The organism is Microcoleus sp. OTE_8_concoct_300 (genome assembly GCF_031383065.1).
Classification (GTDB): Bacteria; Cyanobacteriota; Cyanobacteriia; order Cyanobacteriales; family Microcoleaceae; genus Microcoleus.
Map to the genome: position 1 here is coordinate 1 of NZ_JANMZH010000140.1, position 53078 is coordinate 53078.

Annotated in this window: 40 protein-coding genes and 2 pseudogenes; 28 read left to right on the forward strand and 14 right to left on the reverse strand. The window is 45.6% G+C overall.

Annotated elements, in window-relative coordinates:
* Window positions 1-678 precede the first annotated feature (678 nt).
* Entirely contained in the window at window positions 679-5133 is a 4455-nt protein-coding gene (locus tag ACUVJL_RS06730) for a tetratricopeptide repeat protein (RefSeq protein ID WP_445245150.1), read from the reverse strand.
* Between the two features lie 214 nt (window positions 5134-5347).
* On the opposite strand from ACUVJL_RS06730, the gene rpiA reads away from it, so the two are divergent.
* From rpiA to ACUVJL_RS06750, 4 genes are all read left to right on the forward strand, one after another.
* Window positions 5348-6064: a ribose-5-phosphate isomerase RpiA gene (gene rpiA, locus ACUVJL_RS06735; RefSeq protein WP_445245151.1), complete on the forward strand. Its 717-nt coding sequence runs from the start codon at window positions 5348-5350 to the stop codon at window positions 6062-6064.
* 74 nt (window positions 6065-6138) lie between these two features.
* Window positions 6139-6372 (forward strand): hypothetical protein, encoded by a 234-nt coding sequence (locus ACUVJL_RS06740; RefSeq protein WP_445245152.1) that lies wholly within the window; start codon window positions 6139-6141, stop codon window positions 6370-6372.
* 6 nt (window positions 6373-6378) lie between these two features.
* Window positions 6379-7563 (forward strand): aldo/keto reductase, encoded by a 1185-nt coding sequence (locus ACUVJL_RS06745; protein WP_445245186.1) that lies wholly within the window; start codon window positions 6379-6381, stop codon window positions 7561-7563.
* Window positions 7564-7802: 239 nt separating this feature from the next.
* The gene (locus ACUVJL_RS06750) at window positions 7803-8555 is read left to right on the forward strand and encodes a Fe-Mn family superoxide dismutase (RefSeq protein WP_445245153.1); all 753 of its coding nucleotides are present in this window, start codon (window positions 7803-7805) and stop codon (window positions 8553-8555) included.
* Between the two features lie 114 nt (window positions 8556-8669).
* Here the strand turns inward: ACUVJL_RS06750 and rsmG are convergent, their stop codons facing one another.
* Window positions 8670-9389 (reverse strand): 16S rRNA (guanine(527)-N(7))-methyltransferase RsmG, encoded by a 720-nt coding sequence (rsmG, locus tag ACUVJL_RS06755; RefSeq protein WP_445245154.1) that lies wholly within the window; start codon window positions 9387-9389, stop codon window positions 8670-8672.
* 108 nt (window positions 9390-9497) lie between these two features.
* Window positions 9498-10169 (reverse strand): energy-coupling factor ABC transporter ATP-binding protein, encoded by a 672-nt coding sequence (locus ACUVJL_RS06760; protein WP_333125234.1) that lies wholly within the window; start codon window positions 10167-10169, stop codon window positions 9498-9500.
* 393 nt (window positions 10170-10562) lie between these two features.
* Between ACUVJL_RS06760 and ACUVJL_RS06765 the strand changes: the two genes are divergently transcribed.
* Together ACUVJL_RS06765 and ACUVJL_RS06770 are read left to right on the forward strand one after the other, a co-directional pair.
* Window positions 10563-11579 (forward strand): Sll0314/Alr1548 family TPR repeat-containing protein, encoded by a 1017-nt coding sequence (locus ACUVJL_RS06765; protein WP_445245155.1) that lies wholly within the window; start codon window positions 10563-10565, stop codon window positions 11577-11579.
* Between the two features lie 15 nt (window positions 11580-11594).
* Window positions 11595-12047: a DUF3531 family protein gene (locus tag ACUVJL_RS06770; RefSeq protein WP_015174552.1), complete on the forward strand. Its 453-nt coding sequence runs from the start codon at window positions 11595-11597 to the stop codon at window positions 12045-12047.
* Window positions 12048-12394: 347 nt separating this feature from the next.
* On the opposite strand, the gene ACUVJL_RS06775 is transcribed toward ACUVJL_RS06770, so the two are convergent.
* From ACUVJL_RS06775 to ACUVJL_RS06790, 4 genes are all read right to left on the reverse strand, one after another.
* On the reverse strand, window positions 12395-12760 hold the full coding sequence (locus ACUVJL_RS06775; protein WP_445245156.1) for a phage holin family protein: 366 nt from the start codon (window positions 12758-12760) through the stop codon (window positions 12395-12397).
* Window positions 12761-12783: 23 nt separating this feature from the next.
* Window positions 12784-13875, reverse strand: a complete 1092-nt coding sequence (ychF, locus tag ACUVJL_RS06780; RefSeq protein ID WP_445245157.1) for a redox-regulated ATPase YchF — start codon at window positions 13873-13875, stop codon at window positions 12784-12786.
* 167 nt (window positions 13876-14042) lie between these two features.
* The gene (locus ACUVJL_RS06785; RefSeq protein WP_445245158.1) at window positions 14043-14291 is read right to left on the reverse strand and encodes a gamma-aminobutyric acid A receptor, epsilon-like protein; all 249 of its coding nucleotides are present in this window, start codon (window positions 14289-14291) and stop codon (window positions 14043-14045) included.
* Between the two features lie 877 nt (window positions 14292-15168).
* A complete protein-coding gene (locus ACUVJL_RS06790) occupies window positions 15169-15414 on the reverse strand; it encodes a hypothetical protein (protein ID WP_445245159.1) in 246 nt (81 codons plus the stop codon).
* Between the two features lie 28 nt (window positions 15415-15442).
* Between ACUVJL_RS06790 and ACUVJL_RS06795 the strand changes: the two genes are divergently transcribed.
* From ACUVJL_RS06795 to ACUVJL_RS06840, 10 genes and pseudogenes are all read left to right on the forward strand, one after another.
* A complete protein-coding gene (locus ACUVJL_RS06795) occupies window positions 15443-16150 on the forward strand; it encodes a M15 family metallopeptidase (protein WP_445245160.1) in 708 nt (235 codons plus the stop codon).
* A gap of 30 nt (window positions 16151-16180) precedes the next feature.
* The gene (locus ACUVJL_RS06800) at window positions 16181-16609 is read left to right on the forward strand and encodes a hypothetical protein (RefSeq protein WP_445245161.1); all 429 of its coding nucleotides are present in this window, start codon (window positions 16181-16183) and stop codon (window positions 16607-16609) included.
* A 100-nt stretch (window positions 16610-16709) separates the two neighbouring features.
* A pseudogene (locus tag ACUVJL_RS06805) lies at window positions 16710-16868 on the forward strand (lysozyme); the annotation flags it as partial.
* Window positions 16869-16941: 73 nt separating this feature from the next.
* Window positions 16942-19074, forward strand: a complete 2133-nt coding sequence (locus ACUVJL_RS06810) for a caspase family protein (protein WP_445245162.1) — start codon at window positions 16942-16944, stop codon at window positions 19072-19074.
* A 75-nt stretch (window positions 19075-19149) separates the two neighbouring features.
* Window positions 19150-23823, forward strand: a complete 4674-nt coding sequence (locus tag ACUVJL_RS06815; protein WP_445245163.1) for an nSTAND1 domain-containing NTPase — start codon at window positions 19150-19152, stop codon at window positions 23821-23823.
* A 58-nt stretch (window positions 23824-23881) separates the two neighbouring features.
* Complete coding sequence (locus ACUVJL_RS06820; RefSeq protein WP_445245164.1) at window positions 23882-24199, forward strand: hypothetical protein; 318 nt, start codon at window positions 23882-23884, stop codon at window positions 24197-24199.
* A 307-nt stretch (window positions 24200-24506) separates the two neighbouring features.
* A complete protein-coding gene (locus ACUVJL_RS06825; RefSeq protein ID WP_445245165.1) occupies window positions 24507-24761 on the forward strand; it encodes a hypothetical protein in 255 nt (84 codons plus the stop codon).
* A 292-nt stretch (window positions 24762-25053) separates the two neighbouring features.
* Window positions 25054-26700 (forward strand): aminotransferase class I/II-fold pyridoxal phosphate-dependent enzyme, encoded by a 1647-nt coding sequence (locus tag ACUVJL_RS06830; protein ID WP_445245166.1) that lies wholly within the window; start codon window positions 25054-25056, stop codon window positions 26698-26700.
* Window positions 26701-26806: 106 nt separating this feature from the next.
* On the forward strand, window positions 26807-27400 hold the full coding sequence (gene cbiT / locus ACUVJL_RS06835; protein WP_445245167.1) for a precorrin-6Y C5,15-methyltransferase subunit CbiT: 594 nt from the start codon (window positions 26807-26809) through the stop codon (window positions 27398-27400).
* 321 nt (window positions 27401-27721) lie between these two features.
* Window positions 27722-28639, forward strand: coding sequence for a phosphatidate cytidylyltransferase (locus tag ACUVJL_RS06840; protein ID WP_445245168.1), 918 nt, complete (start codon window positions 27722-27724; stop codon window positions 28637-28639).
* 138 nt (window positions 28640-28777) lie between these two features.
* Here ACUVJL_RS06840 and ACUVJL_RS06845 read toward each other — a convergent pair whose 3' ends face one another.
* Window positions 28778-29572 (reverse strand): LmeA family phospholipid-binding protein, encoded by a 795-nt coding sequence (locus ACUVJL_RS06845; RefSeq protein WP_445245169.1) that lies wholly within the window; start codon window positions 29570-29572, stop codon window positions 28778-28780.
* A gap of 601 nt (window positions 29573-30173) precedes the next feature.
* On the opposite strand from ACUVJL_RS06845, the gene ACUVJL_RS06850 reads away from it, so the two are divergent.
* Window positions 30174-30968, forward strand: coding sequence for a pseudouridine synthase (locus ACUVJL_RS06850; protein ID WP_445245170.1), 795 nt, complete (start codon window positions 30174-30176; stop codon window positions 30966-30968).
* Window positions 30965-31846 carry a helix-turn-helix domain-containing protein gene (locus ACUVJL_RS06855; protein WP_445245171.1) on the forward strand — a complete coding sequence of 294 codons (882 nt, stop codon included), beginning with the start codon at window positions 30965-30967 and terminating at the stop codon, window positions 31844-31846. Before ACUVJL_RS06850 ends, ACUVJL_RS06855 begins: the two co-directional genes overlap by 4 nt.
* Window positions 31847-32004: 158 nt before the next feature.
* Here the strand turns inward: ACUVJL_RS06855 and malQ are convergent, their stop codons facing one another.
* From malQ to ACUVJL_RS06875, 4 genes are all read right to left on the reverse strand, one after another.
* Window positions 32005-33513, reverse strand: coding sequence for a 4-alpha-glucanotransferase (malQ, locus tag ACUVJL_RS06860; RefSeq protein ID WP_445245172.1), 1509 nt, complete (start codon window positions 33511-33513; stop codon window positions 32005-32007).
* Window positions 33514-34087: 574 nt separating this feature from the next.
* Window positions 34088-34213 carry a photosystem II protein Y gene (locus ACUVJL_RS06865; protein ID WP_332960340.1) on the reverse strand — a complete coding sequence of 42 codons (126 nt, stop codon included), beginning with the start codon at window positions 34211-34213 and terminating at the stop codon, window positions 34088-34090.
* Between the two features lie 201 nt (window positions 34214-34414).
* On the reverse strand, window positions 34415-35173 hold the full coding sequence (locus ACUVJL_RS06870) for a MinD/ParA family ATP-binding protein (protein WP_445245173.1): 759 nt from the start codon (window positions 35171-35173) through the stop codon (window positions 34415-34417).
* Window positions 35174-35244: 71 nt separating this feature from the next.
* Window positions 35245-37035: a CHASE2 domain-containing protein gene (locus tag ACUVJL_RS06875; RefSeq protein ID WP_445245174.1), complete on the reverse strand. Its 1791-nt coding sequence runs from the start codon at window positions 37033-37035 to the stop codon at window positions 35245-35247.
* 338 nt (window positions 37036-37373) lie between these two features.
* Between ACUVJL_RS06875 and ACUVJL_RS06880 the strand changes: the two genes are divergently transcribed.
* The 8 genes and pseudogenes from ACUVJL_RS06880 (at window position 37374) to ACUVJL_RS06915 (ending at window position 47487) form a co-directional block, all read left to right on the forward strand.
* Window positions 37374-38114, forward strand: coding sequence for a DUF928 domain-containing protein (locus ACUVJL_RS06880; RefSeq protein ID WP_445245175.1), 741 nt, complete (start codon window positions 37374-37376; stop codon window positions 38112-38114).
* A gap of 381 nt (window positions 38115-38495) precedes the next feature.
* Window positions 38496-39761: pseudogene (iscB, locus tag ACUVJL_RS06885) on the forward strand (RNA-guided endonuclease IscB).
* Between the two features lie 85 nt (window positions 39762-39846).
* Window positions 39847-40587, forward strand: a complete 741-nt coding sequence (locus ACUVJL_RS06890; protein WP_445245176.1) for a DUF928 domain-containing protein — start codon at window positions 39847-39849, stop codon at window positions 40585-40587.
* Between the two features lie 695 nt (window positions 40588-41282).
* Window positions 41283-42077, forward strand: coding sequence for an HAD family hydrolase (locus ACUVJL_RS06895; protein WP_445245177.1), 795 nt, complete (start codon window positions 41283-41285; stop codon window positions 42075-42077).
* A gap of 645 nt (window positions 42078-42722) precedes the next feature.
* The gene (locus ACUVJL_RS06900) at window positions 42723-43940 is read left to right on the forward strand and encodes a DNA double-strand break repair nuclease NurA (RefSeq protein WP_445245178.1); all 1218 of its coding nucleotides are present in this window, start codon (window positions 42723-42725) and stop codon (window positions 43938-43940) included.
* Window positions 43941-44083: 143 nt separating this feature from the next.
* Complete coding sequence (locus ACUVJL_RS06905) at window positions 44084-44302, forward strand: hypothetical protein (RefSeq protein WP_445245179.1); 219 nt, start codon at window positions 44084-44086, stop codon at window positions 44300-44302.
* 1011 nt (window positions 44303-45313) lie between these two features.
* Entirely contained in the window at window positions 45314-46042 is a 729-nt protein-coding gene (locus ACUVJL_RS06910; protein ID WP_445245180.1) for a PEP-CTERM sorting domain-containing protein, read from the forward strand.
* A 686-nt stretch (window positions 46043-46728) separates the two neighbouring features.
* Complete coding sequence (locus ACUVJL_RS06915; protein ID WP_445245181.1) at window positions 46729-47487, forward strand: PEP-CTERM sorting domain-containing protein; 759 nt, start codon at window positions 46729-46731, stop codon at window positions 47485-47487.
* Window positions 47488-47825: 338 nt separating this feature from the next.
* On the opposite strand, the gene ACUVJL_RS06920 is transcribed toward ACUVJL_RS06915, so the two are convergent.
* Window positions 47826-49910 (reverse strand): ABC transporter ATP-binding protein, encoded by a 2085-nt coding sequence (locus ACUVJL_RS06920; RefSeq protein ID WP_445245182.1) that lies wholly within the window; start codon window positions 49908-49910, stop codon window positions 47826-47828.
* A gap of 447 nt (window positions 49911-50357) precedes the next feature.
* Here ACUVJL_RS06920 and ACUVJL_RS06925 point away from each other — a divergent pair, with 447 nt between their 5' ends.
* Together ACUVJL_RS06925 and ACUVJL_RS06930 are read left to right on the forward strand one after the other, a co-directional pair.
* The gene (locus ACUVJL_RS06925; protein WP_445245183.1) at window positions 50358-50873 is read left to right on the forward strand and encodes a GNAT family N-acetyltransferase; all 516 of its coding nucleotides are present in this window, start codon (window positions 50358-50360) and stop codon (window positions 50871-50873) included.
* A 90-nt stretch (window positions 50874-50963) separates the two neighbouring features.
* Window positions 50964-51485 (forward strand): GNAT family N-acetyltransferase, encoded by a 522-nt coding sequence (locus tag ACUVJL_RS06930; protein ID WP_445245184.1) that lies wholly within the window; start codon window positions 50964-50966, stop codon window positions 51483-51485.
* 70 nt (window positions 51486-51555) lie between these two features.
* Here ACUVJL_RS06930 and ACUVJL_RS06935 read toward each other — a convergent pair whose 3' ends face one another.
* On the reverse strand, window positions 51556-52833 hold the full coding sequence (locus tag ACUVJL_RS06935) for a tetratricopeptide repeat protein (protein ID WP_445245185.1): 1278 nt from the start codon (window positions 52831-52833) through the stop codon (window positions 51556-51558).
* Window positions 52834-53078 lie beyond the last annotated feature (245 nt).

Here is a 53078-nt window from a genome sequence, read left to right on the forward strand (position 1 = left end):
TTTTTTGGCGTGGTCACGGTTGGTTTTTTGACTCTTAACCATATTTACTGACCTACACAATCGCTCAATTATTTGTCAATTATATCGTTCGATCGTACCAACGCTCGCAATCGATCGTGCTGGGCCCAACGCTCTAAAGTAGACCTCTTGCAAAAGTCCTTTTCATAAATTTATTGGACGGGCTCTTCGGCCCATCCCACAAGAAAAAATAATTCTTGTGGGATGGGCATCTTGCCCGTCCTAGTTATTTTTGCAAGAGGTCTTTTAACTTGGGCGTAATTCTGGCACCACAAAAAAAACGATCGCCCTAACTGGCATAAAGTTAGTGCGATCGCAGTACCATGAATCAGCTATGTATTAATCAGACTCTGCGCGTAGCTTTTATATCGTTTCCGGTTGCATGGGAATGATAAAGTCAAGGTCAATAATTCCACATTCCCCGACTCCCTACTCCCAACGGACCACTCCCCATCATTCCGGTGTAACTGGAATTGATATTACGCATTTTCACAAAGATTGTGACACGACTTCACAGAAAGAGGTCAAGAGTGCCAGATGCGGAAATTTTTCCTTCTCATCACTAATGACTAATGACTAATGACTAATGACTACTGACTACTGACTACTGACTACTGACTACTGACTACTGACTACTGACTACTGACTACTGACTACTGACTACTGACTAACCTGTTTAGCTAACAGTTTTTGAAACACCTCATACATTTCCCTTGCCAACTTTTTAGGATTCCACAAAGGTGCGAGATGTTCTGGCTGCTTAGATTTTACTAAATGCTCTTTCACCGCATTTCTGAAACCAGCATCGCGGCCAAACTTAACTCCCCACTGCGTGTATTCCTCCCAACTCCACGCCGCACCGACATCAAGATTTGCACTTTTCAGAAAAGCGTAACCCATCCGCGAAAGATATTGGTCGCCCGATCTAGTTACCACTGGTAAATTCGCCCACAAAGCCTCTAAATTGTGAGTCCCCCCGTTGTAAGGATAGGAATCTAAAAGCACATCAGCTACATAATAAATAGCCCGGTGTTCTTCTTCACTTCTGGTTTGCCCTATAAACTTAATCCGAGCAAAATCTACTCCCTGAATTTCGCATTCTTCGCGGTAAGTGCTGTGAATAACATCGGGGTCGCCTTGACCTTTGCGGATCAACAAACTATCTGGTACTTCCTTAAGGATTTTAACTTGAGCTCGTACCATTTCGGGATTAGTTTTTCGGCCCGGAGCAACGCACAGATAAGTCATTTGATCCAAGCCAATTCCGAGAGCATTTCTAATCGCCTCTCGATTCACAGGAATGCTTTGCAGTTCGCCAATTGCTACCGAACCAACAGGCAACCTTACTAACTGTTCTAAGTAATCTTTTTCCACACCAGGGGGGTGAGTGTGTTCGTCACAAAGAAAGTAGTGATTATCTGAAATGTAGGGTGCGTCAAATCCTAGCCAAGAAACGCAAATCCCCGCAGGATATTGATACAGCACTTCGACATTTGTTGGCACTGTCATCGAGTCTAAGTCTATTAAAACATCCAAGTTGTCTTGCGCTACTTCCGCGAGGATTTCGCCGCCGTCAGCAAAGCCGTTTGGATATTTTTTAGGCCAGTAAAACTTGCCCGCCATTTCTTCAAACCGCTGCGTAACTTCATCTCGATTGAGTTTCCCTGTGACGTAAAGGTGAACGTGGGGGGTAATGTGGCTTAATTCGCGAATTAAAGCTTCGCTGCACCAACCTACCGAGTGGCGGCGGAAGTGTTTGGAAAGAAAGCCGATTTTTAAAGGCTGTTGTCCCGGATTATTGGCGGCTTTGATTCTGTTGACGGGGCACTGCGGGACGGCTTTTTTGTAGTATTCTTTGGCAATTAGTCTGTAGAAATTGGCATTTTTTTCGCGGTTGTCTCGCAGGTGAGAAACTGCAAACAGGAAGATTTCGTAGAGCAGTTTGAGCTCAATTACGCTAAATGTTTCGACCTTTTCGTAGCAGAGTTTTTCGATTTCTTCGAGTTTCTGAATTGCCTGTTTGCTGACACCTGATTGCAGGTAGGAAAAGACGTAGGCTGTAGCTGACATGACTGGGGCGATATCGCCGCAGTTTTCGCAGTATTTGTCGGCGACGTTGCGGGCTCCGGCGAGGTTGGTGGAATGGCTTAGCAAGTCGCACAGTTGTTGATGGGCTTCGCTAAATTTGGGGTTGCATTGGATCGCCTTTTCAAAATTGGCGATCGCCTCCAACGGCTTATCGTGTTTCTGAATGTGTCCCATGCGACAGTAAACCTCTGCCCAATTCGGTTTTAATACCAACGCTTGCTGATAGCTGGCTAGAGCTTCTTCCAGCCGCCCCAGCATGGAAAAACAACTGCCGAGGTTAGCGTGAACTTCCGGCCAGTCGGGCTTGATTTTGAGAGTATTTTGATAATTAATAATCGCTTCTTCGTACTTGTTTTGCTGTAAAAAAGAATTGGCTAAATGGAAGTGCAAAACTTCTAATTCCGGCTTTAAAGCTACAGCTTTCTGATAGTAAGCGATGGCGGCATCGAGATTGCCTTGCTGAGATTGCGCGCTGCCGATGTTACCGTAAGCTTCGGCCCAATCCGGTTTAATGGCGATCGCTTTTTCGTAGCTTTCTATGGCTTCGTGGCGCTTTCCTTGGCTAAAAAGTCGATTACCTAAGTTAAAGTGGAAGTCTGCACCGACTAGCTGTGGGTTGAGTTCGGATGTTCTTTTAAAACAGGCGATCGCTGCTTCGATGTTGCCGTGTTTGTGATATACTTTCCCTAAATTCCAGTGAGCTCCCGCTAAATCTGGACTGAGGGCAATGGCTTGCTCGTAATAGGCGATCGCTTCTGGCAAACGCCCCATTTTGAAATACATACTGCCGATATTGGCACGCACTTCCGCAAAGTTTGGCTGCAATTCTAGGGCTTGAGAATACGATCGAATCGCAGCTTCAATTTTGCCTCCTGCTTGCAAAGCATTGCCTAAAGTGACATAAGCGTGAATGAAATCCGGTCGAATTTTTAGCGCTTGTTGACACGCTGCGATCGCCTCTTTAATTTTACCTTGAACTAAAAAGTTTTCGGCCAGGCTTTTGTACGGTTCTACTTCTTGAAAATTGACAACTTGTCCGCTATCTGGAACATTGAGCGAGGTAACTTGTTCGGAAACTTCGGCGGGGTTTGTAAACGGAGTATTTAAAGTCTCAGTGGTTGGCGCTGGCGGCAAATTGATGCTCGAAGGCTGCAAGCCGTAGCCTTCATCTTCATTGACAGATACTGGTTGCTGTGGATCTGATTCTGTTTCTAATTCGATAAATTTGCTGTCAGTAGTTTCCCGCTGTTTTTGTGCAATTAAACTAGATAGTTTCTCAGCAGCGCTGGCATTTCCCGGTTGCAGTTGCAGGACTTTTTGATAGCAAGCAATTGCTGCATCTAACTTTCCTTGCTGCTGCAAAACGCTGCCCAACATCAAATTAACCGAGGACAATTGAGGATTTATTTCAAGAGCTTTTTGGTAAGAATTAGCCGCTTGTTTCAATTGCCCTAACTTGTAATACATACTGCCCAAATTCGCGCTGGCTTCAGCAAATTCTGGCTGAATTTTCAGTGCTTGCAAGTAAGCTTGAATTGCCATTTCCAGCTTGTCTTGAGCCTGTAGGGCATTGCCCATTGTCAAGTAAGCAGGAGCAAAATTCGGTTTGAATTTAATCGCGAGATTGCAAGAGGCGATCGCCTTTTCAAAATCCCCTTGCAAAACATAAACTTCTGCCAACTTTTTATGAACTTCTGCATCTCGTGGATTGAACTCTAAAGCTTTCCGAAAATTCTCGATTGCGCCACCGAGATCACCTGCATCTTTCAGCCGATTTCCCTTTACAAAATATGTTTTAGCTGCTTCTAAATCCACCAACGACTCCGTTATCATTTGCTCTGCCACTCTTACAGGTTTTACACTAATAATATTCAACCATTCTACCCACTCTCGGGCTCGCACAGGCCAAGTACACCTTCGATTTATATATTCTACCTGCTGTCTCAGATGATTTTCAGCAGTTGCGCCGTCCTCAGCCGCGCCCTCTTTTAAGACTCCGACTATCGCCTCTAAAAACCGCCTTGTATATCCCTCCCAATCTGGTTTACCGGCACAGTTCCAATTAGTTACCGATGCCAACTTTTCTCCCCCTGACATTGAAACTAGACGGGCAAATCCAGCAGTTGTTTCCGGCAAAGCTGCCAATTCACTTGTCACAATCCGGCAACCGCTAGCCATCGCCTCCATCACGGCAATAGATGACGTTTCCAAATAGGTATTCGGGTAAGCTAAAACCGCGACTGAACGCAGTTGCCGGACGAGTTCGGGTTGCGGTACGGAACCGAGGTACTCGACGCCTTCTGTTTCCTGACACTGGCGGTAAAGTTGACCAAAAAAAAGCTCGTTTTCATTGTCATCTATTTGGTGTACTTTCATGCTTGAAAATACTTTTAATCTGGTTCCGGGGACAGCTTGACGAATTTCGGGAAAGACTTTTAACAAAATATCAAGTCCGCGAAATGGAGTGCTGGTGTAAGCTAGAATGGGCGGCCGAGATTTATGAGAGAGAATAGAAATATTATCGGCGAAAATGTTAGCAAAACAAGGTGCGATCGCATTTCTTAAAACACAACTGCGATTAAAGTCAATTCCAAAGCGCCGATGAAATTGCTCGCGCTGCCAGTCGCTGACAAATACAAAGGCATCGCAAGCATTGATTTCTTGCTCATTCTTAAAATCTTGGAGGAATACAAAGCCGGGTTCGTTATGAACCCACAAAATTAATTGAGTGCGATCGCCCAAAAGCGGCTTGATTTCCAGCGCTTTGCCGACTATATTGACTATAACTAAAAAATCGAGCGATCGCAGCAATTCTAAATTAGATTTGTCCCCCACCCTGCGCCTGCAATCAACGCCGCGCGAAATCCCCCACTCAGAAGTATTGTTGAGCAAAAATACCTCGTTTCCCTGTGCAGCCAACGCCTCAGCTAAGTAACAAATAGCCGACTGAGTGCCGCCCAAAGGTTTGCAGTAAGGAGTTTCAATATTGTAATCCCAAGTGTAGGTATCGAGAAATGCGATTTTCATTATGGCAATTATCCGCCGATTTGTGAACTATATTTTTTTTATTTAACCGCAGAGGACGCAGAGTGTCCAGAGAAAAAAGAGAGAACTTCCCAATTGAAATAATTTGCGAGTTCCCTCTCTTCTGCGTCTTCGTCTCTGCGTTCTCTGCGCTCTCTGCGGTTAAATAAATCCATAATAAATGGTATAATCTTAAAACTATTAAGGAGTACCGAACATGACCACAGAACAAGATCCCGTAAAATTGATGAAACAGCAAGTCGGCTTTGCAGCAGCCGATCGCGTAAAATCTGGTATGATTGTCGGACTCGGCACCGGGTCAACTACAGCTTATACTATTCAAGCCTTGGGCGATCGCATAAAATCAGGTGAACTCAAAGATATCAAGGGAGTGCCGACATCTTTTCAATCAGAAGTGTTAGCCAAACAGTACGGAGTACCGCTGACAACACTAGATGAAATTGACAGAATAGATGTTGCTATTGACGGCGCTGACGAAGTAGATCCCCACCTCAACTTAATTAAAGGTGGCGGCGCCGCCCACACCCGCGAAAAAGTAGTCGATTACCTCGCAACTCAGTTTATTGTAGTAGTTGACAGTTCCAAAATGGTTGATAAATTGGGTTCGACTTTTCGCGTACCCATCGAAGTTATACCGATGGCATTAACACCAGTAATGCGCGCCATTGAAAAATTGGGCGGCAAACCAGAACTCCGTATGGGTGTGAAAAAAGCAGGCCCGGTAATTACCGATCAAGGTAATATGGTAATAGATGTCAAATTTGACGACATTTCCAACCCCGGAGAAATGGAAAAAATCTTGAATAACATTCCCGGTGTGTTAGAAAATGGTTTGTTTGTAGACTGTACCGATTTGGTTTTAGTCGGCGAAATCACAGACGGAAAACCAGTAGTACGGGAGATTTCTAAATAGTCAAAACTGCCCCAGTGGTAGTCAAAAACTCTTTGTGGAACAGGCATCTTGCCTGTTCAGGAGAATGCTGCAATATGGGAGTTACAACCCGCAAAAATACCAAAAACAAGGTTTCTTACCCTATAGCAACCGCCAAGACTATTAAGAAGTTCTTAATCAGTCAAACCCTTGGGATTGTTACAGCTTCTTTCTACCTTCTGCCTTCTGCCTTCTTCCTGACATCCGTGACATCCGTGACATCCGTGACATCCGTTACATCCGTTACAGAATCCGTTGCCGAACTTCCTTCTGCTATAGCTTTGACTTAGATTATGATGATGCAATATCGCAGATTCGGTCGCACAGAATTATCCATGCCCGTCTTTTCCTGCGGTGGCATGAGATATCAGTACAAATGGCAAGACGTGCCAGCAAATGAAATTTCATCAGACAATCAACAAAATCTAGAAGCGACGATTCGCTACTCGGTTGAATGCGGCATCAATCACATCGAAACTGCTCGCGGTTACGGCACTTCCGAGATGCAATTGGGATGGATTTTTCCGAAATTTCCCCGCGAAAAGTTGATAGTGCAAACGAAAGTTAATCCCAAACCAAACTCCCAAGAGTTTCGCGAAGAATTTGATAAATCCTTAGCTTATCTGCAACTGGAATACGTTGATTTACTGTCGCTACACGGCATTAATACGTGGGAATTGCTAGAGCAGTCTATGCGTCCGGGCGGCTGCATGGATGTGGCGAGAAAGTTGCAAAGAGAAGGGAAAGTTAGGTTTATTGGTTTCTCAACTCACGGCCCTACGGATGTGATTGTCAAAACAATTGAAACTAATCAATTTGATTATCTTAACTTGCACTGGTACTACATCAATCAAAGTAATTGGCCGGCGATTGAAGCTGCTAAACGTCACGATATGGGCGTTTTTATTATCAGTCCTTCCGACAAAGGCGGTCAGCTTTACAGCCCGCCGCAAAAATTAGTAAATTTGTGCTATCCGCTGAGTCCGATGGTGTTTAACGATTTGTTTTGTTTGTCGCATCCGCAAGTACACACTTTGAGTTTAGGAGCAGCAAAACCTGAAGATTTTAACGAGCATCTTAAAGCTGTAGAATTGTTAGATAGAGCCGATGAAATTTTGCCACCGATATTAGCAAGGTTGGAAAATGCAGCAATTAATAAATTAGGAGAAGATTGGTTTAAGAGTTGGCACGTAGGTTTACCAACTATCGAAAATACTCCCGGAGGTATTAATATTTATGTGATTTTGTGGCTGTGGAATTTGGCGCAGGCTTACGATACGATCGACTATTGCAAGATGCGCTACAACCTTTTAGGCAATGCGAGCCACTGGTTCCCCGGCAAAAAAGCCGATCGCCTCGATGAATTAGACTTGCGCCGCTGTCTAGCCCACAGTCCCCACGCTGCTAAAATTCCCGGTATTCTTCAAGCAGCCGATCGGCTTTTTGGAGGAGAAGCCATCCAGCGCTTGTCCCAAGAATAATCAAAAAAAACCCGGTTTCCAGAGAGAAACCGGGTTGGTTAACCCGAGCAGGTGAGATTTAGTTACGCGCACACAATAAGCCTATACTTAAGAAACTCTCACAACCATCGCCCATCCGTCTCATCCATTCGGGCGATTCCTGATCGCAATAGCTGCGCTTCACTAACTTTTTTCTAAACTCGCTCCCATTTTGCTTTAATCTGAGATAAAACAGTTAATAATTCACTTAGGTATTTTTTATGACTCTTAAACGCCGAAATTTCTTGTATATGCTGACGGCCAGCGTCGGAGCTATTACCGCCGGTGCTTGCCAAGCGTCAGGAAATAATGTAGCGCAAGCAAGTCCAACTGCCGAAGCAACAAAGATAGCTCAAACCCCCGGGCCTTTTACACTGCCGCCTCTGCCTTACGAATACAATGCTTTAGAACCGCACATCGATGCGCGAACAATGCAATTTCACCACGACAAACACCACGCCGCTTACGTTAAAAACCTCAACGATGCTATCAGCAAATACCCGCAACTCAAAAATATCAGTGCGGAAAATATGCTGCGAGATTTGAGCAAAGTGCCGGAAGATATTCGCACAACCGTGCGCAATAACGGCGGCGGACACTTAAATCACAGTATGTTTTGGGAAATCATGAGTCCCAAAGGCGGCGGCGAACCCACAGGAGAAATTGCAACAGCAATTAAGCAAACTTTCGGCAGTGTTGACGATTTTAAAACAAAATTTAACGACGCCGGTGCCAAGCGTTTTGGCAGCGGTTGGGTTTGGCTAGTCCGCAATAAAGCCGGCAAACTTGAGATTACAACTACTGCCAATCAAGACACTCCTTTCATGGAGGGGAACTATCCAATTATGGGCAACGATGTTTGGGAACACGCTTATTATCTCAAATACCAAAATTTGCGCGCTGACTACTTAAAAGCTTGGTGGAATGTGGTTAATTGGACGGAAATTAACAACCGCTACTCCAAGGCAAAATGATTTTTTTAAACCGCAGATAAACGCCGATAAACGCAGATGGAATTTTATCTGCGTTCATCTGTGTTTATCTGCTAATATCTGCGGTAACAAAATCCCAATCTAATAACTACAAATTTATTCAACTTTCCGCAAATAAACGCAGTGTCGCGCACTCTGACTCGTCGGGGTTGTGAATGCTTCGACTGACTCAACTGTGCCGCCCAAATGCTCGATCGCACTTTGCAACTCTGTCTCTTCCTCCACCGTCCAATTCCCACGGTAAAGTACAGCCAAACCGCCATTTTTCAGCAGAGGCAGCGCGCATTTAGCGCAGAGAGGAGCGGCTCCAACTGCTCTCAGAAGTGCTAGATCGTAAGCTTGTTTGTGCTGCGGTCCTCGGGCAATTTCATCGGCTCTGCCCAACAAAGTCGCAGCATTTTCTATCCCTAAAGACGGCAATACTGTTTCCAAAAAAGTAATCTTTTTGCGAGTAGAATCGAGCAAAGTAACTGATAGGTGCGGCAGGGCGATCGCGATCGGCAGACCCGGAAAACCCGCACCCGTGCCAATATCAATAACTTTCTGCACCGACTCGGGGGGCAATTTGCGATTTTCCCCTGCACTGTTATTAGCTGGCAGTAGTCTGGCAATTCCCCGCAGAGAATCCCACAAATGTTTTTCCCAAAACTCGATCGGTTCGGTAATTCGAGTTAAATTCAATGAGCGATTGCCCTCGACAATTAACTCATAAAGCCGCTGAAATTGTTGCTGCTGCGACTCATCCGGCTGCCAATTCAGCGTTTCTTGCCACAACTCGTTCATCTCCGGTAGCACAGACATTGTAATTTGATTCATCTTGTATTGCCACTCTTTCCTAAACTAGGCAAATTCTCTTCGCCCAAAAATACTTCACAATGCGATCAACCCGCCCGCCCGCACTAACTAATGACTAATGACTAATGACTAATGACTAACAAAACTGGTTTCCTTAGCCTCTAATTTAGCGCGATCGACCTCTTGTAAATCCCCGTGGTCTAAAGTCCAAAATCGATCGGCAACGCTCAGCAAATCGCTAGCATCGTGAGTAACAATCAACAAAGTCCAGTGACTTTTCAACTTGCTCAACAAGCTTACCAACTGCCTGCGCATCGACCAATCCAAACCCGCCGTCGGTTCGTCCAAAAGTAGCAAATGCGGCTGCCGAATTAGCTGCACCGCCAGCGCTACCCTGCGCTGTTGGCCACCGCTCAAAGCGTGGGGGGAAGCCCGCAGCGGCAAATGTCCGAGTCCCACTTCTGCCATTGCTTTGTTGATTTGTTCTTGTCCCAATTCAGGATGTCCCAGTCGCAATTCTTCTAAAATTGTGCCTCCGCAAAAATGCCTTTCTGGAAACTGGAACACTAAACCTCCTAACTGTTGTAAGTGTTCTGGTGTTAATTCCTGTTCGCGCCAGCGGATGTCACCGCTAGTTTTTTCCGCTAAACCTGCTAATATTTCTAAGAGCGTACTTTTGCCTGAACCGCTGCGGCCCACAATCAGCCCCATTTGCTGCGAGGGAAGTTCTAAGTTAATATTTTTCAGAATAGCATTCGGACAGGCTGTAGGATGATATACTAAGTTTTTTAGATAAAGCATTAACGCAATTGGTAGTTGGGGAGAAGGAAGTTCGGCAACGAGCAGTGTACGGGATTTAATGGATTTAACGGATTTAACGAATTTGTGCTATTAATAGTTAAGGCTTTTTCTGGCTGTTGCCGATCGCCCACTATTATTTTACATAAATATTTACAAAAATTTTTGATTTTTTTTCAGCTTGGGAGTTTTATTTTTCACTCTTTTTATGGTATATTTTAATAATGGAAATCTGTCTCTTCATCTATGAAAACTCACACTCCCATTATTAAAATATACCGTAACACCAGGAAAAAATCAAGCAAATTTCACTCTTTTTTTGGTCTGGGCCCGATAGTCTGACATTTTAACTATCTTGTTTCTAGTTTACAGTATATTCCATTGAGAGAATTGACGATGACGAAAACCCCTTTAGCATCGCTAGGCAAGCAAATGTTAAGTTCTAAACAGACAGTGCGGGCGATCGCCTGTGCAGGAGCGATCGCCCTGGGCCTCTGCATTAACCCAGCATTAGCGGGCGATCCCTTTCGCAGCAGCAACCCGCAGGCGATCGGGCCCAACACCGAAACCGCTTTCAAAACAATGTTTCAGCAAGGAAACTACAAACAAGCAAAAACTCAAGTTCAACAAGCACTATCAGCCGAACCAAACGAGCCGCTAGCCTATGCGATGGCAGCCTCCCTATCATACATCGAAAAAGACTTAAACTCGATGAATTCCTACGCGCAAAAAACCCGCGAAGTCGGCGAAAAATTGACGAAAACCAATCCCTTGCGCGGCAACCTTTACACAGCAGCAGGTCACTTTCTAGAAGGGGCGAACATTATAGCCAAAGAAGGAACAGCCAAAGGCGCGCCCCAAGCACTCAACAAACTGCGAGTAGTATTTCAATACCTAGATGCGGCCGATAAAATAGCGCCCAACGACCCAGAACTCAACCTGATAAAAGGCTACATGGACTTAATGCTAGCCAAAAACCTACCCTTTTCCAACCCCAACGAAGCAATTCAAAGACTCGAACAAAAAGCCTTTCCCCGCTACTTAGCTTATCGCGGCATGGCAGTAGGCTATCGAGACTTGAAAAACTACGATCGCGCTTTAGAGTTTGCCAACAAATCCCTAGCAGAAACGCCCAATAATCCAGAAATTCTCTATCTAAAAGCACAAATATTGTTTTCCCAATCCCAGGGTAAAGACAGCAACAAAACCTTACTTGAGGAAGCTCGAAAAAACTTGGACGCAGCCTTAGCAAAACCCGACCAACTGCCGCGCAGTTTAGTAGCCGAAATCTTCTTTCAGCAGTGCAGAACCCGTAACCGTCTCGACAGCAAATCTCGCGACTGCGACCCGATGCGCGATAAAATTAGAGATGCAAATGGACTCTGGGGGCCGGCCGCCTTACCACCACTATAAAAACACCAAAAAACTATGCAAGTAGAGTTTCGCGAGTTTAACCCCTTTGACCTCTGGATTTGGCTGAAGTTCAGCAACGTGCCTTCAAACGGTGAAAAACAGTATGTTGAAGAAGTGTTTGACTCTTGGTTTTTCTTGGGAAAACTCGGAGGATTTAATGCGGAAAATTTGCAAGTTCAAGATGAAGGCTTAGATATCAGTCAGATGAATTACGATGTTAATCTAGCCGACCAAAGCATGATGGCTTTGATGCACAATATGGGAGAAATGGAGTATCAAGGTTCTTGGGCTCGCTGCTGGTTTGATTTGGGAACTAGCGACGCAATCGGCCTCGATGTTTTGATTAATGTTTTCCAGCAACTGAGCAAAGAATTCGTAACGATTGAAAAACTCATTATTGGCGGGGAAAATACAGACTGGCCCGTTGACAACAGTCGCCGTCGAGAGGCTTTTGCTGCTGATAATTAACCCTTGACACGACTTGGATGACACGGACTACTCGTTACTAGGAAGAGCCTGGTAACACATATCCGGAGGCTCTGCCTCCTATTTTGCTGCTCCCAAAGCGAGGCAGAGCCTATGGACATTGATTCCTAGGCAGAACCTAGGAACCAGTTAACTAGAGATATTCTACTCGTTACTAGGAAGAGCCTGGTAACACATATCCGGAGGCTCTGCCTCCTATTTTGCTACTCCCAAAGCGAGGCAGAGCCTCTGGACATTGATTCCTAGGCACAGCCTAGGAATCAGTTAAGTAGAGATATTTGCTATAGCTAACAAGATAGATAAACCCGCCTCTACCGCGTTACCTTGATCTACCGTACATTGGGCAGCGTACTCAACACCTGATAGAGAAGAGAGTTAATAAAACCGAGGGCGATAGCCCCCAGCAAAGCACTCCAAATTCCCCACCGCAAGCGAAACCCTTCGACTAGCCAAGCCGCCAATCCAAAGATAGCAGCGTTGATAACAATCATCCACAAACCAAAAGTGATCAACAGCAATGGAATACCCAAAACCACAAAAAGCGGCCGCACCAAAGCATTCAGCAATCCAAAAACCGCCGCCGAAATCATCGCTTTTCCAAAACTGTCAATATCTACCCCGATGGGTAACTTGGAAATAATAAAAAAGCTCACAGAAGTAACCAGCCAAGCAATTACCAGCGAAACGATATCCATTTGCTTATCTCCTTGAAAAAAAGCTAAACATTAAATCGGAACAACAGCACATCCCCCTCTTGTACAACATACTCTTTTCCTTCACTGCGAACTAAGCCTTTTTCCTTAGCCGCATTCATCGCGCCCGTAGCAACCAAATCTTCATAAGCTACAGTTTCGGCCCGGATGAAACCCCGTTCAAAATCAGAGTGAATAACCCCCGCAGCTTGCGGTGCTAACATTCCCGCGATAATCGTCCAAGCGCGAGTTTCCTTTGGTCCGCTAGTAAAATAAGTCCGCAAACCCAATAATTCGTAAGTAGCTCGAATCAGAGATTTCAAGCCACCTTCTTTTACCCCGAGAGATTCTAGGAAATCCGTTCGTTCTTCCTCGGATAACTCCACCAATTCTGACTCAACTTGCGCCGAAACTATGACAACCTTAGCATTTTCTGCTTTTGCTACTTCCCGCACTTGTTCGACATAGCTATTTCCCGTTGCTAAATCGTCCTCAGACACGTTAGCAGCATAGATAACTGGTTTATTGGTGAGTAATTCCAAACCTTTAACTAATTCAGCTTCTTCATCTGTGAAACTGTACTGCCGCGCCGGTTTCCCCGCATTCAAAACAGCCACCAATTTTTCGAGCACATCCACTTCGGCTTGAGCTTCCTTGTTGTTGCGGGCCAGCTTGCGAGTGCGATCGAGCCTGCGTTCAATTTGAGCTAAGTCTGCTAAAATTAATTCGAGATTGATAATGTCAATATCTCGCTGGGGATCGACAGAACCCGCAACGTGAATAATATCATCATTGTCAAAACAGCGGACAACGTGGACGATCGCATCCACAGCCCGGATGTGAGACAAAAACTGATTTCCCAATCCTTCCCCCTGACTCGCCCCCTTCACCAAACCCGCAATATCCACAAACTCCATCCGCGTCGGCACAGTTTGCGCGGAATTGCTAATATTGCTCAGCACGTTCAACCGTTCGTCTGGCACTGCCACGACACCTGTATTTGGCTCTATCGTACAGAAAGGAAAATTAGCCGCAGTCGCCTTGGCATTAGCAACCAGAGCATTAAACAAAGTAGATTTGCCAACATTAGGCAGTCCGACAATTCCGGCAGTAAGCATAGCTATTTAGAAACATATCACTGTTTCAAAATATCATAAGTATCAGCAATATATCGGACAGGACTTACGGACGCGCGGCGAGAAACCCAGTTTCTGTGCGAATATCTCCTAGCCAAACCTCAGATTTTTGGCAAAAACCGGGAATATGTGCGTAAGCCCTACATAATTTACACCGGATCGGGGATTGTCTGAGGAATAGGTTCCGGCACTGTTTGAGGAATCGGAGAGGGGACGGTTTCCGGCACCGGTTCGGGAATTGGCTGCGGAATTGGCGCAGGTACCGGTTCGGGTACGGGGCCGGGAATCGGTTCGGGTACGGGGCCCGGCACTGGTGGCGATGCCGGTATAGTAGGCAGCCCCGGTTCGGTACTGGGAATCTGCGGGCCTGGCAACGGACTAGGGTTGGGAAAAATCACGGCAATTCTATTAATAACTCGATACAATCATCGTAGATAAAAAGCTCAAAATACGATATCTATCTAAATAGTGAAAATTTCTTAAACTTGATATTTTGTACCATTTTTAATCAGCTTTTTGGAGTAGACAAAAGCCACAGGGTCGATCTGTATGTGATTTTTTATCCTGACCGAAAGCAATTTGGTCACAGCCCCCCGGTACAGGCCGTGAACCCTTGAAAAAAGCGTAGCGTACTCATCACCTGCGATCGCTACAGCCCGTGGGAGAAATTCTAAAATCTAAAATCTAAAATCTAAAATCTAAAATCGCGCAATCGATCGCCCTCCGAAAAGCCTTGCCCGCCTGTGGTTTGGCACGACACCTAGCCAAAAGTACAGGTTCTGTCCCCTACTTAGGGTCAGTTGGGAGCTGGCCTTTTGGCTAATTTAAGACTCAACTAAAAGCTAGATAATTTTTGGGTCTTGCTCTCTTAGAATCAAACCACGACCAGCCCCAAAATTTAGTTTAAATTCAACAACTAAAATTAAGATTTATGACACAGAGTCATGAATTATATCAAAAGCTGTTAGAGTTTGACGAAGATATTCTCAAGGCGCAGCTTGGAATCTGAGTTCAAGAAAGAGCGAGAGATCCAACAGCGCGCTCGGCTTCTTTAGAAAGTCTTAATGAGGCTCTAAGTGCGACTCCCAGACGTGGAAGTCCCGATCGTGCTAATGTCAATTTCGGCGATCGCTATTTCAAGCAGCTAAACGTCAAAACTTATAACTTAATGTGTGGCGAACTGTTTGACGATCGAAAACTCAAAGCTAAACTTCAGGAAAGCTTTAAAGAAAATTATGATAAAGGAGTCGCACTTTTAGCGCCGATTTGAGCGAGTCAATTCAATATAGCTTTGTCCCTCGCTGTAATTGCTGCTACGTTGATTGTCAAAACGCTTTTTTCAGCTACTTCTACAATTTCTTCCGCTACTTCAGAGACAATCTGTGGAGTTTGGAAAGAAAAGTTAGGTGATGAAAAGGATATGCCAGACAGCGAGAGACTGCCACTGGCAAATAGCCTTGCATAGAAGTTGGTGCCTTTGAGGGCGATCGCTTTGCCCTTGGAGTTGAGACAAGAAAGCAAATTTATTACTTTTTAAGGGTGGATGAACATGAGCCAAGATAGTCTTTTAGTAACCACGCCTACATACATTGAACCGTGCGATCGCATCAATCAAATAGATAATGACCCAGCTCAACGGCGAGCATTGGAAGAAATAGGCGCTCGCGGTACAGTGACACTTCAGAACGCTCCAGGCTGTTCGACGGCTGTAGTCCGCCTGCTCGACAAGCAGCTCATCGAAGAGATGAACAAAATAGAGCCAAATTGCCTTGTAAGTTTCGCAGATCTCAACGTAGATGTGGGTGAAGGGGTTCATCCTTTGCTTCAGTTGCCTGCACAAGAAGCTCTCGCTCGTGCTATTAGCGGGCGCGGTGAAAAACTGATTATAAACTCAGCTTACCGAACGATCGCTCAACAGCTATTTCTCTACAACTGCTATCAAGCAGGACTGTGTGGGATTACTGCAGCAGCACCTCCCGGTCAAAGCAATCACCAAAGTGGATTAGCAATAGATATCGAAGACCCCGAAGCCTGGATACCCGATTTGGAAGCTCACGGCTGGCGGTGGCTGGGTGAATGGGATCGACCTCATTTTGATTTTGTTGGTGATGGGTGGCGGGATATTGGCGGTACTGCTGTGTTAGCGTTTCAGCGGCTTTGGAATCAGCACAATCCCAATGAACAAATTGACGAGGATGGTGCATTTGGGCCGGCCACCGAAGAAAAACTCAACAAATCACCTGTAGAGGGTTTTTGAATAGTTGAAAATCTCAATGAGAGTTCGGATTTGAGAAGTGAGTCCACCTACAAAATGCAAGGAAAAATCACGATGGAACGGGTGCTGGAAATCTTCCCTGATGGAAGCATTTATGAAATGGAAGGCAAGGTCGCAGTAAAGGCGATCGCCACCACAGGACAAGTGAAATTGCTCTCAAAAGCTGTGCGATTCACATTAGCTAAAACATTTGCGATCGCTCCTCCCGATCGAGTTCATCCTCAAGTTAGGGAAATAGGAGTGCGGGGAGGGATGACAATCAATCAAGATGAAGTTAATTTGATTAAATATTTTGAGGTAATGAAGTTAGAAGCCTATCTTGATACTGTTTGTTGGGGTTTGGACAATTGCATACGGATATACCCAAGGCGTATAGGAGGGAATGACAATTACGGAAGCACAGGCGGAAGAATTGCTGAGAAAAGATTTAGCATAATTTGAAGCCTATGTGTCTGAGGCTGTGCAAGTTGATATCAATGAAAATTAATTTTCAGCTTTAGTGTCTTTTACGTTTAATCTGGGGTATTAAAATCTTTGTAATTCAACTCTTTTAAAGCTTTTAAACCAAGGAAACTTTCAGGGAGCGGGCGATAAATTTTCGATAGGAAATAAAGCAGGGAGTCAAGAATTAGAAGGATTGACACGGAGGCGGAAGGCTGAAAGAGCTTTGTTTTTAGGGGAAAATTGGACAGTTTTTTGAGGTTCTACGGTGTCGCCTAATGTTCCTAAGTAATCTTCAGAGCTTAAACTACCCGAAAGAATAGGAGAAAAATATGACTGACGCATCTACTTTAATCGGATCTAATTTTCACGCCTTACTACTCGGCCTAGACTGCTACCTGCCTAACAAATTACCTGAAGGAGCTTCCTACAAAAACCTTAATGGATGCGTGCGTGACATTAACCATGTAGAAGCTTTCCTAAAAAATACCCTGAGACTGCCTGAATCGCAGATTATGAAGCTAACAGCATCTAATGCTGAGGGTTTGAATGAGCCATCAGAATCAAAAGACCTGTGGCCAACTTATGAAAATATTGTAGGGATGTTTAACGAACTGATCGAAAAAGCCCAACCGCAAGACCAAGTGTACATTCACTATTCCGGTCACGGAGGTCGTGCAGCAACAATTTTTCCAGAAATTAAGGGAGAAAAAGGGATTGATGAGGGACTCGTTCCGGTTGATATTGGCAACTCCAACGCCCGCTATTTGCGCGATTTGGAGATAGCAGCCCTCTTGCAAAAAATGGCAGATAAGCAGTTGGTTGTTACGCTTGTGCTGGATAGCTGCCATTCAGGAGGAGCGACGCGATCGGGTGATTCTGATATTCGCGGTGCAGATATGAACACGGTTGACACAACACCGCGGCCAATAGAAAGTTTAGTGACATCAAGTTTGAAATTGGCAGAAATTTGGCAAGCTTTAACAGAGGGAAAACGGGCTGCAACTATGGAGAGTATGCTTCCTGAAATAAAAGGCTGTACTGTGTTAGCCGCTTGTCGCCCTAATGAGTTTGCTTTCGAGTACGCTTTTAATGGCAAAGAGAAAAACGGAGCCCTGACTTACTGGCTACTGGATTCGCTGCAAAATCCTAGTCCTAACTTAACTTATAAGGCACTCTACGATCGCCTCAACGCCAAAATCCACAGCCAGTTTTCGCAACAAACACCGATGCTTTTCGGAGAGGGGAAGCGGAAAGTTTTTGGCAGGGATTTCGGTTCATACCAGTATGCTGTGACTGTGATGCAGGTTGATACAACTAAAAATCCAGTGCGAATCCGGTTGAATGCTGGTCAGGCGCAAGGTTTAGAGGAAGGCGGAAAGTTTGCAATCTACCAGTTAGGAGCAAAAGACTTTACTCAGGAGGATAAACAATTAGCGATCGCTGAAATTGTTGATGTGGGTGCAACAGACGCTTGGGCTGAAATTACTCAGACTTTGCGCCAAGGAGAAATCGAGCAAGGCGCTCAAGCGGTTATGCTGTCAGCACCAGTCGATTTAGTTCGCAAAGTTCGCTTGATTTACTGTACAGAAGAGAATACAAAAACTGAAAATTTTCCTCCCAAAGAAATAGATCAAAAAGCAGCTTTGCAAGGAATTGAGAGTGCCTTGGGGGAAAATGGCTGGGTGAGATTAGTTTCGGATAATGAAGTTGCGGACTACCAAATTGCGATTAACAAAAACGGCGAATACCAGATTGGCGATCCGTCAAGAACACCCATTCCCAATTTACGACCACCGCTGAAAGTTTGCGAACCGGATGCAGCCGCTCAGGTGGTGAAGCGTTTAGTCCATATTACCAAGTATAAAGCTACTGAGGAACTTGACAATTTTGGAACCTCTTTAGCTTCTAAGTTGGTAGTTGAGTTAGTTGGCAAGCAAGCCAATTATAAACGGGGACGGCGACCCTCTCCCCAACCCTTTGACGAGCCGCTTAATCCCACTGTAAAATCTGGAGAAACCGTGTTTTTGCGAATCAAAAATGATTCTCCTCAAGCTCTCAACATTGTTGTCTTGGTATTGAGTTCAGATTGGTCGATTAGCCAACAAAATATTTGGGATTCTAACGAAGATTTTGCCCTGTTCGATGCGGGGCATGAAGAGCCGAGTCCAACTCCTTTTACACTGACTCTTCCAGAGGGATATACGGAAGAAACCAATATCTTTAAAGTTTTTGCAACTGTGGGTGAAGCAAACTTCCGCTGGCTGGAATTACCAGCACTCGACCAACCGATTCCGCCCAGCGGTACTAGAGGACTCACAGCCCCTAGAAATGAGTTAGAAGAAATTTTAGCGGCTGTGGGTGCTGACGAGCAACTTTTTAATACAAAAAAAGTTGAAGTCGTTGTTGCTCCTAATCGAGGTTGGACGACAAAACAGGTAGCGGTTAAGCTGATACCAAATTAAGCAATCCATTGGCAGCGATCGCATTAATTTTGAAGGCAAGTAGAATTTTAGTCAATTAAAGAAGGAGTGGGTAAAATGGCAGACTTCCAGCGGAACTGGGCAGTTGTTATCGGAATTAATGATTACCAGAATCAAGTTCCCAAACTAAAAACAGCTAAAAATGACGCCGAAAAACTGGCAGATATATTAGCTGAGCCGCACAAGTATGAGGTAATTTTGATTACCGATGATACCGATTGCAAACCCACCCTTGAGAGCTTATTAAATCTGCTGACAAAGCAACTGCCGGAAAAAATTAATAAAGACGATCGCTTGCTTTTCTATTTTGCCGGACATGGGATTGCCAAGGAGAGCGATCGCGGCCCTGCTGGTTTCCTTGTCCCACAGGATGCCGACATCAAAAATAATGCGAATTTGCTGCCGATGCAAACGCTATACGATCGCTTAGCCGCACTCAAATGTCGCCATTTACTCGTGATTCTGGACTGCTGTTTTGCCGGAACATTCCGCTGGTCAAGTACCCGAAAAGTAACAGTCATTCCCCGCCAAATTCACAAAGAACATTACGATCGTTTTATTAATTCTCCTGCTTGGCAAGCGATTACTTCAGCAGCACACAATCAAGAAGCTTACGACATTAATCCTAACACTATTAATCCTAACAATAGAGAACTATTAGCAGGAAAAAATCATTCGCCTTTTGCTGAAGCTTTGTTTAAAGCTTTACAGGGTGAGGCGGATATTATGCCTGCAGCTCAAAAAAATAAACCCGCAGGAGACGGAGTAATTACAGCTACAGAACTTTCTCAATACCTGCAATATCAGGTAGCAGAAATTGCGGGCGATCGCCAAACTACCCAATTGTGGCCTCTACCGAAGCACAACCGAGGCGAGTACATCTTTTTAAATCCGAAGCGCCCCCCGAATTTAAAATCTGCACCGGAACTAAATAAAGATAACAATCCCTATCGGGGGTTAGAGTCTTTTGAAGAAAAGCACGCTCAGTTTTTCTTTGGGAGGCAAGAATTAATTAAAAAACTAGAAGCTCGAATTTCTCAGCCACAGCAACCGCTGACTGTAGTTTTAGGGGTATCGGGATCGGGCAAATCAAGCCTCGTCAAAGCTGGCTTAATTCCTTGCTTGAAAGACCTTTCAGAAGAAGAAGTCCCTCAAAAACTTCTCGATAGTGCTGGCAATTTAACAAACGTTATTATAGCGATAATTCGTTCGCTTCCTAAATTACCTCTGGATTTTTGGGCTTTCACCTATATCCATCATTGGCATATCCTCACGCCAATGCGTCCAGGAGAGTATCCTTTTATAGCTTTAGCAAGGACTATTTTCCCCATCAGTGATTTTGCGATCGACAACGAACTTAAAACTGTTGATTTTTTACGGGGAGTCTTACAGCAAGAAATAGAAAAGTTAGATACAGAAATAAATCAATTTGACGAATCCGGGCAACAAGATGAGGAATTTAAGCGATTGGATCGAGACAGAGAAAAGTTAGAAGGATTTGTCGGTGAATGGAATAACAACCCCAGAAAATTATTTGCCGATCGCTTCGAGGAACTTTACGATCTGTGTCAACAAGAGGAGCAGAAGAAACAATTAAGACAGGTATGCTTGGACTGTATTAATAGATTCAGCAAAAGTTTAAATTCCGAAGAGTTTGTCAAGATTGTAGAGGAATGGAGCAGAAATCATCCTGACATCAAGCTGTTATTGGTTATCGATCAGTTTGAAGAGCTAATTACTCTGAGTCGGGATGGGGAGCCAGACAAAAAAAGTAATAAACAACCAGAGTGGCAGCAGTTTTTGAAGTTTCTGGAAGAGGTGATAGCAGCTAATTTAAAACAGTTGCGGATTGTCGTCACTTTGCGATCGGATTTTGAGCCGAGATTTCTCAATTCTGATGTTTTGAAGTCGCAGTGGGCAAAGGCTCGCTTTCCGGTACGAGCGATGCGAGCGGATGAGTTGCGACAGGCGATCGAACGCCCCGCAGCAGAGATGGCTTTGTACTTTGAACCGCCCAATCTGGTCGATCGGCTCATTGAGGAAGTGGGGCAAATGCCTGGTGCATTGCCGTTGCTATCTTTCACGCTCAGTGAATTCTACATCAAGCTTTATGAAAAGTGGGTGAAAGATGGAAGTAGCGATCGGGCCCTGAGAATTGATGCGGACTTTGAGAAGGAAGGAGGGGTTGCAGGCTCTCTAACGCGCAGAGCCAATCAGGAATATAACGAATTGCCGGACGATGCTCACACAGCTACGATGCGTCGGGTGATGCTGCGGATGGTGACACTCGAAGGCGGAGAACCAGTACGGCGACGGGTGTCATTATCGGAATTGGTTTACGCCAACAAACAAGAGCCAAATAAGCCAGACAAGGAAGAAAATCAGCGAGTCAAAGTAGTCCTGGAATGTCTTCATAACGCTCGTCTTGTTGTCAGCGGGCAGGAGACGGGAGAACCTTATATAGAGCCTGCCCATGATTTTTTGGTCAAAGGGTGGGATAAATTACAAAAGTGGCTAGAAAAGGAACAGGAAAATTTGCTCTTGCAACGCCGTTTGACACCCGTTGCTTTCGAGTGGAAAAACAAGGAAGAGCCACCTAGTTTGTTAGTAAAAGCTGAACCTTTTTTAACCAGTATAGACAAAAAAATTGATGGAACAAAAGAGTGGTTGAAACAAAGGAAAGAGCGGGAGGTACAAAAAATTATAGAAAATACACAAATCCAATTGCAACAGACAACTACGAAATGGAAAAACCATGAAAAAGTATCAAGTTTTTTAACAAAAGCTGAACCTCTTTTGAATTTTTTAAACAACACATTCGACTTTCCTAAAAACTGGCGGACAAAAATCATACCGCAAAATACTCAAGAACGTCCGAAAGAGAAGAAAGTACAGTTTCTTTGGAATGGGAATCCCTATCTTGATGTCTTAAGAAAAACACTTAAATCTAGCGATTACTGGTTTAACCAAGTAGAAGCTGAATTTGTACAGCAAAGTATTTGGCAAAGACGCAGAAATATTAATTTACGCTGGGGTATTGCTGTTACTGTTGCCTCAATTATCTTATTCGGAGTTTACGTTCGATTCCAGCTAATTGAACTCACTGAAAAAGCAACAAGATCTAAAAATCTGTTATCCTCTTCATACCCTTTAAATGGCTTGATTCTGGCAATTGAAGCTACTGGTGAGAGCCAATCGCTGTTGAAACCATTTTTGGAGCCAGCTTGGGCCTCGGTTCAGTCCAGCTTGCGAGATGCGATCGAAACAGTTCGGGAAGTTAATATCTTATACGCTGGGGGGGAACTTCAATCAATTGATTTCAGTGCCGACGGTCAGCATATTATTACTACAACCCGAGAGAATGAAGTGAAGGTATGGAATATCGATGGCTCTCCCAGTTCTCTCGCTTCTAATACGATCGCTGTCGATCCTAATACTATCACTGATCATAGTCCAAAATCCAAACAACATTACTCGGCAGATGGTCAAAAAATTATCAGTATTAGTGCTGGTGATCAAGGTGCAGGGGAAGAAATAGTCGAAATTAAGAATTTAAGAGGCGACCTCATACAGCATAGGTCATTCTACGATACCAACTCGATCGCTGTTAGATCTGATGGGAAGTATGCTGTCACGGCTGGGGTAAATCAGGGAGCAGTAGTGAGATTGTGGGATTTACAAGGCAATGCGGTTAATGTTTTTTCAGGAGATCGAAAAGCTGTAAATTCAGTTGCTATTAGTCCTGAACAGAAAACTAAAGACCCTGTAAATTCAGTCGCTATTAGTCCTGATGGTCAGACTATTGTTAGTGGCAGTGAAGATAAGACTGTGCGGCTCTGGAATTTACAAGGTAAATCCTTGATTCTTCAACATGAAGATGCTGTAAAATCAGTCGCTATTAGTCCTGATGGTCAGACTATTGTCAGTGGCAGTGAAGATAAGACTGTGCGGCTGTGGGGAGCTAAGGGCAAATTTATAGGTGAATGGCCGCAGCCTCAGGCTGTTACAAAAGTTGCAATTAGTCCTGATAGTCAGACTATTGTTACTCTTAGTGATCAAGTTTACCTGTGGGGCATGAAGGGTAACTTGATTAATAAATTTTCACCTGAGGGTGGTGTTTCATCCATTGCTTTTTATGACGATCGGACTCTTGTAATTGCTGGGAATGGTGAGGTAGGGGCTGTTCAATTATGGGATTTAAACCGCCAAAAACCACGAGTAATTTTTGAAAATCCACGGGGTAAGAAAATAGGATACATCGGTTCAATAGCCGTCAGTTTTGATAGACAAACAATCGTTGCTGGAGGACATAATGGCGTGTATTTATGGAATCAGTATGGTAAGCTTCTTAGCCAACCTTTCCCAAATAGTCAGGCTAGTTGGACAGTTACTATCAGCAAAGATAGTCAATACATTGTCAGTGGGGATGGGGGGGGAATGGTAAAGTTATGGGATAGGCAGGGTAACTTAATTGGCGAACCTTTAAAAATATCTAAAGGTTCTGTCAACTCAGTCGCCCTCAGCCCAAACGGTGAATATCTCGTTAGTGGTAATAGCGATAACACGGTACGTTTGTGGCGTGCTGGTACTTGGCAAAGTTGGCTTCACATAGGGTGCGATCGATTGCGCCACCACCCGTCTTTGAATGATTCTTTTTATTTAAAAGAATTTGATGACAGTCAAGTCAATCGAGAAGCTAGAGATACTTGTCAAAAGTATGTTTGGAAGTAGACCGATCCTACCGTCGATTAAATGCTAAAAAGTTTAACCTCACGCGAAGCCTGGACTCATGGCCCACTTCGGCATTCTCTCTCCGGCATCCACCGTCCACCTCAAGACCATGATACGTTTAGGTAGCGAACTGCTTCGCCGCGGCCATCGAGTCACCGTATTTAACCTCCTCGATGCTAAAACCACTACCTTAGCAAGGGGCTTGGAATTCCAGCCATTAGCTGAAGATGAATTTCTCGCAGGATCAATGGCAGAAGGCTTTGCCCAACTGGGGAAACTCAGCCCAGTGCCTTTTCCTTTTGCACAATTAACCGGCAAACCGTTGATTTATGCCTCGATGGGAACTGTGCAAAATCGCTTGTTGGATGTTTTTTAAACCATTGCCTCTGCTTGTGAAGGGTTAGACGCTCAATTGGTGATTTGTCTCGGCGCAGGTGCGAGTTCCAAATCCTGGCCACCCTTGCCGGGAAATCCGATCTTTGTTGGCTATGCACCGCAATTAGAATTGCTACAAAAAACAACTCTCACGATTACTCGCGCCGGGGTGAATACGACTTTGGAATAGTTGAGCAAGGGAGTACCAATGGTAGCAATTCCTGTGGCGAATGACCAGCCGGGAGTGGCTGCGCGGATTGCTTAGGATCGCGAATTAAATAACTTACAATTTTAATTGTTATTGTGGGATGGGCGTCCCACAAACTTGTGGAAGTTATTTAATTCTCATTCCTTATACGGGTGTTGGGGAAGTGGTTTATTTGAAGGAATTGAGCGTTTCTCAAGTACAATCGCCCATTGGGAAAGTCCTAACCCAAGAGTGGTATCAAAAAAGGCCGATCGCCCTCCAAGACGCGATCGGGCGATCGGGCCCAGTTAAGAAAGCCGGCGATATTATCGAACAGGTTGTATTGACTCGAAAGCCGATATTGGCTGAAAAATAGTCGCAGACTGTGGTAGGATTTTGTGCTGTAACTGAAACCACAGCCCCTAGAGAAACCATAAGTAAAGCAGTAGCCAGGATTTTCAACTGTTTGGATATCATACTTAAGCGGTCGATGTTAAGTCATTTTAGAGAAGTTTGAAATTGAGACAGTGTTGCTTGTGGGCGATTTCAAGGAAAAAGGCAGCAGTCGATGCGATCGCGGAATTTCCAGCAATGGTTTCAGCAATTAATAACCTCCAGTGAAACCTCGGCGGTTGCTATAATTCCAAATAATCAAATCAAGATTAAGCGTGTCACCAGCAAACTCTCAACAACAAACGCCTCTATTAGATGCCTTGCGCGATCGCACAAATCATCCGCACGCCCCATTCTACGCCCCCGGACATAAACGCGGACAAGGAATCTCAGGGCCGCTAGTTGACTTATTCGGTGCCACAGTATTTCGCTCGGATTTGCCGGAATTGCCGGAATTAGATAATCTCTTTAATCCTGAAGGTGCAATTGCCGAAGCTCAAGACTTAGCCGCCGAAGCATTTGGAGCAAAATCAACTCGGTTTTTGGCTAACGGTTCGACTTGCGGAATTATCGCCGCCATCTTAGCGACTTGCGGCCCAGGAGATAAAATTATCCTACCTCGAAATATCCACTCCTCGGCGATTTCTGGTTTAATTTTATCCGGTGCAATTCCGATTTTTGTCAATCCCGAGTACAACTCGGATTGGGATATTGCCAACAGCATCACCCCAGAAGCCACAGCCTCCGCATTAGAACAACATCCCGACGCCAAAGCAGTAATGATGGTTTACCCAACCTATCACGGCGTCTGCGGGGATTTGCGGGCGATCGCCCAAATTACCCATCAATACAACATACCGTTATTAGTAGACGAAGCCCACGGCGCGCACTTTAACTTTCATCCAAACTTGCCAGAATCGGCACTATCAGCCGGTGCCGATTTAACCGTACAATCAATCCACAAAACCCTCGGTGCAATGACACAAGCATCGATGCTGCACGTCAAGGGCGATCGTATAGATATCCAAAAATTAAATAGAGCATTGGAGTTAGTACAATCTACCAGTCCGAGTTACATACTATTAGCATCCCTAGACGCAGCCCGCCAACAAATCGCACTCCACGGCGAACAGTTAATGACTCAAACTTTACTGCTAGCAGAAAAAGCGCGATCGCGAATCAGTTTAATTCCTGGCTTATCAGTTTTAGAACCGTTAAATACACGGGGTTTTGCAGCATTAGACCGAACCAGGCTAACAGTAAAAGTATCCGATTTAGGAATCACAGGATTTGCCGCCGATGAAATTCTGCACTCGGAACTCGCAGTCACCGCAGAACTTCCCATGCCTCAACATCTAACATTTATTATTAGCTTGGGCAATACAGAAACAGATATTGACAATTTAGTTAAAGCTTTGACGATTTTAGAAGGAAGAAGGAAGTTCGGCAACGGATTCTGTAACGGATGTAACGGATGTAACGGATGTCAGGAAGAAGGAAGTTCGGCAACGGATTCTGTAACGGATGTAACGGATGTAACGGATGTAACGGATGTCAGGAAGAAGTCCGAGAGAAGAAGTCCGAGAGAAGAAGTCCGAGAGAAGAAGTCCGAGAGAAGAAGTCCGATGTCCGATGGAAGATTTCCCCACTCTCCCACTCTCCCACTCTCCCACTCTCCCCCTCTCCTCTCCCCCCGCGAGGCCTTCTTTTTGCCAGCGGAAACAGTACCCGCAGACAAAGCAGTCGATCGCCTGTGCGCCGAACTCATATGTCCCTACCCCCCTGGAATACCAGTCCTGATGCCCGGTGAAATCATTACCCTAGAAGCCGTTGACTACCTGCAACAAGTCCTTACCGCCGGCGGCAAAATCACAGGTTGTAGCGATAGAGGCCTCCAAACTCTCAAGGTTGTGCGACAGTAAATATTAAGGCTTGGGGGAAATAGGGAGAATTTCTACTTCTTCCGCGAGTTCCAACTTCGGTCTTGCTTCAATCAAAAATCAAAAATCAAAACTCAAAAATAGAACTATGCTTTGGCCCTACGTCACTCCAGGCATTCCCGATGACTTATTTGAACGTTTACCGGGAATTCCCATGAGTAAGCGAGAAGTCCGACTGCTGTTACTCTCGCACCTGCGGCTGCAAGCAGACTCAGTGGTGTGGGACATCGGTGCAGGTACTGGTACGATCGCCGTAGAAACAGGTTTGCTGTGTCCCAAAGGTCGGATTATCGCCGTCGAAAGGGATGAAGAAGTAGCAAGCTTGATTCGCAGAAATTGCGATCGATTCGATCTCGACAACGTAGAAGTCATAGAAGGCAGTGCCCCGGAATGCCTCAAAAACCTGCCCCAACGGCCCCACCGAGTCTGCATCGAAGGAGGTCGCCCCATTAAAGTCATTCTCCAAGAAGTCTGGCGGTACTTGCAACCCCACGGTAGAGTTGTCGCCACCGCTGGCAATTTAGAGAATCTTTACGCCATTTCCGAAGGGTTCGCCGAGTTGCAAGTCCGCAACATCGAAGTAGTCCAGTCCGCCGTCAACCGCTTGGAGACTCGGGGCCTGAGTCAAACCTTTGCCGCCGTCAATCCCATATTTATTCTCAGTGGCGAAAAGCTGGATTAGTCATCAGTGATTAAAATGACCTACTCGCACACCAAATCAAAGATGATGATCTGGGCCCGGAGGTTGTATGACGTATGACTAAAGACTAAATGTAATTCTTAATCTTTTTTAAGTTCAATTAACCTTTAACCTTCATACTTAGAATAAGGGCGACCATAGCTGGATTGACCGCCTGAGTTGAGATTTTGGATCGACGATTGGGAATGGGGGTTAGCTGTGCAAGGGAGAAACTCGTGCTCTTGAAAAATCCCAAATCCCAAATCCCAAATCCCAAATCCCAAATCGAATGACCCGCCGCCGTCTGCAAGAGAAATTCATTTTATGCCTTGGTCTCGTATCCTCAGTGGAATAGTTGCGATCGCCCTTGCTTTGGGAATGATTATTATGGGGGGATGGTACTTCACCGTCGGCTTTGGGGTCATCGTCTACCTAGGCCAATTGGAATATTTTGAATTAGCAAGGGCTAAAGGCATTGCACCTGCTGCCAAAACTACCTTAGCCGTCAGTCAAGGCCTGCTAATTACTGCCGCCCTAGCACCGCAACTCGTAGACGCCATGTTCCCCCTAGCCGGAACCTTAATCTGTTTCTACCTGTTATTCCAACCTAAATTATCTACGATCGCCGATATTGCCTCCTCAATTTTAGGATTGTTCTACGGCGGTTATTTGCCCAGCTATTGGATACGGCTGCGAGTCGGCCTCGACCCAGCCAATCTTGCTACAACTGGACTGGGGCAAGCAGTAGCAAGCAATTTGCCCGTTAACATTTACTCGCCGCCGTCTTGGACAACTTCCAGCTACATATCTTTAGGATTGACTTCGCTGCTGCTGGCTTTCCTCTGCATCTGGGCCGCTGATATTGGGGCTTATTTTGTCGGCAAATTCTTCGGCCGCACTAGCCTGTCCCACATCAGCCCCAAAAAAACCGTTGAAGGTGCCGTATTTGGAGTTTGCGGCAGCATCGCCGTGGCCGTCGCTGGGTCTTGGTATTTACACTGGCCGGGGTGGCCGTATACTGGGGCTGCTTTTGGTCTGTTGATTGGCGTTGCTAGCCTGTTGGGAGATTTAACTGAGTCGATGATGAAGCGAGACGCCGGTGTTAAAGATTCGGGACAGTTGATACCCGGTCACGGCGGCATTCTCGATCGCACCGACAGTTATGTTTTTACCGCACCCTTAGTCTACTATTTTGTCACTTTACTGTTGCCCGCGATCGACTCTTACCTCCTCGCCCGCTAATTGGGAATTGTCAATTGCCAATTGCCAATTGCCAATTGGGAATGGGGAATTGGGAATTAGGAATTGGGAATTGGGAATGGGGTATGTATTCCCAAGCTGTGCGTCGAAGGTTAAAGTCAACACTCAACAGTTAACTAACTAAGGCAAAACTCTAATACCTCCCCGACAAACAATCTCCCCCGGACTCAAAAGCAACTCTTCTATCTCAACTTCAGGCCCAAAATCAATTTTAAAACCATTGAAATCACTGCTCTTTAATTCTCCATCCATTTCGATTTCTGGTGCTTCAAACATCAATTCGTGATCGCTGGCCATCCGCAAACCAGTCCGCAATACCAAAGGAATTTGCCTACCGCCAGCGCGCAAAATTGCCGCCGAAAGCGTCAACACACCCGCCTCAATTGCAATCTGCGAATTTTGCAACTTCAGCGACTTTTCCCTATCTGTTAGCGGCAGCAGAGGCAGCAAAAATTCGCTCAAAGCATCAGCAAGCAAAGGCGCTTTCAGCGACGCATTCAAATCCGCTTGACTTAGCCTCAAAACGCCTGCCACGGGAACGGATTCCATCAGACGCAGGGGTTGACCTTTGAGAGCTTGACCCAGGTTGATGCGAATGCCACAGCCCTCTAGGGCAACTTCAGTTAGGTGTAGTCCTTTATACACAGCACCCCTCGCGGCAGCCGTTACTTTGGGGATCGCACCGCTGAAGATTTGTCGATCGCTCCCCTCAATTTTCACCTTCAACTCGTCCACCTGCTGAACTTGCGATCGCAGCCACAACTGCACCGCCGGAGACAGCACGGCGCTCGCGATCCGGCTGCCTTGACTCGTCGGCGAAGGTTTCCCCGGCTCAAAGCCGAGATTAACAGTCCCACCAGAGCCAGCAGCGCCATCTCTATTGTCAAATTGAAGAGAGTTTCGATCGACAGTCATAAACAATTTCAGAATATAAACCTTAATATTCAAGCACAGAAATTTAACTAGAACTTGCGTATCTGGCCTCATCAACCCGGTTTCTTCATAGATATATCGCCGTCAACCTCTGATTCTTCTGGCGAAACCGGGTTGATGAGCGCAACTCCTATGAGCTCCCAAAGCAAGCAGAAATCTCGAATCAGCAACGCCAGAAGCAGAAAAATTCTCACCCTGAAGGGCCTTTTGATCTCTCCTTCCTTCGCGAGTTGTGCGATCCCCAGGAAAAATTCGCGATCGAGCGTATAAAATTAACCAGGAGTACGGGATTTATGGTAGTGTGGGTTTAGGGTCTGGTCAGACCCACAGCTCTCTAATTAGCCGCAAACCAAGGGTGCAAGCCTGTGCCTGGCGCGAGTCTTTTCCTCGTAGTTTTTGCACAACATTCAGGGTCATGCCATCAGGACAATCCTTACATGGCGCAACGCCCTGTAAGAATTGGTCGAGCATTAGTAATTTATTCCCAACCCGGAATTGAGCATTGCCAGCATCGGTTAATCAATTAACCGTGTCGTGTTTCCTCCCCCACCGCTCGCGAGTTGGGGGTTTCCACACTCCCGTCATGTCTGATGAAAGGCTGCAAAAAATCCTCGCCCAGTGGGGCATTGCCTCTCGCCGTCTTGCAGAACAGATGATTGTAGCTGGACGAGTCCGAGTTAATGGCAATATAGTTCGCTTAGGAGAAAAAGCGAACCCCGATCGGGATCTGATCGAAGTCGATGGAGTCCCGGTAAAACCAACGGATCGACCGTCACAGGTTTATCTGTTGCTCAACAAACCGGCAGGCGTTGTTTCTACTTGCAGCGATCCCAGAGCCCGATCGAAAGTTCTCGACTTGCTGCCGCCCCAACTGCGCTCGGGTCAAGGCATCCACCCCGTAGGACGCTTAGATGCAGATTCCACCGGCGCCCTCTTGCTCACCAATGATGGTAAGCTGACATTTTGTTTGACCCATCCGCGTCACTCGATCGCCAAAACTTATCACGTTTGGGTGTTGGGCGATCCCCCGGAACCCATACTGCAAGCGTGGCGTCAGGGCATCATCTTGTCAGGCAGAAAGACTTTGCCCGCGAAAGTTAGAGTTCTAGATCGCGCGCGCGAGCAAACTCTGTTAGAAGTCATTCTATCAGAAGGCAGAAACCGACAGATTCGGCGAACAGCCGAGCAGTTGGGATATCCCGTGGTGCGCCTGCACCGCACTGCCATCGGCCCGATTCAATTGCAGCGGCCCGAATTGCCAATATTGGCACCAGGCTGCTACCGACCCCTAGAAGATTCGGAAATTATTTATTTATGGAATCTAGTCAACCTAACATCAATAAGCGTGCCAGCAAATTCCCAGGAGCACAGCATATGACAAAGAATTTATTGTTTTTATTCTTCAAAACAACTAAGAAGAAACTGCACTCCCAAGAGCCAGAACCAGCTCAGAAGAAGCTAGCGGAAATTGGGGCTCAACTCCGCCAGTACCGCGAACAGCACTCGATTTGTTTGGACAAAGTAGCCCTGGTAACAATGATTCGGCGGAATCTGCTGCAAGCCATTGAGGAGGGTCAACTCGACCAACTTCCCGAACCCGTCTACACTCAGGGTTTGATCAAGCGCTACGCGGAAGCAATGGGTTTGGACGGAAGTCAGTTTGCCGAGTTTTTCCCGATCGAACCGCCACCTCGATCGAGAACCAAGCTATCCTGGCAAGATGGACCTCAGTTGCGGCCGATCCACCTGTACCTCTTTTATACATTTCTAATTATCTGTTCAGTCAATGTCTTATCTCATTTGATGGGCAGTTCTGTGACCGCAAAAAACGGTACGGGAGCCGAAGAACTCACACTTGGGCAGCAACAACAAGCTCGCGCCGCTGCTGAGGCATCGAGGGCCTCAAAAACTCAGAAACCCCAGAGTTACGCCACTGTGGAAGCAGCAAGAACCGGTCAAAAATTAGATACATCTGGCAATAAACCAGTGATGGTTAGCCTCACTTTTAAAGCAGAATCGTGGATGCAGGTTGAAGTCGATGGCAAAACAGAGTTTGAGGGAGTTTTGCCGACCGGGACTGTGCGCACCTGGCAGGCTCAAAAGCAATTGGTAGTTGTAGCTGGTAATGCCGGCGGAGTAATGATTGCTGTTAATAACGGACAAGCCGAACTACTCGGAGTTCCTGGAGTCGTCAAAGAAGTGGTTTTTAAAGCAGAGGAACTCAAGCCTTCAGCAAAGCCCAAGAATGAAGGTTAATTGTTAATTGTTAAGTGGTAATTGTTAATGGGTAATCGGAAATAGGTAATGGCTGGCAGTCCACAGCTTTTAACTAGAATGTCGGTCTTTATTGACTCATTACCAATTACCAATTACCCCTTAACAATTACCCATTACGAACTACCCATTCCAGACGATCAATTTTTCTGGGGAGCGCGCCCGGAGATGTAAGTCATGGTTTTGAGCCGATCGCCAACTTCCCTATTCAAAGCTTCGGGCCGATACCGCCAGCCCCAATTTCCCTCTGGTTTCCCCGGAAAATTCATCCTCGCGTCAGTACCCAAACCCAACAAATCTTGAAACGGCACAATTGCCATATTAGCAATAGACATCCAACCCATGCGGATTAAAGACCAGTGGATTCCTTGGGGATCGATGCAGCCCAAATAACGCAAAACCTCATCTCTTTCGTAGTTTGACAGTTGATTGAACCAGCCGACAGTCGTATCGTTGTCGTGGGTGCCGGTGTAAACTACGCAGTTGCGATCGTAGTTGAAAGGCAAAAAAGGATCGCCAGGGCCCGCGCCGAAAGCAAACTGCAAAATCTTCATTCCTGGAAACTCGTATCGATCGCGCAAAGCTTCCACTTCTGGAGTAATTACCCCTAAATCCTCAGCGATAATCGGCAAGTTGCCAAACTTCTGGTTAATTAGATCCAACAAAGCTGTTCCCGGCGCTTTAATCCACTCTCCGTACATAGCAGTTTCTTGCCCGCGCTTCACGGCCCAGTAAGCCTCAAATCCTCGAAAGTGGTCGATCCGAGTCACGTCTACATAAGCAAAAATCGCTTCAAAACGCTCCACCCACCACTCGAAATTATTTGCTTGCAACTTCTCCCAATTGTAGACGGGGTTGCCCCACAATTGACCTGTTTCGCTGAAGTAATCCGGGGGAACTCCCGCCATTAAAGCTGGTTCTCCGCTGGCTTCATCCAAGCAGAATATTTCTCGATGAGACCACACATCCGCGCTGTCGTGAGCTACATAAATCGGAATGTCGCCAATAATTTTAATGTCCCGCAGATTGGCATAGCGTTTCAACTCCGTCCACTGGCGAAAAAACTCAAACTGGACGTATTTGTAGTAATAAATCTCAGCATTTAGCTGCTGGCGCCACTTCTCTAGAGACTCGGGTTCTCGACGGGCAATTTCTGGTTCCCAATTGTTCCAGCTAACACCGCCAAAGTTGTCTTTTAGTGCCATAAATAAGGCGTAATCTTCCAGCCAATTCTCTTTGCTTTCGCAAAAAGCTGAGAATTCTTTTTGCTGGATCGGCGATGCTTTGGCTTTGAAGTTTTCGCAAGCTTTTTTGAGCAAAGGCACTTTCAGGGCGATCGCCCGCTCGAAGTCTACATAATCGAGCGGAAATTCTGGTAAATTAGCGAAGTCTTCATCGGCAAGTAATTGCTCGTCCTGCAGCAGTTCTGGGTTGATCAGCAGCGGATTTCCCGCCATTGCTGAATAGCACGAATAAGGAGAATTGCCGTATCCTGTCGGCCCCAGCGGCAATACCTGCCAGTATTGCTGGTCGCTCTCTACTAAAAAGTCAATAAAGCGATATGCTTCTATTCCCATGTCCCCAATGCCAAATCGGCTGGGAAAGGATGTGGGGTGGAGTAGCATGCCACTTGAGCGGGGAAAAAGCATAATCTATCTAAAGATATAGGAATTAAACATTGACAATTTGACCGATATTCCCTAGCAGTTAAACTTGGCAGTTTTTAGGGCGATTGTCAGGGCAAATACTTTTGTGATTGTCTCATATTTTCTGCCAGAACGTGCTTGCCAAATATTTTTATCGCACTCTACTCACAACTTCTGATATCAAATCCGGTAGCATCGGAATTATTCCTCTCTGTATTCTCTCCCTCTGCGTTAAGAGCGCCCTCTGCGGTTAAATCATTCCGATGCAACCGGAAACGATATGACTAGAGCCCAAAACATCAAAATCCCGAGTTACCAGATTGCCTCGCTTTCGCAACGCCGGTTTTTTTACCCACCCTCGTCTGCTGCAACAAAGTATTTTGGTCGATCGCACCCGGTTTCTGCCTAACCTTTCAATATAACTTTTCTTTCGCTTTCGACCCATCTCTGTGCAGTCGTAAATTGCCCCCCTGCCCAAAATCCGCCATCACTTAAGCAGAGCCTATGCACAAATCAGCCGGCTGTTTTGTATCTCAAAAAACAGTCGGCTGCGGAATTAGCTGAAAAGAGGCTGAGTTTAAGCTTGGTTGTTAAACATTTTCTGCACTTGTTTGAGAGCTAAAGTGCCGATGTTGTAAGCTGCCCAGCCGCCCGCCAACAATACGGGCATCAATACTATTAGTATGCGGAAGTCAAAATCCATGAGTTCTCCTCCTAAAGTTTTTTAACAAATTCTCATAATCTATTTGTATCTCATTTTGTCGCCATTCTCCTGACTCTTTAACCAAATATTGTCGCCTTTGAAATTCCTGGGCCAGCAGCCCCAGACGCAGGAGGACATCGCTGCACAAGAATTGAGATCGAAACTCAAACTCGCGGGGGATCTCGACATTCGCTGCACCACTTATTCCAAAATCAGTTTCGCAATCCCTTCCACCACCTGAGTTAGAGGATCTTTAGGGAAGTGCAGCACAAACACCCCCTTGCTGGCGAGAAGCATCATCTTGTCGCTGTGGGGCAGCACCCCTGCAACTGGGATGTTGTAAATACTCTCTACTTGCTGCTTCAAATCCTCGAAATCTAGGGATTCAGGGGCTTTATTGATCGTCATCAAAATCTTGGGAACTTCTAATTTTCGGGCCACATCTACCGTGACAGCCGTTCCCTGAAAATCTTGCTGATCCGGACGCAGAATCAGTAACAGGATGTCGGAAATGGTGATGCTGAGGAGGGTTTCTTCGTTGAGCCCCGGGTGCGTGTCGATAAATAGGTAGTCTAAGTCCAGAACATCGATCAGTTCTTGAAAGCCGTCGGTAAGCAGGCCCACATCGTAGCCTTCGCGCAAAACTCGCGCTATCTCCCCTGCTTTAATGCTCGAAGGAATCAGGTAGAGCGTGCCGTTACTGGCTAATTTGGGCAGCAGCGAACTCACATCGTAGGCTGTATCCCCGATCGGACACCGGCCCCACAGGTAATCGTTCAGGCAGCGATCCATGTTGCTCTCGCTGAAACCGAACAGCACGTGAATCCCCGGCGATTGAATGTCGGTGTCCACAATGGCGACCCGATTTCCGCCGCGAGCGATAATAGCTGCCAGGTTTGCTGTCGTATTCGATTTGCCAGTTCCGCCGCGGTAAGAGTGGACAGAGATGATTTTGGACATGATCTGCGTATGAGGGTAAGAAACGGCGAGAATTAATTATGATGCAATTCTCGATGCAGTCGAGTTCTCTGTCATTCTTCCTTGTCCCCCAAATCCTCCTTGTCTGCTAAACTCTCAATTTTTTCATCTTGTATCCTCTTTTCTGCGCCCCTGCGCTGCCGCATCAGTTTGGCTTTGGCTTGCAAATGACTGAACTCGTCATCTGGTTTGGTTTCGGCTGAACTAGCACCGCCGCCGGCATCAGGAGCCACACCGGTTTTTGAGCTGGTTTCCAATTCAGTCACGGCGACGGGCTGATTCTGCTGTTTAGCTGTTTGCTCCAACGGAGGTAAGTATTCGTCAGTCTGACTTTCGGCTTTGGGAAGCTCTGGGACACCAGCAGTTATTTTTTGGGGATCGGAAGGTGCTTTTTCAGAGGTTTCTGGTTTGCTACCCCTCAGTTTATCTTTCTTTCGCTGCAATTCTCTAAAGAAATCAGATTCTGTGATTTCTGCGACTTGCTGTGCTTTTTTGGCTTGGTCTATTTCGATTTTGAAGACTTGTTTTACTCGATCCCTAATTGCTTTCCCGTATCCGGCTTTATTAAATCTGTCTGCTGATACTATGCTACTGCCAGCTAGGACTAATGCTAAGGTTGGCGCTGTCACAGGCACCCACCCTCCCAACAGAAAAATCCCAAAGCTGATCGCGCAGCACCCGGACAGCATGGCTGCGAATGCCCCCCCCAACTTCGCTGGGTGAGCTATCCGCGATGCCAAGGTTCCTCCCACAATTGACCATCCCGAAATCCACAAGATTTCTGCCCATTCCGGCCAAAACCAAAACATCGGTCTGTTGTCTAAAACTGTACTCAAAATTTGGCTGACTACTTGTGCGTGTGCCACGATACCCGGCATGAATTGGTTGTTTTGCTGTTGCCCACTGTAAGGAGTATAAAATAAATCTTTAACGGTTTCTGTGGTGTAACCGATCAGAACTATTTTATCTTTAACTAAATGCGGGTCAACTTTCCCTTCTAAAACATCCGTAATTCTGACTTGGTTTGCGACTTTCCGCCTGGAACGATAGTTAATTAATATTTGATATCCCCTGGCATCGACATTTGTGTATCCTCCGTCATTACTTTGTAGTCGTTTTAATTGGGTTTTTCCCAGCCATAAAGATTGATCAGGTGCCAGGTGGGGATAAATTTTTTGCCCTTGCAGGTAGCGGAGTGCTAGCTTGAGGTTGAAGGAATATAAAACTTGAGAGTTGTCATTGCAAAGATGTTTCTCTACCGAGGAGTTGCCCTCAATTTTCGGTGGTTTCATAAATAATAAAGACCTGCGGAGTATGCCGCCTGGATCGACTCCGAAATCTGCAAATCCCACCCGGTTTTCTGGGATTCCCGGCGGAGGCGGAGAACCGGGATTGTCCGGGCTGCCGTCGGTGACTAAACATACCCCGATAATTCGATCGCTTTTTTGTAAAACTTTAGTTAATTCCTCGCGCCCGTCTCCTAAAGGTACGTCTCGCAGTACATCTAAACCGATGACTGCAGGCTGCATTTTTTCCAGTTTTTGTAAGACTTCAGCTATTTTGCGATCGGGTATCGGCCAGTCCTGCAGTTTCTGAATGTCTGCTTCGGTAATCCCCACAACTAGCAAGCGCGAGTCTGGCTGTTCCTCGGGACGCCACCTCACCATTTGGTCGTAAACGCTTAATTCTATGGGTTCGAGTATTCCTAGCTGTCTGGCCCCCATCAAGGATAATGTTACTGCCGCGCTGGCAATTAATACAGACTTAGCAAATGCTAGTGATGGTTTATACATTTGACTCACTTGAGCCGCTGCCGATCGAATTTTGTTAGATATTTTACTCATTATCCCAGCATAAAAGTTTGACTTGTTTCTGGAACAGCAGTTGTTTCGCCTTTATGGCCTGCCGGAGACTTCCTCCATCTTAGGACACCCAGGAACTCCGACCGCTTTGTTACAAAATTTTACATTTGGCACCCAGCAACTGTATGCAATGATACTGGCGACCTAGGTTGGCTGATTTTCCCGACGGATAATCCCCTTGCCGATCGAATTAATTAATGTTATGGATAATATGTCAAGATTAAAATAGTGTATCTACGCCATCTACTAGCAGCTCCAAAATATTTGTCGCCATCAGCAAATACCTGTGTTTGCAATATTATAGTGAAAGGTACAACAAAATGAAACGTTTGCTACGTCAAGCTACACTTGCGGTCGCCGTATCTGCGATGGCAGCGACCCTCCCCAGTTCACTTGCACCGATGCGGGCACAAGCCCAGCCGCTTCTGCTGAGTCAAAATGTTAATTTCAATCCTCCCGACGTAACAGCCCCCACCAGCCGACAAGGAGGGACACATCGCGGCAGCAAGCTTTGTCCGGCGGGTTTGTCTATTACTCCTTTAGTGCCTCCAACTAATATCGGTTTAACCCTAACAGAGTCTCCCACAATTTTTGTCTATGTTCCTCAAACCTCGGCAAAAATAGAGTTTACTGTCCTCAACGAGAAAGAAGAGGAAGTGGTCTACGAAAAAACATTTAAACTTGACAAATCAGGGATTGTTGGAGTCACCATTCCTGCTATGGGCAACAACAAATCCCTTGAAGTTGGTAAGCGATACGTGTGGTCATTTTCGCTAGTTTGCGACCCCGAAGACCGATCGGGAGATTTAGTTGTTAAAGGGTTCGTGCAGCGAATTGAACCCCAGGCCACTCTCAAGAGCGATTTGGCAAATGCCGACCAGATGACTAAGCTCAACGTTTACGCTACAAATGGGATTTGGTACGAAACTCTCGCTACTTTAGCCCAAATGCGGCGCCAGACACCTGGGGATGCGAGGCTGACAGCCAAGTGGACGCAATTATTGGAGTCCCAAGGACTGGAATCAGTTGCAGCTCAACCGCTGCTGGTTCAGCCTCTTTAAAGCTCGCTATTTGTTGAAGTTTTGTCAGTCTTCCTATGGCTAGGTGAAAATTGACAAATTTACCCGCTCGCGGCCGGAGTTTTAACTCCGGCTTAAAAGTAGAGATGGGCTCTATCACATCTCTACAATTTGGTGAAAGAGTCAATAACTAAGCCCTAAAGGAACCCTCGCTTGCAAGAATAGTTTGCAAGCTATACTGACGAGTCTAACTCTTCACGGCCTCGGTTATCAGGGTCAAAACACTCCTTGAATGCGACGCTAGTTTCCCGCTGTGTCGCTTTCAATTAAACAGTTCTCAAGTCACGCTCAACATTGTTGTAAGCCGCAAGAACCCAGATAACGAGGTCGAAGCTAACTTTACCCCGCAAGGGAGGACTTAAAATGTCTAATCTTGTTTTTGTTCTAGATACTGAGAAACGACCACTCTTACCGGTTCATCCTGGTAAAGCACGTAGGTTGTTGAACGCCGGAAAAGCTGCTGTATTTCGGAGGGATCCGTTTACGATCATTTTAAAAGTGGTAGTAACAGCAACCCCTGAATCAATCACTTTAAAAATAGACCCCGGCTCTCAAACCACAGGTATCGCATTAGTGCAGGGAGAAAAAGTCGTCGTTGACCCAGCATTAACCCATCGCCGTCAATCGAGCAAAACAAGTCTTGAATCCCGAAACGAGTTGCGTCACTCACGAATAAATCGTCACACACCATACTGCCAAGCAAGGTTCTTGAATCGCACCCGTCCCAAGGGTTGGTTAGCACCATCCTTGCAACATCGGGCAGAAAAAACTCTAACTTGGATCAAAAAATTGCTCCCACTTGCACCTATCGGTTCAATCGTTCAAGAGCTTGTCCGATTTGACCTACAACGATTAGAAAATCCTGAATTTTTAGGGATTGAATATTAACAAGGAGAATTGCCAGGTTACGAAATCCGTGAGTATTTACTCAATAAGTGGGAGAGAAAATGTGCTTACTTCGGTGTGGAAAATATAGCATTGCAAGTTAAGCATATTTATCCGAGAGCCAAGGGTGGAAGCAATCGAATTTCTAATCTCTGCCTTGCGTGCCCTTCGTGCAACCAAAAGAAAGGTGCTAAAAACACAGTTTTTAGCTAAAAAACCTGATATTCGGAAGCGCATTCTCGCACAAGCTAAACGTCCCCTCAAGGATGCTGCTGCTGTAAATTCCACTCGATGGGCTTTGTTTAATCGCCTGAAAGAAACGGGATTGCCTGTGGTGACTGGTTCTGGTGGATTGACTAAGTTCAACCGTACTCGATTAGAACTACCTAAAACCCATTGGCTTGATGTTGCCTGTGTGGGTCAAGTTGAATCGCTAGAAGTTCTCACACACAAGCCGCTGTTAATTAAAGCGAGGGGACACCCAACTCGTCAAATCTGCCGCACGGATAAGTTTGGATTCCCATCTTGGTATGTTCCGAGAAACAAGTCTGTCAAAGGTTTTCAAACTGTGATATTGTAAAAGCGGTGCTTACGACTGGTAAGAAAATAAGTAAATATGTGGGTCGTGTTGCCTGGGGTTCAAGTGGCTCATTCAAGATTTCAGGATCAGAATTAGTTCCAGGAATCAGCCACCGATACTGCAAAATTGTCCATGGCAAAGATAGCTATGGTTACGCCTTTTGAAGATTCACTCACTTATTGAAAGCCCCGAGTCGTTTCCCACGAGCAGTCTAAAGACGCGCTAGGAACCCACTTACCGAATTTTTTTATGAAACGTTTTCTAAATTTTACTGCACTGGCGATGGCTGTATTTGCGATCGCAGTTACTCTCTCCAGTTTGCTTACACCGATGCAGGCTGTGCCTGCACCAATTCTCCTGAGTCAGAATGTTAATTTCCATCCCCCAGATGTAACAGCCCCCGACAACCGGCAAGGGGGGACGCATCGAGGCGACGCTTGTCCCAAGGATTTATCTATTATTCCTTTAATACCTAAAAGCAATGATGGTTTAACGCTAGGAGAGTCGCCAACATTCTTTGCCTACGTTTCTCAGTCTTCGACTCCAGTCGAGTTTACTTTACAAACTGACGATGAAGAAGGAACCGAGGTTTACAAAACTACTTTCAAAGTTGACAAACCCGGGATAGTTGAGGTCAGTATTCCTGCTATCGCCGATCGCCAAAAATTTCTTGAGATTGGCCAGCGATATCAGTGGTCGTTTTCGGTGGCTTGCGATGACGATCCGTCGGGGAATTATTTTGTTAACGGAATCGTGCAGCGAATTGAACCGCAGGAAACTCTCAAGAAGGATTTGGCAAATGCCGACCCTATGGCTAGGGCGATCGCTTATGCTAAAAATGGGATTTGGTACGACACTCTTGCTACTCTAGCCCAAATGCGGCGCCTCGCACCCGATGATTCGGCACCCAGGGCCGAGTGGACGCAATTGTTGCAGTCCCAAGGACTAGAATCGATTGCCGATCAACCGCTAGTTCAGTCTTTTGAATAACGACTCTTGACTAATCACTGCTGAGTGTTTGCACAGTCAATTCTTCTATTCTTCTATTCTTCTATCCAGTTACCGAAAGCAGCCAGGCTAGAAGCCCCCGGATTGATCCGTGCAGAACTAAAAACCTACTATCGGATAACAAGTCCCCGGATTGATCCCTGACCTAGCTTTCTTCAATTCTCCAATTCTTCAATTCTTCAATCCAAAATCTAAAATCTAAAATCTAAAATCGATTGACCCAAAGCAGCCAGGGTTGAAGCCCCCGGATTGATCCGTACAGAACTAAAAAACCTAGTATCGGATAACAAGTCCCCGGATTGATCCGTGATATCATGTCCGATGGATTGACCATAATATCCCGACCGGGCGGGTTTTTGAGATTGTCAATTATTGGCAGATATTGGCAGGTTTACCCGCCCCTACCTGATTTCTGGTAATCGACCGGACATGATATGAGCTCGCTTTCTTCAATTCTTCAATTCTCCAATTCTTCAATCCAAAATCTAAAATCTAAAATCTAAAATCGATAGATTGACCGAAAGCAGCCAGGGTAGAAGCCCCCGGATTGAGTCGTGCAGAACTAAAAAACCTAGTATCGGATAACAAGTCCCCGGATTGATCCGTGAGCTCGCTTTCTTCAATTCTTCAATCCCAAATCCCAAATCTAAAATCTAAAATCTAAAATCGATAGATTGATGGCTAATAACTTTCCGACAATTCTAGCTCTTGATTTTGACGGTGTGATTTGTGACGGACTAATCGAATATTTCCAAACAGCTTGGCGTACCTACTGTCAAATCTGGAAACCAGTCGAAACAGTGCCCGATGCAGATTTAGCTTTGAGTTTTTACCGAGTGCGGCCCGCCATCGAAACTGGTTGGGAAATGCCGCTGCTGATCCGTGCACTGCTGACAGGCTTTTCCCCAGAGCAAATTTTGCTGGAGTGGCCCAATATAGTACCGCATTTATTGACCGAAAATAATTTGAAAGCGCAGTCTATCGGCGCTATGTTAGACGGATTGCGCGATAATTGGATTGCTGATGATTTATCTGGGTGGCTGTCTTTGCACCGCTTTTATCCAGGGGTTGCCGATCGCTTGCAATCCTTGCAGGAGAGTTCGGTGAAAGTGGCGATCGTCACTACGAAGGAAGGTCGTTTTGTGCGGGAACTTTTGCAGCTAGCAGGCGTACAAATGCCGTCCGAGTTGATTTTTGGCAAGGAATACAACAAGCCGAAACACCAAACTTTGCGGGAATTTTTGGCAGCGTCTGGCAAAGATTCGACTATTTGGTTTGTGGAAGACCGCTTAAAAACTTTGCTGTCGGTGAAGCAGCAGCCGGATTTATCTCAAGTGAGGTTATTTTTGGCTGATTGGGGTTACAATACTTTGCCAGAACGGGAATCGGTTGCCCAAAACCCACCCGTTCAATTGCTTTCTCTGTCGCAGTTTGCCGGAGATTTTGCCGATTGGCTGCCGGCCGAATGTTGATGTTAGATTTGTTTGCAGGTGGGATTTTTTTTTGCTTGTCAGAGTCAAAAAAACTCACAAAATTTTACAGTTTTTTTGTTGACTTTGACGGCGATGGTATGGTATTTTTATATAATGGGATGGTTGCAAAAATAATATTTTTGGACAGATTCCCATTATAATATAAATATAACAAAAATCCCCCAAAAAAGCAAGAATCTCGACCCAAAAAATTATTTTTTTTTGATACAGTCTTGCACGCATTCTTGACCTGAGAAACTAAATTTTTTACAGTTTCTGGGGCTACAAGGAAATATTTTCGTCCATCAAACCATGTGGCTGACCAAAAAAGCAAGCTTGGTAACCGACAATTTGAAAATTGTTTTGATAATTTCTCAGCTTCAGGGCCCACAGGTGGGGCAGAGAAACCCGGTTGATACGAGTTTTGGGTTTAGTAAGGACAAATTTACCAAGAAACCGGGTTTAGCTTTTGCGACGAGTGCGATCGCGAAATCAACTTAAAATATTTCTCATCGGGTGAGAAACCCGGTTTCTACCAGTTTTCGGTTTGGTAATGAGAAATCAACGAAGAAACCGGGTTTCTGAGCTCGCGAGTGCGATCGCGAACTAAAATTGAAAGCTTTCTAATATTGAGACTTAAAACCAATGCTCGATTTAACTAAAGCAGCCAAGGCAATGCAGGGAATGAGCCAACATTTGAATGTGGAAGCTCAGGCGGCTCGTCAGCGTTTGGAAGTGGCTCAGAATTTGCTGATCAAGGCTGCAGCGGAACAGGAAAAATTGGTGGAATTGCAAGAGAGTTGGCGCGATCGCACTTTATTTAATGCTGCTACGCCGATCGAGCCCTTAGACGATCGCACCTACATCACCGCACCCCCCGCCGCTCACACAGTCTTTGCCACAGACGGCTCGCAAATTTCCCCTAACCATCACGAAATAGCCTACTGCTACTTGCTAAACGTCGGCACTGTCATGCTACACTACGGGCAAAGTCGCCACCCAGTTTTAGACAGCGTACCCGAGGTTTTCTACAAACCCGAAGACTTGTACGGTTCGCGGCAGTGGGGAATTAGAACCGAAGAATGGATGGGATATCGGCGCGCCGTTTCCGAAGCAATTGCCTTGGCAGAAATGGGCGAAAATTGGGCAAAAGTTAACGACAATAAATTGCCCGCGCCAGCTTTAGCCATGGTAGACGGTTCCCTGATTTATTGGTTTTTGGAACAGTTACCCAGCGAAGCGCGCGATCAAATTTTGCAGCCAATTTTAGAAGCTTGGCACAAGTTGCGTTTAGCAGGAATTCCCCTCTTAGGATACTTAAGCGCTTCTCGCAGCAGCGACAGCTTATCTTTTTTGCGGTTTGAAGCTTGCACCCACGAAGTACCAGACTGCATGACAAATTGCCCGAACGTCGGATTTGCAGCCACAATTTCTTTCGCCGAAAAAGCACCTTGTCAAGAATTTGAACCCTTGCGGGATGCCATCTTGTGGGCAACAATCCTGTCACCGGGACAAAGAAGTCCTTTATGGAAATCCCAAGCTCGAATCTTAGATTTGTACGGCCTGAATTCAGTTTATTTCTGTTACGTTCACGTCGGCACAGAAATTGCTAGGATAGAAGTGCCGGAATGGGTAGCACAAGATACAGCACAGCTAGATTTAGCATTGGGAATGATGCTCGCTCAGGTACACAAAGGCGGCGGCTATCCGGTGACGCTAGCAGAAGCTCACAATCAAGCGGTAGTCACGGGAGGCGATCGAACTCGCTTTTTCGCTTTGTTAGAGCAGCAAATGATTAAAGCCGGCTTAAAAAATGTGGGAATTTCTTATAAGGAAACACGCAAACGCGGTAGTATTGCTTAAAGTAATAAGTACAGTAGTCCTGGAGGCAGAAACCTGGTTTTTACGTAAATACTACATTTGAGCCTTTAACACTCATAAAAAACAGGTTTATTTGGTATTGATGCGTAAGTTATGTAGAGTTTAAATAGAGTTAAAAATGTTATATGCCAATAGAACTAATTATCTTAATTGCTTCCTTACTTGTGTCTTTGCTGGTATTTAATTGGGCTTTTAAAGTGTTGAAAGCTAGCATCGGGACAGCGATTTCTTTAGCAGTTATTGTGCTGGCGATGCAGTTATTGTTTGGCATCGGACCAAACCAGCTTTTTCAACATATAATTCACCTGCCGGAAACCCTGGGGAAAATGATTTCAGGCAAGTGATCCGATTTTAGATTTTAGATTTTAGATTTTAGATTCGAGAACAAATTTAAAATTTAAAATCGATAGTATTCGGTTTCATTCCTCAACCCAACTTACAGGGTATTCAGTATCAGACTTGATATAATAAGCTGCTACCCATAGGCGAGAGTGTCCGAGTGGGAGAGGGGCAGAGGGTAAAAATCAGTGACAGGGTGACAACGCCTCTGGAACTTTGATGGTAAAAGCATTGAAGCCCCTGAAACTCAAAAAAGATAGCGGATTATTGACAGGCTTATCTTACTCATAAGATTGTCCGAGACATCCTTGAACCTGATTCAAGGGATCTCGCCACTCTCTTTTATTGACTCACGCCGCGAAGATATTTTCGCGTCGTCACTCAACTCAAAACCTTGACGCAGCTTTGCTTTCAACCTGCGTGTCACCCCGTCAACCCCAACGCCCCGCCGGAGGAACTATGGGAACCCGAAGGTGCAAGTTACTACAACGGCGAACTTATCCTGCAACCGAGACAGGGGTGGACTTTGGAATAACAGTTAGAACTTTTGGATACCCACCCACTGTTTACTGGCCGATGTCTCCGCTGCGAAATGACTTATCCCAAATACGAAACGCCGCCTGTTCATGGGGATTGTTCGGCTTGTGCATGGATGGATGATTCGGTGTGAGGCGATGGTTCGCAGCGGTTCTGTTTTGGTAATGGCGCTACCTGCTCTCTACAGCATTTATGCAGGTAACTTTCTGGTTAAGATGTGATAATTTAAATAAATAATTATGGTTTTTTAAGTAAGCTATAGCGGTTCGATCGCGTGGTGAGGTATGGGGGCAAGTCCTATGCCCATCCCCACGGAGGCCTATGCCCTATGCCCTATGCCCTATGCCCTATGCCCTATGCCCTATGCCCGCGAGAGCACCTCATGTTACTGAGAAAGGCTATAGCTAGTATTTAGGTAGTTTGATTACTCAGTGAGCTTCCCAGTCAAGTTGTTTACGATAAAAGGAAATTTAGTTTTCATGAACAATCTTTACCACAAAGTCGCAGTTGCCTCTGTTTGCACCGCTCTAGGTTTTGCCCTGGGAGCAAGCAAAGAAGCTAAAGCAGCTACGTTTACTATGGTACCTACTATTACTTTTCAAGTCAACGATAATAACTTTGACGGCCGGGGAGACAGAGTTCAGAGTGGGAATTTTGATTTCATTGTGAGGGGAACTTTTGCTGAAGCAGCAGAGTTTGGCGAAATCAATATCGGGAGTTTTTCTTTGGCCCCTAATACAGTTATTAGCCGTGCTATTTTTCAGGGTGAGATTGACACTTTTTTAATCTATGGTCTTGGGGTGAGCGCTACTAATCCTGGTAGTGTTGGTATCTTTGGCTATGTAGGAAACGGAACAGCCGAGGCCTCAGATTTTGAAGCAGGAGTATTGTTAAGTTCTGTAGATATCTCATCCTCATCTCCCGGTGATATTCTTAACTTTGATGTAACTCCGTTTGTTAAGCAGCGAGTTAGCAACGGCGATGCTTTTGCTGGGTTTGGTATTCGTGCCTTGAACTTTGGTGGCCTGGCGCTAAACACTTCTAATTTTTCAGGTATCAAGCCAAGCCTGATAGTTGAAACCGCCGATGTTACCGAGTCTGTGCCTGAACCAACCACAATCCTCACTGCAGCTATAGCCCTAGGCTGGGGAGGATGGCTGAAACGAAAGAATTCAAGTCAGCAGAATAAAACAAAGTCAAAAGGTTAATCTATCGTTTGACAGAATTTGCGGGCAATAGTTTGCTGGAAAACCCACCTGAAAGTGCAGCCGACTAATCCCCCAACAAACATCCAAAACGCATATTGAGGCAGCACAGTTAACAGCACAAGCTGATGCGACCACCACTGCCACGCGCCGAACAGCATTGCGGTGATTGTGGCTAATTCGGTTATTTTGCCGACGGTTGCTTCGCGCCCACCGTTCGCCCTGCCACACTCCGCAGATGCAGGCGTGAGCCAGTTCTCACGACAGCACTCGGTTCAATATGCTGATGATGTGGCTGTTGATATTCTGAAACAAAGTTAATGAATTCATCCGGTTGATTTTTTAAACGACTCTTCAATCTAGCAAGCTTAACAAAGGTTGTGTTTTTGTAAGGGCTCACGCTACCTGCTCTCTACAGCATTTATGCAGCTAACCTTATGGTTAAGATTTAATAATTTAAATACACAACTAGGGGTTTTTAAGTAAGCTAGCTAGTATTTAGCTAATTTGATTAGTGAGTGATATCATGTCCGATCGAGTGACCGCGATTAAAAGGGCGGGTTTTTGAGATTGTCAATTATTGGCAGATATTTTTCGTGAACCCGCCCCTACCGTATTAGGGGTAATCGACCGGACATGATATGAGCTTTCCAGTCAAGTTGTTTACGATAAAAGGAAATTTACTTTTCATGAAAAATCTCTACCACAAAGTCGCAGTTGCCTCTGCTTGCACCGCTCTAGGTTTTGTTCTGGGAGCCAGCGAAGAAGCTAAAGCAGCTTCGTTTACCTTTGCACCTACTATCACTTTTGAAGTCATAGATTTAGATGATCAATATTACTTCGGTGGCCCCGGTCGCTTTGACGGACTGGGAGACCTGGTTTTCCCTGGTAATTTTGATACTGTGGTGAGGGGAACGTTGGGTGAAACAGCACAGTTTGCCGAATTCAATATCGGCAGCTTTTCTCTCGCCCCTAATACAGTTATTAGCAGTGCTGTTTTTCAGGCTGAGATTTTAACTTTTCTAGTCTATGGTCTTGGAGTGAGCGCTACTAACCCTGGTAGTCTTGGTATCTTCGGCTATGTAGGAAACGGAACAGTCGATGCCTCAGATTTTGAAGCGGGAGTATTGTTAAGTTCTGTAGATGTTTCATCATCATCTGCCGGTGATATTCTTAGCTTTGACGTGACTCCGTTTCTTAATCAGCGAGTTAGCAATGGCGATACTTTTGCTGGGTTTGGCATTCGCGCCTTGAACTTTGGTAGTCTCGCCCTGGAAAGAGGCCAATTTTCAGGTATCCAACCCAGGCTGATAGTTGAAACCGCCGACGTTACCGAGTCTGTGCCTGAACCAACCACAATCCTCACAGCAGCTGCAGCCTTGGGCTGGGGAGGATGGCTGAAACGAAAGAATTCAAGTCAGCAGAATAAAACAAAGTCACAAGGTTAATCTATTGTTTGACAGGATTTGCGGGCAACAGTTTGCTGGAAAACCCACCTGAAAGTGCAGCAGACTAATCCCTCAACCAACACCCAAAAGGTTTTGAGTTGAGTAACGAAGCGAAAAGATACGCTTGCTGTGCATAAGTCAATAAAAGAGAGTGGCGAGATGCCTTGAATCAGGTTCAAGGCATCTCGGACAATCTTATGAGTCAATAAGCCTGTCTATAATGCACTATCTTTTTGGAGCTTCAGCGGCTTCAATGCTTTTACAATCAAGGTTCCAGAGGCCTTGTCACCCCGCCAATAAAAACCCTCTTCCTTCCTTATTCCTTCTTCCTTTTTCGGTTAACTTCCCAGCATTTGCAACTTGTACAAACTGGCATACAACCCTTCTTGCTGCAACAACTCTTCGTGGCTGCCAGACTCTACTAATTGGCCGCGTTTGAGCACTAAAATGCGATCGACATTTCGGATAGTCGAGAGCCTGTGGGCAATAATTATCGCCGTTCTGTCCGCCATCAAACGCTCTAGAGCTTGTTGAATTAAAGCTTCCGTCCCCACATCCAAACTAGCAGTTGCCTCGTCGAGCACTAATATACTGGGATTGCGAATAGCGGCGCGAGCAAACGCTAATAATTGCTTTTGTCCCCCCGAAAGATTCGTCCCCCGTTCCCGCAATTGCGTATCATAACCTTGAGGCAATTCCTCAATTAATCTGGCAACATTTGTCTTTTCTGCTGCTGCTTGAATTTCCTCAATCGAGTAATTTTCTCCCAGGCTGATATTGCTCTTCACGTCACCAGCAAATAGAAAGCCATCTTGGATAATCACGCCTATGTGCCTGCGCAACTCTGCTTGAGGCAAATCCCGAATATCCACATGATTAACCAGAATCCGCCCTCGGGTGGGCTCGTAAAGGCGGCAGAGGAGACGGATAATCGAACTTTTGCCCGCACCCGTGGGGCCGACTAATGCTACTTTTTCGCCGGATTTGATGGTGAAATTGAGGTTTTGCAGGACATATTCGTCTTTTTTGTAAGCAAACCACACGTCGTCAAATTGGATTTCTCCCGATTCAGAATTCTGGGATTTTGCCTTTTCTTCCCCCCGAAGCTTGGGGGGGTTGGGGGGGTTGGGGGGGGGGAATTTGGGATTGTTAGGCAATAAACGATATTCTGAACTTGCTGGATTTTGATGATTATCTGCCAATTCTCGATCTAACGGAGACAAGTTGTAAGCAGTTGTCTCTGGATGTCCAGTTATCAACCACGGTGAATAACCTGCCCTTCTTCCTTCTTCCTTCTTCCTGACATCCGTTACATCCGTTACATCCGTTACAGAATCCGTTGCCGAACTTCCTTCTTCCTTCTTCCCGATGGTTGGATCTTTAATTTCGATCGGTTCGTTGAGGATATCGCTAATCCGTTCGACGGCCGTAAATCCTGCTTGAATTGCAGTAAATTTCTCAGCAAATTGCCGCAGCGGATCGAAGAGACGCTGAGCAAATAAAATGAATGCAGAGAGAGTACCGAAGTTAAGATTACCGGCTAAAACCCTTTGACCGCCCATCCACAAAACGGCTGCGATCGCCACTAATGCAATCCATTCTAAGGTCGCAGATACGGCTGAGTCGTAAAAAATAGTTGTATCAACTGCTTTAATGTAGAGTTTATTGGTGACGCGAAACAATTCTGAGTTGAATCTTTCGCGGCGGAATAGCTGCACTACGCCAATACCCGTCAGGTTTTCTTGCAGTTGTGCGTTGAGATCGGAAAGTTCTTCTCTGGTAGTGTAATTTGCTTGGCGATATTGATGCTGGAAATAAACTATGACTCCGGTAATTGGTATCATCATCAGCACCAACATTAAAGCTAGTTGCCACTGCAGGGTAAACATGAAAATGGCAATTACTAAAATTGAAAATAAATCGCTGACAATGCCGATCGCTCCGCTGGAAAACACTTCCCCCAAAGCTTCGACATCGCTGGTGAGGCGAGTCATCAGTTTACCGACAGGAGTGCGGTCAAAAAATCTCACTGCTAGCGATGTGACGTGGACGAACAAATCATTTCTAATATCAGTAGTAATTATTTGCCCTACTTTCGTGACTAAATAGCCTTGAACTGATTGCAGTGCTAATCTAATTGTTATAGTTAGCATCAGCAAAACTGCCAGAATATTCAATGCAGCCGATAAAGGCAATCCCCGCAAAAATTCGTAGGTAGGTTCCGCGCGAATTACGGAAATTGCCTGTCCGATGAGAATCGGTTGTATTGCTCCTGAGACTGCTAGCGGTACTAATAGTGCGATCGAAATAATCAACAAGCGTTTGCTGCGCCATGCGTAAGAGGCCAACCTCATGAATAACCGCCAGTCTGTGTCGCGGCCGGGTTGGTTTTTGGTGTCTGCTACTGGTGAGGAAATGGTCATCCGATTTTAGATTTTAGATTTTAGATTTTAGATTGCCGAAGCTATTATGCTGCTAAATTCGGGGGCTTTTGCTGAGAAGAACGAGCTGTTTTTTCGCTGCGCGGCTTGTAGGGCCCGCTGGCGATATCAGTGCGATCGGTATTTGAGCAAAAAAGCTGTACAATATATCCAACTAATAATTGTAGCAAATAGAGTCAGTTAAATTAGGGAATCTTCTACAGATCCAGCAAATTCTCGCTCCCGATAGCACTCAGTCGCCCATATTTATTACAACTGCGGATACCCGCTACTTGCCACTTTATGCCTTTGGAGATAGAGTTCGCCACTGGTTTTATTTGCTGGGTCAAATGCTGGCTTTTCAAAATGCAGTTCACTGCATTGAAGAGATAGATTCTACATTTCACCGTCGTCCCAAGGAAAGTGTATTAGACTTTTTGCTTATAAATTATGCAAGAAATAGAGACAGCCCGATTGTATCTGAGACAATTTACGCCAAATGACTTAGAGGATCTGTACCGCTTTTACAGCGATTCAGAAGTGATGAATTATGTCAGCGAAGGCGTCAGAAATAGAGAAGAAACAGCAGCCGATTTATTTCTAATAATCGCAGATTGGGAAAAACACGCTTTCGGTTTGTGGGCTGTTGTCAATAAAGAAAATAACCAATTGATCGGCGACGGGGGGCTTCGCTTCTTAGGCAAAACACCTGAAGTAGAAGTCGGTTACGTGTTAGCAAAAGCGTATTGGGGGAAAGGTTTAGCATCGGAAGTTGCAGCGGCTAGCCTCAAGTATGGATTTGAAGCATTGAAACTCAAAAAAATTGTTGCTGTTGCAAATACCGAAAACAGATCCTCGCGGCGGGTAATGGAAAAAGTGGGGATGAGATACCAGCATAACCTCGAGGATACCGAGCGAGTATATTATTCAATCTCGCGAAAAATCTACCAGTCAAAAGTAGTTTAGTTGACTTGAGGAAGGAAACCCAACCAAAATGTTTGTAGCAAGACTTGTCAAAAATGGTATCATAATCTAGTGGTAAAAATTATATTAATCATGCGAGAGATAGAGACAGTCCGATTGTATCTGAGACAATTTACGCCAGAGGACTTAGACGATCTGTACCGCATCTACAGCGATCCGGAAATAATGAAATACCTCGCAGGAGTTAGAACTAGAGAAGCAACAGAAATCGCCATTCATACCATACTCAAATGTTGGGAAGAAAACAACTTCGGAATGTGGGCTTTAGTACATAAAATAGACCGTAAAATGATTGGTCGCTGCGGACTGGCTTTGCTGGACCAGACACCGGAAGTTGAGCTAGGCTATACCCTCGACAAAGTTTATTGGAATCAAGGATTGGCGACTGAAGCATCTTTTGCTAGTCTCAACTATGGATTTCAAATATTAAAGTTGGAGAGAATAGTTGCGATCGCCCGCCCAGAAAATATCGCCTCCCAGCGGGTGATACAGAAAGTTGGCATGAAATATGAAAAAAATGCTCATTATTACGAAACTGATGTAGTATATTATTCTATGTCGCGAGAAAGTTACCAGTCCCAAGTATTTTCGTAGGGTGCGCAATGCGCACCTTACTGCATTTAAATTACTCACATCGCAAATTGACATTATTGTCGGCTGACAACTAGGAAGTCCTTTGCAATTGCTTGTTAACTTTTTGAATTTTCTTAGCAAAATACTCTTGTCGGTGTCCCAATCTTTTAGCCACTTCCAACCCTTTTTGATAGGCTTCCAAAGCTTTATCGTAAGCCGTCATCTCTTGATAAACTTGACCGATATTGTCGTAAGCGTTCATCAATCCGTAGAAATTGTAAGCCCGCTCTTCTAACAGCAACTGCATTTGATAAATCCGCAAAGTCGGCTCCCATTGCTTTTGCGATCGATAAAGTAAAGCTAATTTCTCCAAAGCTTCACTAGCTTGGGCATACTGTTGAATGGGGACGGCTAGATTGTATGCTTCCTGATAGTATTGAGCTGCTAAATTGATTTGACCTATGGTTTGGTAATCGGTGGCGATCGCAAATTTGAGCGCTGGTATAGCGCTCGGGTTTTGTAAGTTAAGATACACCGATGTTAGTTTTTCACGGGCGGCGATCGCCTTTAGGGGTTGTTTCGACTGCTGGTAAACGTAGGCTAACTGTCTCAGAGTATCTACCTCAGTTGGAGGAGTTACAGGCTGCGGCGGCGCGCCGTTTCCCGCAACTACAGCAGAATTTGGTACAGCAGAATTAGCAGCAAATAAAGCGCGGTTTTCCTGAATTAAAGTGGCCAATTCCTCATACACGGCAGCAGCTTTATCGTAACTCAACCAATTGATGTGAATTAGGGCGATCGCCTTCAAAATCTGACCTTCAGCTAATATATCTTGGTTTTGGCGCGCATTTTGGAGAATTTCTTGGTAAACTTCTACAGTCGGGCCTTTAGCGCGCACCTGCTGAAAAGCTGCAGCCAAGGCGGGGAGCAAGTCAGTATTAACTGGTACTTGGGATTTGACTTCTTTTTGAATTGCTTGCAACCGTTTGGTAATAAGCTGTAGTTCCAGGTTTTTACTGTTACTCCAAGCAACACTTCCCACCCGACTCAAAGCAGCAATTTCCGCCGCCGGGCCCAGATACCTGCGCAGCCGTAATTCTCGGAACCAAATTTCAAAAGCACCAGCCCCATCTCCAGCTTGCAGTTTAGCCACTGCTTCTAAGTTTAACTCCTCCAAAGCCGCTGTCAGTTCGTCCCGCTGAGTGCTGCTCAAAGATTCACTGGCGGGAGTTAGGGGATCGGGTGTGGTAATTTCTAGAGGATTAGGAGAAAATTGATCGAGGGCTGGTGGATTAGTTTGGGCGCTAGCAATAGAACCAGCACACAGCCACAAAAAAAGCAAGCACCCAATTGGCACAGAACTTCTCATAAAAATACTCGGTAAGTGGGAAACTCAGTGACTTCAGCCCTGAGAGGAAAACGACCCGGCGGTTTCAACCGCCTTGAATCCCCTTTCGGGGTTGGAGAGGTCGAGTTGCCTCTGGGGTGAGGTATGGTTGCCTCAATCTCCTTTTGGGGTAGAAGAGACGACCTGCCAGGTCGTCTGTACTTCGCCAAGGTTATCGGGGCTTGTCACGCTTACAGCACTGTCGAGAGTGACTTTAAGACTGTTTA

Excerpts from the sequence above, each read along its gene's own strand:
- ACUVJL_RS06915 (WP_445245181.1), top strand. The coding sequence starts at position 46,729 with ATGAAAAATCTCTACCACAAAGTCGCAGTTGCCTCTGCTTGCACCGCT.
- malQ (WP_445245172.1), bottom strand. The coding sequence starts at position 33,513 with ATGCTTTTTCCCCGCTCAAGTGGCATGCTACTCCACCCCACATCCTTT.
- ACUVJL_RS06845 (WP_445245169.1), bottom strand. The coding sequence starts at position 29,572 with ATGACTGTCGATCGAAACTCTCTTCAATTTGACAATAGAGATGGCGCT.
- ychF (WP_445245157.1), bottom strand. The coding sequence starts at position 13,875 with ATGCTTACTGCCGGAATTGTCGGACTGCCTAATGTTGGCAAATCTACT.
- ACUVJL_RS06855 (WP_445245171.1), top strand. The coding sequence starts at position 30,965 with ATGACAAAGAATTTATTGTTTTTATTCTTCAAAACAACTAAGAAGAAA.
- ACUVJL_RS06930 (WP_445245184.1), top strand. The coding sequence starts at position 50,964 with ATGCGAGAGATAGAGACAGTCCGATTGTATCTGAGACAATTTACGCCA.
- ACUVJL_RS06810 (WP_445245162.1), top strand. The coding sequence starts at position 16,942 with ATGACTGACGCATCTACTTTAATCGGATCTAATTTTCACGCCTTACTA.
- cbiT (WP_445245167.1), top strand. The coding sequence starts at position 26,807 with ATGCTTTGGCCCTACGTCACTCCAGGCATTCCCGATGACTTATTTGAA.
- ACUVJL_RS06730 (WP_445245150.1), bottom strand. The coding sequence starts at position 5,133 with ATGAAAATCGCATTTCTCGATACCTACACTTGGGATTACAATATTGAA.
- ACUVJL_RS06775 (WP_445245156.1), bottom strand. The coding sequence starts at position 12,760 with ATGGATATCGTTTCGCTGGTAATTGCTTGGCTGGTTACTTCTGTGAGC.
- ACUVJL_RS06880 (WP_445245175.1), top strand. The coding sequence starts at position 37,374 with ATGAAACGTTTGCTACGTCAAGCTACACTTGCGGTCGCCGTATCTGCG.
- ACUVJL_RS06820 (WP_445245164.1), top strand. The coding sequence starts at position 23,882 with ATGGCCCACTTCGGCATTCTCTCTCCGGCATCCACCGTCCACCTCAAG.
- ACUVJL_RS06740 (WP_445245152.1), top strand. The coding sequence starts at position 6,139 with ATGGGAGTTACAACCCGCAAAAATACCAAAAACAAGGTTTCTTACCCT.
- ACUVJL_RS06935 (WP_445245185.1), bottom strand. The coding sequence starts at position 52,833 with ATGAGAAGTTCTGTGCCAATTGGGTGCTTGCTTTTTTTGTGGCTGTGT.
- ACUVJL_RS06925 (WP_445245183.1), top strand. The coding sequence starts at position 50,358 with ATGCAAGAAATAGAGACAGCCCGATTGTATCTGAGACAATTTACGCCA.
- ACUVJL_RS06905 (WP_445245179.1), top strand. The coding sequence starts at position 44,084 with ATGCCAATAGAACTAATTATCTTAATTGCTTCCTTACTTGTGTCTTTG.
- ACUVJL_RS06900 (WP_445245178.1), top strand. The coding sequence starts at position 42,723 with ATGCTCGATTTAACTAAAGCAGCCAAGGCAATGCAGGGAATGAGCCAA.
- ACUVJL_RS06760 (WP_333125234.1), bottom strand. The coding sequence starts at position 10,169 with ATGCTTTATCTAAAAAACTTAGTATATCATCCTACAGCCTGTCCGAAT.
- ACUVJL_RS06840 (WP_445245168.1), top strand. The coding sequence starts at position 27,722 with ATGCCTTGGTCTCGTATCCTCAGTGGAATAGTTGCGATCGCCCTTGCT.
- rsmG (WP_445245154.1), bottom strand. The coding sequence starts at position 9,389 with ATGAATCAAATTACAATGTCTGTGCTACCGGAGATGAACGAGTTGTGG.
- ACUVJL_RS06875 (WP_445245174.1), bottom strand. The coding sequence starts at position 37,035 with ATGAGTAAAATATCTAACAAAATTCGATCGGCAGCGGCTCAAGTGAGT.
- ACUVJL_RS06865 (WP_332960340.1), bottom strand. The coding sequence starts at position 34,213 with ATGGATTTTGACTTCCGCATACTAATAGTATTGATGCCCGTATTGTTG.
- ACUVJL_RS06795 (WP_445245160.1), top strand. The coding sequence starts at position 15,443 with ATGAGCCAAGATAGTCTTTTAGTAACCACGCCTACATACATTGAACCG.
- ACUVJL_RS06910 (WP_445245180.1), top strand. The coding sequence starts at position 45,314 with ATGAACAATCTTTACCACAAAGTCGCAGTTGCCTCTGTTTGCACCGCT.
- ACUVJL_RS06895 (WP_445245177.1), top strand. The coding sequence starts at position 41,283 with ATGGCTAATAACTTTCCGACAATTCTAGCTCTTGATTTTGACGGTGTG.
- ACUVJL_RS06890 (WP_445245176.1), top strand. The coding sequence starts at position 39,847 with ATGAAACGTTTTCTAAATTTTACTGCACTGGCGATGGCTGTATTTGCG.
- ACUVJL_RS06745 (WP_445245186.1), top strand. The coding sequence starts at position 6,379 with ATGATGCAATATCGCAGATTCGGTCGCACAGAATTATCCATGCCCGTC.
- ACUVJL_RS06920 (WP_445245182.1), bottom strand. The coding sequence starts at position 49,910 with ATGACCATTTCCTCACCAGTAGCAGACACCAAAAACCAACCCGGCCGC.
- ACUVJL_RS06750 (WP_445245153.1), top strand. The coding sequence starts at position 7,803 with ATGACTCTTAAACGCCGAAATTTCTTGTATATGCTGACGGCCAGCGTC.
- ACUVJL_RS06825 (WP_445245165.1), top strand. The coding sequence starts at position 24,507 with ATGGGCGTCCCACAAACTTGTGGAAGTTATTTAATTCTCATTCCTTAT.
- ACUVJL_RS06870 (WP_445245173.1), bottom strand. The coding sequence starts at position 35,173 with ATGTCCAAAATCATCTCTGTCCACTCTTACCGCGGCGGAACTGGCAAA.
- ACUVJL_RS06770 (WP_015174552.1), top strand. The coding sequence starts at position 11,595 with ATGCAAGTAGAGTTTCGCGAGTTTAACCCCTTTGACCTCTGGATTTGG.
- ACUVJL_RS06765 (WP_445245155.1), top strand. The coding sequence starts at position 10,563 with ATGACGAAAACCCCTTTAGCATCGCTAGGCAAGCAAATGTTAAGTTCT.
- ACUVJL_RS06850 (WP_445245170.1), top strand. The coding sequence starts at position 30,174 with ATGTCTGATGAAAGGCTGCAAAAAATCCTCGCCCAGTGGGGCATTGCC.
- ACUVJL_RS06815 (WP_445245163.1), top strand. The coding sequence starts at position 19,150 with ATGGCAGACTTCCAGCGGAACTGGGCAGTTGTTATCGGAATTAATGAT.
- rpiA (WP_445245151.1), top strand. The coding sequence starts at position 5,348 with ATGACCACAGAACAAGATCCCGTAAAATTGATGAAACAGCAAGTCGGC.